This window comes from Roseomonas sp. WA12, assembly GCF_054165765.1.
Genome location: NZ_JBSTUI010000004.1, coordinates 1 through 44,809 on the forward strand (window position 1 = coordinate 1; position 44,809 = coordinate 44,809).

At 67.8% G+C, this 44,809-nt stretch carries 64 protein-coding genes; 37 read left to right on the plus strand and 27 right to left on the minus strand.

All coding sequences use genetic code 11. From position 1 onward, the window contains the following. Together ACVBD7_RS26825 and ACVBD7_RS26830 are read right to left on the minus strand one after the other, a co-directional pair. Positions 1-711, minus strand: a 711-nt coding sequence (locus ACVBD7_RS26825; protein WP_458098559.1) for a hypothetical protein, incomplete at its 3' end; no start/stop codon positions are given. Positions 712-716: 5 nt separating this feature from the next. Continuing rightward, positions 717-1,739, minus strand: coding sequence for a hypothetical protein (locus ACVBD7_RS26830; protein ID WP_458098560.1), 1,023 nt, complete (start codon positions 1,737-1,739; stop codon positions 717-719). Positions 1,740-2,560: 821 nt separating this feature from the next. Here ACVBD7_RS26830 and ACVBD7_RS26835 point away from each other — a divergent pair. The 36 genes from ACVBD7_RS26835 (at position 2,561) to ACVBD7_RS27010 (ending at position 22,019) form a co-directional block, all read left to right on the plus strand. After that, positions 2,561-2,758, plus strand: coding sequence for a hypothetical protein (locus tag ACVBD7_RS26835; RefSeq protein ID WP_458098561.1), 198 nt, complete (start codon positions 2,561-2,563; stop codon positions 2,756-2,758). A 124-nt stretch (positions 2,759-2,882) separates the two neighbouring features. Further along, positions 2,883-3,290, plus strand: a complete 408-nt coding sequence (locus ACVBD7_RS26840; protein WP_458098562.1) for a hypothetical protein — start codon at positions 2,883-2,885, stop codon at positions 3,288-3,290. 161 nt (positions 3,291-3,451) lie between these two features. After that, on the plus strand, positions 3,452-3,730 hold the full coding sequence (locus tag ACVBD7_RS26845; RefSeq protein WP_458098563.1) for a hypothetical protein: 279 nt from the start codon (positions 3,452-3,454) through the stop codon (positions 3,728-3,730). A 3-nt stretch (positions 3,731-3,733) separates the two neighbouring features. Beyond that, the gene (locus ACVBD7_RS26850) at positions 3,734-4,063 is read left to right on the plus strand and encodes a hypothetical protein (protein WP_458098564.1); all 330 of its coding nucleotides are present in this window, start codon (positions 3,734-3,736) and stop codon (positions 4,061-4,063) included. Positions 4,064-4,066: 3 nt separating this feature from the next. After that, entirely contained in the window at positions 4,067-4,315 is a 249-nt protein-coding gene (locus ACVBD7_RS26855; protein ID WP_458098565.1) for a hypothetical protein, read from the plus strand. Positions 4,316-4,407: 92 nt separating this feature from the next. Then, positions 4,408-4,569 (plus strand): hypothetical protein, encoded by a 162-nt coding sequence (locus tag ACVBD7_RS26860; RefSeq protein WP_458098566.1) that lies wholly within the window; start codon positions 4,408-4,410, stop codon positions 4,567-4,569. 3 nt (positions 4,570-4,572) lie between these two features. Next, positions 4,573-4,716 (plus strand): hypothetical protein, encoded by a 144-nt coding sequence (locus ACVBD7_RS26865; protein WP_458098567.1) that lies wholly within the window; start codon positions 4,573-4,575, stop codon positions 4,714-4,716. A gap of 936 nt (positions 4,717-5,652) precedes the next feature. Beyond that, entirely contained in the window at positions 5,653-6,039 is a 387-nt protein-coding gene (locus ACVBD7_RS26870; protein WP_458098568.1) for a helix-turn-helix domain-containing protein, read from the plus strand. Next, the gene (locus ACVBD7_RS26875) at positions 6,039-6,389 is read left to right on the plus strand and encodes a hypothetical protein (RefSeq protein WP_458098569.1); all 351 of its coding nucleotides are present in this window, start codon (positions 6,039-6,041) and stop codon (positions 6,387-6,389) included. Before ACVBD7_RS26870 ends, ACVBD7_RS26875 begins: the two co-directional genes overlap by 1 nt. Next, a complete protein-coding gene (locus ACVBD7_RS26880) occupies positions 6,389-7,483 on the plus strand; it encodes a tyrosine-type recombinase/integrase (RefSeq protein WP_458098570.1) in 1,095 nt (364 codons plus the stop codon). The genes ACVBD7_RS26875 and ACVBD7_RS26880 overlap by 1 nt, the downstream gene beginning before the upstream one ends. A 76-nt stretch (positions 7,484-7,559) precedes the next feature. Beyond that, complete coding sequence (locus ACVBD7_RS26885; protein ID WP_458098571.1) at positions 7,560-8,438, plus strand: hypothetical protein; 879 nt, start codon at positions 7,560-7,562, stop codon at positions 8,436-8,438. Beyond that, the gene (locus ACVBD7_RS26890; RefSeq protein WP_458098572.1) at positions 8,438-8,638 is read left to right on the plus strand and encodes a hypothetical protein; all 201 of its coding nucleotides are present in this window, start codon (positions 8,438-8,440) and stop codon (positions 8,636-8,638) included. The genes ACVBD7_RS26885 and ACVBD7_RS26890 overlap by 1 nt, the downstream gene beginning before the upstream one ends. 112 nt (positions 8,639-8,750) lie before the next feature. Continuing rightward, positions 8,751-9,350 carry a 2OG-Fe(II) oxygenase gene (locus tag ACVBD7_RS26895; protein WP_458098573.1) on the plus strand — a complete coding sequence of 200 codons (600 nt, stop codon included), beginning with the start codon at positions 8,751-8,753 and terminating at the stop codon, positions 9,348-9,350. A 6-nt stretch (positions 9,351-9,356) separates the two neighbouring features. Then, positions 9,357-11,060: a DNA-directed RNA polymerase gene (locus ACVBD7_RS26900; RefSeq protein ID WP_458098574.1), complete on the plus strand. Its 1,704-nt coding sequence runs from the start codon at positions 9,357-9,359 to the stop codon at positions 11,058-11,060. Positions 11,061-11,151: 91 nt separating this feature from the next. Next, positions 11,152-11,493: a hypothetical protein gene (locus tag ACVBD7_RS26905; RefSeq protein ID WP_458098575.1), complete on the plus strand. Its 342-nt coding sequence runs from the start codon at positions 11,152-11,154 to the stop codon at positions 11,491-11,493. 43 nt (positions 11,494-11,536) lie between these two features. Further along, on the plus strand, positions 11,537-12,214 hold the full coding sequence (locus tag ACVBD7_RS26910; RefSeq protein ID WP_458098576.1) for a hypothetical protein: 678 nt from the start codon (positions 11,537-11,539) through the stop codon (positions 12,212-12,214). A 40-nt stretch (positions 12,215-12,254) separates the two neighbouring features. Continuing rightward, complete coding sequence (locus tag ACVBD7_RS26915) at positions 12,255-12,893, plus strand: hypothetical protein (RefSeq protein WP_458098577.1); 639 nt, start codon at positions 12,255-12,257, stop codon at positions 12,891-12,893. Between the two features lie 100 nt (positions 12,894-12,993). Then, on the plus strand, positions 12,994-13,332 hold the full coding sequence (locus ACVBD7_RS26920) for a RusA family crossover junction endodeoxyribonuclease (RefSeq protein ID WP_458098578.1): 339 nt from the start codon (positions 12,994-12,996) through the stop codon (positions 13,330-13,332). Positions 13,333-13,336: 4 nt separating this feature from the next. Beyond that, positions 13,337-13,570: a hypothetical protein gene (locus ACVBD7_RS26925; RefSeq protein ID WP_458098579.1), complete on the plus strand. Its 234-nt coding sequence runs from the start codon at positions 13,337-13,339 to the stop codon at positions 13,568-13,570. Further along, entirely contained in the window at positions 13,570-13,776 is a 207-nt protein-coding gene (locus ACVBD7_RS26930) for a hypothetical protein (RefSeq protein WP_458098580.1), read from the plus strand. Before ACVBD7_RS26925 ends, ACVBD7_RS26930 begins: the two co-directional genes overlap by 1 nt. Beyond that, positions 13,773-13,958 carry a hypothetical protein gene (locus ACVBD7_RS26935; protein ID WP_458098581.1) on the plus strand — a complete coding sequence of 62 codons (186 nt, stop codon included), beginning with the start codon at positions 13,773-13,775 and terminating at the stop codon, positions 13,956-13,958. The genes ACVBD7_RS26930 and ACVBD7_RS26935 overlap by 4 nt, the downstream gene beginning before the upstream one ends. Continuing rightward, the gene (locus tag ACVBD7_RS26940; RefSeq protein ID WP_458098582.1) at positions 13,958-14,641 is read left to right on the plus strand and encodes a toprim domain-containing protein; all 684 of its coding nucleotides are present in this window, start codon (positions 13,958-13,960) and stop codon (positions 14,639-14,641) included. The genes ACVBD7_RS26935 and ACVBD7_RS26940 overlap by 1 nt, the downstream gene beginning before the upstream one ends. Then, positions 14,638-14,787: a hypothetical protein gene (locus ACVBD7_RS26945; RefSeq protein WP_458098583.1), complete on the plus strand. Its 150-nt coding sequence runs from the start codon at positions 14,638-14,640 to the stop codon at positions 14,785-14,787. The genes ACVBD7_RS26940 and ACVBD7_RS26945 overlap by 4 nt, the downstream gene beginning before the upstream one ends. A gap of 31 nt (positions 14,788-14,818) precedes the next feature. Continuing rightward, complete coding sequence (locus tag ACVBD7_RS26950) at positions 14,819-15,802, plus strand: DnaB-like helicase C-terminal domain-containing protein (RefSeq protein ID WP_458098584.1); 984 nt, start codon at positions 14,819-14,821, stop codon at positions 15,800-15,802. A gap of 85 nt (positions 15,803-15,887) precedes the next feature. Then, complete coding sequence (locus tag ACVBD7_RS26955; protein ID WP_458098585.1) at positions 15,888-16,328, plus strand: hypothetical protein; 441 nt, start codon at positions 15,888-15,890, stop codon at positions 16,326-16,328. Further along, positions 16,325-16,786 (plus strand): hypothetical protein, encoded by a 462-nt coding sequence (locus ACVBD7_RS26960; protein ID WP_458098586.1) that lies wholly within the window; start codon positions 16,325-16,327, stop codon positions 16,784-16,786. The genes ACVBD7_RS26955 and ACVBD7_RS26960 overlap by 4 nt, the downstream gene beginning before the upstream one ends. Positions 16,787-16,993: 207 nt before the next feature. Beyond that, entirely contained in the window at positions 16,994-17,293 is a 300-nt protein-coding gene (locus ACVBD7_RS26965) for a hypothetical protein (protein WP_458098587.1), read from the plus strand. Next, entirely contained in the window at positions 17,286-19,211 is a 1,926-nt protein-coding gene (locus tag ACVBD7_RS26970; RefSeq protein ID WP_458098588.1) for a DNA polymerase, read from the plus strand. Before ACVBD7_RS26965 ends, ACVBD7_RS26970 begins: the two co-directional genes overlap by 8 nt. A gap of 43 nt (positions 19,212-19,254) precedes the next feature. Continuing rightward, entirely contained in the window at positions 19,255-19,629 is a 375-nt protein-coding gene (locus ACVBD7_RS26975; RefSeq protein ID WP_458098589.1) for a hypothetical protein, read from the plus strand. Then, the gene (locus ACVBD7_RS26980; protein WP_458098590.1) at positions 19,626-19,796 is read left to right on the plus strand and encodes a hypothetical protein; all 171 of its coding nucleotides are present in this window, start codon (positions 19,626-19,628) and stop codon (positions 19,794-19,796) included. Before ACVBD7_RS26975 ends, ACVBD7_RS26980 begins: the two co-directional genes overlap by 4 nt. Next, positions 19,793-19,984 carry a hypothetical protein gene (locus tag ACVBD7_RS26985; protein ID WP_458098591.1) on the plus strand — a complete coding sequence of 64 codons (192 nt, stop codon included), beginning with the start codon at positions 19,793-19,795 and terminating at the stop codon, positions 19,982-19,984. The genes ACVBD7_RS26980 and ACVBD7_RS26985 overlap by 4 nt, the downstream gene beginning before the upstream one ends. Then, positions 19,981-20,160, plus strand: a complete 180-nt coding sequence (locus tag ACVBD7_RS26990) for a hypothetical protein (protein WP_458098592.1) — start codon at positions 19,981-19,983, stop codon at positions 20,158-20,160. The genes ACVBD7_RS26985 and ACVBD7_RS26990 overlap by 4 nt, the downstream gene beginning before the upstream one ends. After that, positions 20,157-20,942: a hypothetical protein gene (locus tag ACVBD7_RS26995; protein ID WP_458098593.1), complete on the plus strand. Its 786-nt coding sequence runs from the start codon at positions 20,157-20,159 to the stop codon at positions 20,940-20,942. The genes ACVBD7_RS26990 and ACVBD7_RS26995 overlap by 4 nt, the downstream gene beginning before the upstream one ends. Further along, a complete protein-coding gene (locus ACVBD7_RS27000; protein ID WP_458098594.1) occupies positions 20,894-21,364 on the plus strand; it encodes a DUF3310 domain-containing protein in 471 nt (156 codons plus the stop codon). Before ACVBD7_RS26995 ends, ACVBD7_RS27000 begins: the two co-directional genes overlap by 49 nt. Continuing rightward, entirely contained in the window at positions 21,364-21,594 is a 231-nt protein-coding gene (locus ACVBD7_RS27005) for a hypothetical protein (RefSeq protein ID WP_458098595.1), read from the plus strand. Before ACVBD7_RS27000 ends, ACVBD7_RS27005 begins: the two co-directional genes overlap by 1 nt. After that, a complete protein-coding gene (locus tag ACVBD7_RS27010) occupies positions 21,591-22,019 on the plus strand; it encodes a hypothetical protein (protein WP_458098596.1) in 429 nt (142 codons plus the stop codon). The genes ACVBD7_RS27005 and ACVBD7_RS27010 overlap by 4 nt, the downstream gene beginning before the upstream one ends. Before the next feature lie 666 nt (positions 22,020-22,685). Here ACVBD7_RS27010 and ACVBD7_RS27015 read toward each other — a convergent pair. Together ACVBD7_RS27015 and ACVBD7_RS27020 are read right to left on the minus strand one after the other, a co-directional pair. Then, a complete protein-coding gene (locus ACVBD7_RS27015; RefSeq protein WP_458098597.1) occupies positions 22,686-22,988 on the minus strand; it encodes a hypothetical protein in 303 nt (100 codons plus the stop codon). Then, a complete protein-coding gene (locus tag ACVBD7_RS27020) occupies positions 22,985-23,608 on the minus strand; it encodes an AAA family ATPase (protein WP_458098598.1) in 624 nt (207 codons plus the stop codon). Before ACVBD7_RS27020 ends, ACVBD7_RS27015 begins: the two co-directional genes overlap by 4 nt. 95 nt (positions 23,609-23,703) lie before the next feature. On the opposite strand from ACVBD7_RS27020, the gene ACVBD7_RS27025 reads away from it, so the two are divergent. Further along, positions 23,704-23,832, plus strand: coding sequence for a hypothetical protein (locus ACVBD7_RS27025; RefSeq protein ID WP_458098599.1), 129 nt, complete (start codon positions 23,704-23,706; stop codon positions 23,830-23,832). Here the strand turns inward: ACVBD7_RS27025 and ACVBD7_RS27030 are convergent. The 23 genes from ACVBD7_RS27030 to ACVBD7_RS27140 form a co-directional block, all read right to left on the minus strand. Further along, positions 23,829-24,269, minus strand: a complete 441-nt coding sequence (locus ACVBD7_RS27030) for a lysozyme (RefSeq protein WP_458098600.1) — start codon at positions 24,267-24,269, stop codon at positions 23,829-23,831. The two genes, ACVBD7_RS27025 and ACVBD7_RS27030, sit on opposite strands and share 4 nt — an antisense overlap. Continuing rightward, positions 24,269-24,448, minus strand: a complete 180-nt coding sequence (locus ACVBD7_RS27035; RefSeq protein WP_458098601.1) for a hypothetical protein — start codon at positions 24,446-24,448, stop codon at positions 24,269-24,271. The genes ACVBD7_RS27030 and ACVBD7_RS27035 overlap by 1 nt, the downstream gene beginning before the upstream one ends. Next, positions 24,448-24,636: a hypothetical protein gene (locus ACVBD7_RS27040; RefSeq protein WP_458098602.1), complete on the minus strand. Its 189-nt coding sequence runs from the start codon at positions 24,634-24,636 to the stop codon at positions 24,448-24,450. The genes ACVBD7_RS27035 and ACVBD7_RS27040 overlap by 1 nt, the downstream gene beginning before the upstream one ends. Positions 24,637-24,638: 2 nt before the next feature. Next, entirely contained in the window at positions 24,639-25,406 is a 768-nt protein-coding gene (locus tag ACVBD7_RS27045) for a hypothetical protein (protein WP_458098603.1), read from the minus strand. Between the two features lie 14 nt (positions 25,407-25,420). Next, positions 25,421-27,238 (minus strand): hypothetical protein, encoded by a 1,818-nt coding sequence (locus ACVBD7_RS27050; RefSeq protein WP_458098604.1) that lies wholly within the window; start codon positions 27,236-27,238, stop codon positions 25,421-25,423. Between the two features lie 4 nt (positions 27,239-27,242). Further along, positions 27,243-27,839: a phage adaptor protein gene (locus ACVBD7_RS27055; RefSeq protein ID WP_458098605.1), complete on the minus strand. Its 597-nt coding sequence runs from the start codon at positions 27,837-27,839 to the stop codon at positions 27,243-27,245. Further along, on the minus strand, positions 27,839-28,138 hold the full coding sequence (locus tag ACVBD7_RS27060) for a hypothetical protein (protein ID WP_458098606.1): 300 nt from the start codon (positions 28,136-28,138) through the stop codon (positions 27,839-27,841). Before ACVBD7_RS27060 ends, ACVBD7_RS27055 begins: the two co-directional genes overlap by 1 nt. Positions 28,139-28,177: 39 nt before the next feature. Next, entirely contained in the window at positions 28,178-29,143 is a 966-nt protein-coding gene (locus tag ACVBD7_RS27065; protein ID WP_458098607.1) for a hypothetical protein, read from the minus strand. Positions 29,144-29,147: 4 nt separating this feature from the next. Continuing rightward, positions 29,148-29,435: a hypothetical protein gene (locus ACVBD7_RS27070; protein WP_458098608.1), complete on the minus strand. Its 288-nt coding sequence runs from the start codon at positions 29,433-29,435 to the stop codon at positions 29,148-29,150. A gap of 62 nt (positions 29,436-29,497) precedes the next feature. Beyond that, on the minus strand, positions 29,498-30,385 hold the full coding sequence (locus ACVBD7_RS27075) for an SU10 major capsid protein (RefSeq protein ID WP_458098609.1): 888 nt from the start codon (positions 30,383-30,385) through the stop codon (positions 29,498-29,500). A 55-nt stretch (positions 30,386-30,440) separates the two neighbouring features. Beyond that, positions 30,441-31,523 carry a hypothetical protein gene (locus ACVBD7_RS27080; RefSeq protein WP_458098610.1) on the minus strand — a complete coding sequence of 361 codons (1,083 nt, stop codon included), beginning with the start codon at positions 31,521-31,523 and terminating at the stop codon, positions 30,441-30,443. Continuing rightward, positions 31,520-31,780 (minus strand): hypothetical protein, encoded by a 261-nt coding sequence (locus tag ACVBD7_RS27085; protein ID WP_458098611.1) that lies wholly within the window; start codon positions 31,778-31,780, stop codon positions 31,520-31,522. The genes ACVBD7_RS27080 and ACVBD7_RS27085 overlap by 4 nt, the downstream gene beginning before the upstream one ends. A 29-nt stretch (positions 31,781-31,809) precedes the next feature. Further along, positions 31,810-32,151, minus strand: a complete 342-nt coding sequence (locus tag ACVBD7_RS27090) for a RyR domain-containing protein (RefSeq protein ID WP_458098612.1) — start codon at positions 32,149-32,151, stop codon at positions 31,810-31,812. Between the two features lie 173 nt (positions 32,152-32,324). Next, positions 32,325-34,349 carry a portal protein gene (locus ACVBD7_RS27095; RefSeq protein ID WP_458098613.1) on the minus strand — a complete coding sequence of 675 codons (2,025 nt, stop codon included), beginning with the start codon at positions 34,347-34,349 and terminating at the stop codon, positions 32,325-32,327. A gap of 1 nt (position 34,350) precedes the next feature. Continuing rightward, entirely contained in the window at positions 34,351-35,946 is a 1,596-nt protein-coding gene (locus ACVBD7_RS27100) for a hypothetical protein (RefSeq protein ID WP_458098614.1), read from the minus strand. Between the two features lies 1 nt (position 35,947). After that, positions 35,948-36,319, minus strand: a complete 372-nt coding sequence (locus ACVBD7_RS27105; RefSeq protein ID WP_458098615.1) for a hypothetical protein — start codon at positions 36,317-36,319, stop codon at positions 35,948-35,950. A 103-nt stretch (positions 36,320-36,422) separates the two neighbouring features. Beyond that, on the minus strand, positions 36,423-36,704 hold the full coding sequence (locus ACVBD7_RS27110; protein ID WP_458098616.1) for a hypothetical protein: 282 nt from the start codon (positions 36,702-36,704) through the stop codon (positions 36,423-36,425). Positions 36,705-36,737: 33 nt separating this feature from the next. Beyond that, positions 36,738-39,578 carry a hypothetical protein gene (locus ACVBD7_RS27115; protein WP_458098617.1) on the minus strand — a complete coding sequence of 947 codons (2,841 nt, stop codon included), beginning with the start codon at positions 39,576-39,578 and terminating at the stop codon, positions 36,738-36,740. A 15-nt stretch (positions 39,579-39,593) separates the two neighbouring features. Then, the gene (locus tag ACVBD7_RS27120; protein ID WP_458098618.1) at positions 39,594-41,636 is read right to left on the minus strand and encodes a hypothetical protein; all 2,043 of its coding nucleotides are present in this window, start codon (positions 41,634-41,636) and stop codon (positions 39,594-39,596) included. Between the two features lie 18 nt (positions 41,637-41,654). Then, a complete protein-coding gene (locus ACVBD7_RS27125) occupies positions 41,655-43,175 on the minus strand; it encodes a hypothetical protein (RefSeq protein ID WP_458098619.1) in 1,521 nt (506 codons plus the stop codon). After that, entirely contained in the window at positions 43,168-43,473 is a 306-nt protein-coding gene (locus ACVBD7_RS27130) for a hypothetical protein (RefSeq protein ID WP_458098620.1), read from the minus strand. The genes ACVBD7_RS27125 and ACVBD7_RS27130 overlap by 8 nt, the downstream gene beginning before the upstream one ends. Before the next feature lie 146 nt (positions 43,474-43,619). Continuing rightward, positions 43,620-43,883: a hypothetical protein gene (locus ACVBD7_RS27135; protein ID WP_458098621.1), complete on the minus strand. Its 264-nt coding sequence runs from the start codon at positions 43,881-43,883 to the stop codon at positions 43,620-43,622. Then, the coding region (locus tag ACVBD7_RS27140; RefSeq protein WP_458098622.1) for a hypothetical protein at positions 43,883-44,809 on the minus strand (927 nt) is incomplete at its 5' end. The genes ACVBD7_RS27140 and ACVBD7_RS27135, both read right to left, overlap by 1 nt.

Below are 44,809 nucleotides of genomic sequence, written 5' to 3' on the forward strand. Positions count from 1 at the left end.
GTCCCCGGTGTACTCCATGGCCCACACCTGATCGGAGGAGTAGAGGACCATGGCGTTGCGGAGGACGGCGCCGTCGATCCAGCCGCCCTCGATCTGCGCGATCTCAACCTCGTTCGCGATGGTGGACAGGTCAGTCACGTCCCAGGAGCCGGGCGTCTGGTCGGCGAGCGTGACGTCGGACCACTTGACCATCGCCGGATGCACGACAGAGCCCTTCGTGACGTTGATGGCGACGAGGACGTCCTTGTAGGCGCGCAGGGACTTACAGCGGTGCGCAGGATCCCAGGCAGGCAGCTCGACGAAGCGCGTCGCGGCTGGCAGGAAGGCGGCCGGCGTGTGGGTTGGGCGGTTGAGGTACGCGACCCCGCCCAGGAAGCAGCCGGTCCACTGTTCGTCGCTGGCGAGCGGCGCGCGGCCTGTGGGCGTGATGTCCTCGGGCGTCGTCGTGGGGTCGACGTAGCGGGTGATCGACCCGTCCACCGTGCCGAGCATGACATGGTCGTAGCCACTCGCGGGGCGGTAGCCGAAGCAGAACGTGGGGTCAGCCGAGAGGCCCGACTTCATGAGTCGGAAGATCGGCGCGCGAGACGCCTTCCCGTCGGCGAACCACACGTTGGTGCCGTAGGAGAAGGCGTTGCTCGGGAGGTCGTAGGGGTGAGGGTCGAGAAGCACACCCCGCTCCGCGAGGTTGCGGACAGGCAGGGTGGTCATGGGGTTCAGGCCTTCATGCAGAAGATGAGCTTGTAGAAGGGCGGGATGGCGTTCGTGGTGACGGTGTGAGAATGCTCGCCGTTCACCTCGATGCCGTGGCCGTGGGAGCCGTCGGCGTTCATGGAGACCCCGTGGGTGTGGACGCCGTCGGCGTTGATCCCGTGGGCGTGCGCCGCGCCGCTGCCGGCGGCTTCGGTCTGATCCGGTACAGTCGCTGTGCCAGCCCACGCAGCGGTGGGGCCCGAGATGACGCCAGACCCCGTGGGATGGTAAGTACCGTGCGTATGCGGCGGGAGCTGGTCGACTGTGAGGGACGCGCCGTGGGTGGCGCCGCCATGGTTGTGCGAGCCGGCCTCAAGGATGGAGATGCCGTGCGAGTGCGCGCCCGCCGCGACGACGATGTGTCCGTGCCCACCGTTCGACGAGGTCGACGCGGTGTACGACGCAGCGCCTCCCGTTGCGCCAACCTCCGGTGTCAGACCCCCGAGGATGAAGCGGTTGCGGAGATCGGGCGTGCCGTTCGTGCCGTCGCAGAGCAGCCAGCCGAGCGGCGGGGCGCTGAGGTAGAACGGGACGATGGCGCCGTAGGGTACCAACCGGTTGCCGTCCTGCATGATCGCGGGGGAGGACACGGGGCCGCTGAACGCGGTCCAGCCGCTCACCCGGTCGATGGTCATGTGGATGACGGGGAGTGTGCGGTTGGCGAGCGAGGAGAAGATGCGGAAGATGTTGGGCAGACGGTCGATGCTGAAGACCGGGCCGTTCGCCGCTCCCTCGAGATCGATCTGCGCGCCCTCTGTCGCGCTCGCGGGGGCCTCCACAGCGAGGACGCCGGGTACCGCGCCGCGGCCGATCACGCGGTTGATCTGCTCGCTGGACGCGGAGATCACCTCGGTGACGTTCGGGAAGGTGGACTTCAGGGCCTGCTTGATGAGGCGGATGTGCGGCGCGCTGGAGCGCACGGGGTCGGTGTCGAGCGGGTTCGTCGCGTCGAGCTGGTCGATGCGCGCTGCGTTTTCGATGGGCATGGAGGGCGGACCTGGTGGTGGCCCACACGGGCCCTGTTGGAGGGACCCGGCGGGGAACCGGAAGGCGGTAGGGTGTTCTGCGCGATGGGGTGGGGGTCATCCCCGTGGGGGTCGGGAATGATTAACAACAACGACGACATTAACCGGCGTTTTGAAGCGACTTCTGATCGAACCCATGGGGGTCAATGCACACTGTGGCGCACACTGGCGACCGAGCGTCGCGTTCGCCCATCTCAATCAACGCGCTAGGAATCACAGACACAAACCCAACGGATTGCTGACTGTGATTCCTAGAGCATGGACAAGGGGAGAGAGGGGATGGACGTAGAGACGTATAGGCGGGGCGAGGTGGAAGACCTGGTGTAATTCCACGCGTTGCTATGGTGGTATAGCTTCTCGATGTCGTGAAGATAAAAATGGATTCGCAACTGGGCGATCTGGCTTTGGTCGGGGCGACCTCTAAGGGATGCGCTTATTGGCAAATCGTGGCGCATCAATGAGTTAGCCAATCCGGCCCCGAATTATTCAATGCGAATGCGGAAAGTTTAGCGTTTGCGATTGCACCGATCCGCAGACGTGCTAGATAGAGATCACCGAACGGCGCCGACCAGCCGAACGCGGCGGACCAGACCCCGCACAAGTCTCCCCGACACAGAGGGGCGCGCACTGCGATAGGCCTTCCCGGCATCTACCTAGGGAACCACCACTAGCTCTTTCCTCCCGCGACGCCTCTTGAAGCGTGATCGTCTGGTCATGCTTCACGATGCGCCGAGCATCGCCGCCCAGTCGCACGGGCGGACCCTGCCAATGGAGAGAACATCATGATCACGCTCTGCTACCTGCCGATCAACGCGGCCTGGACGTTCATCTTCCACCACGCCGAGAGGGCCGCCCACACTGGTACGCCGATCTCGATGGGGAACTACGGAACCCTGTTCGACAACCGAGACGACGCAGCCCACGCAGCCGAGTTGATGGGGCTGAAGGTTGGACGCGGCGGCGAGACAGTCCCGGCCTGAAACTACACCGATCCGCCGACGTTCTATGCCTCGCGTCCGCCACATGGTCCGCCGTGTGGCGTGGTGAAGCATCGAGCTTCAACGCCCAGTCGCACGGGCGGTCCCTGCCAATGGAGAAGACATCATGACCCGCGACCAGCTCGCCTCCTCGCCCGCCCCGGTTTCCCTTGTGATGATCCCCGTATCTGACGGGCCGAAGCGCGGTGCCTACCGCTGGGCCATCTACTGCACCAGCGCCGAGGGCGGTCCCGCCGTCCTCTGGGGGCCCTACTGCGACCCCGAGATGTCGGACAAGGCGAAGAAGGCCGCCGCTGCCGCCGAGTGGCCCGGAATGGTCTACCAGCCGATGACCAACAACCGCGACTTCCCCGCCTTCCACTTCGCCCTAGAGTTCGGCCCGCAGTCCTGGGGTCGAGACGGCGCCGTGCAGGCGTTCGCAAAGACCCTGGCGCGACACATCGGGCGCTCCCTACAGATCACCGCGCTGACCGGCTGGAACGCCTCCCCCATCACCGCCGATCCCGCGGACTGACTACACCGATCCGCCGACCTAACCCTTCGTAGACCCTCACACCCGCGTGGTCCTTCGGGGCCGCGCGTAGTGAAGGCCTGCATAGCCGCGACGCGGCTCGCGCGAAGCGCCTTCGCCCCCGGATCGCACGGGGAGACCCCGCCACATGGAGACGTACAGACATGAAGCCTCGATACCTCGAGACGGTCGCCGCCGAGCTGCCAAACCTGCTGACCGGCCTTCGCGCCGTGTCCAAGGAAGAGTTCTTCGCCGAGGTGGGTCCGCGGGACATCGTCCTACGGACGCCGCGCTTCCTGGCGCGGCGTGGGCACCTACTGGATCGAGCCGATGTGACCGAGTGGGAGACCCGGCAGAGGATCCGCGTCGGGGTCTCCGTGAGCGGCTGGGCGGGCGCCCCCGCGCGTCCCGTCACGTCCTACTACCTCTCCGGGGAGGCCTGACCCATGGCCCACATCGAAACCGCCCGCGTCAGGGTGGGCAACAACAAGGGCCGCCCTCGCGTGTGGTTGGACGGCGCCCGGTTATTACGGGCCGGGTTCATCGGGGGCACGACGTACTTCTATCGCGCGGAGGCTGGGCGGCTGGTCTGCCAGCTTGAGCGTATGGAAGACCCCACGGGGGCCCGCAAGGTGACCGGCAGGCCAGACGGCAAGCCGATCATGGACCTCACGGGGTCGGACGTCCGCACCCTCCTCGGCGACACAGGCGCGACGCACGTCGACGTCACGTTTGAGCCGGGTCGCATCACCCTCACGCCCAGCAAGGAGGCCTGACCCATGGCCGCAACACCTCCCTGGAAGGTTTTCCGGCGCGGCGAGTACGTCGCGTCCTGCCACTACGCCGAGGACGCCGCTGCGGTCGTCGGGTTGTCTGGCGGAGACGTTCGGTTCGGCGGACACGCCAAGCGGGACATCGTGTTCACAGAGGGTGCCGAGGAAGTGAGCGCGGCGGATAGCTACGACGGCGCCGCTGCGGTCATGCGGGACCGCGTAGAGGCACGCCTTGCCGCCGCGCGGAGGGCCTAGCCCATGATCGCCCTGCTCTACTTCTGGCTCCTCGTCGCGATCCTCGGCGGGTTAGTCTTCGGCGCCGTCGCCGCGCGTGGGGGAGACCACGCGTGAGCCTCACATCCTACCGCGTGCGTCTCTTTGAGACGTACCGCGCGCTGGTCCCCACGCTGGTCGTGGAGTTCCCCGCCAAGTCGCGACGCGCTGCACGACGACACGCACACGCCGCGGCGCTGCTCGCCGGTTGTGCCTTCTGGACCGTGGAGGGCTGACGCATGGACGGCTTCCCGACCATCCCGCCGATCCTTCGCGACCCTCTTCCGCCCGACAGGTGGCGCGAGGTGGACGCCTTCTTATCGGGGGTCTTCTGGACCGCCTTATTGATGGCGGCACTGCTGCTCTTTCTGGTGTTCCCGTAGCCCGACCAGGTCACGACAGATGCTCGATGTGGGGCCCTGTCGTGACCGTTTTGTCGCAGCTCGACGCGAGACATTCTGTCAACCCGCTTACCGCTGGCGGAATGTCTCGCGACGTGCTGGACTCAGCGTCGCTTACACATCACATCGCGTTTCTCCCCTGGCGGGGGAGAGGGGAGACCCGTGCGAACGCACGATGCGCGCCGTCTGCCATGGCGCACCGTGTGGGGTCTCCCCGCCATCCGTCCAGAGAGGCCTACAGAGGCCTGCACGTCCCTCGATGGGGCTACCCTAGCGCGGCTGTTCGCAAAGCCCCTGGCGGCCCCTCCAAGCCCCTCCTAGCACCATGTGGAGACATCGCCATGCCTACACATCCCGATCATCCTCTGGTCGGACGTCGCGTATCGTGGCGTCCTCGCTCTCGGGGGGATCTCCGCGTCCTCGCCGCGTGGGCGGGGAGCTGGGTCGTAAGGCTCGTCGCCTCGTCCCCCTCGCCTGGGGTCGGCACCGCCGCCCTCGTCGCCCCTGAGACAGACGCAACGGCAGCGAAGAGTCTCACGCGCTGGGTCCCTGTCGAGCGGGTCAACCTGTTGTAGTTGCAGGGTTTGCCAATAAGCGCATCCCTAAGGCCAAGAGGCCTATCGTTAAGTCCAGCCGAACGGCCCTAGACGTTCCGCCCAACGATCAGAGGACGAGGGTCGAAGAACCCTCTCCTACACGGGGTCTCCCTCCGAAGGAGAACCACGCGAACAACTTCAAGTAATACAACCGTACTGCCTCACGCATTCGTAGGGAGGAACACAATGAGAACACTGGCGAATCGCGCTCTAAGCGTGTTGCATAACCTAACCTTCCCGTGGTTAGTCTTGGGTCCGCAGACTGGTGTAGGGCGTTTGGCCGGTCTGCAAGTATATCTGAGAAACAACCAGAGGTGCCAAGATGGCAAACCTGTCAAAGCCGATGCTCGGCCGTGGAGTGAATGCTCAAAAGCTCAAGCAGGAGCTGGGCGATTACATCAAGTCTCGACGCACTGCACTTGGATACACCCAGGCGCAGCTCGCGAAGGCTGTGGGAATGGAATACTATACGGCTGTTAGCGCTATCGAATTGGGCAGGAATGTGGTCCCGCCTGAGCGGTACTACGCGTTCTCCAAGGCCCTCGGGATAGACCCTCAGGAGTTCATGAAAGTTGTCTTGCAGAAGACTAACCCCTGGGCTTATGTAATGCTATTCGCGGCGGACCCTAAGTCAGCCTCGGACAGACTGAACGCATTCCTTCCCGAGCGTTTCGCCGCCTCGGGTAAACCCTCTGAACAGGATGGATAATGCTCTCCCCCGCCACGTTAGCCGCGCTGCAGACTGCGGCTGATTCTCTGATCGCCTACATGGCGCCTGTACTGACGGTCGGCCTGAAGCCCGAGTTCGTCATCGAGCGCACCGAAGACGGCCAGCCTTACTGCTGGTTCAGCGACGCCTCCCTCGTCGGAAAACTGGGATTTGTTCTGACCCCGCACAAAGATTCGCCCGAGGGTCCGATCAGCTTCGTCGTCCTGGCGGCTGATGGCTTCACCGTCCTGTTCCGCGGGCAAGATGCCGCCGAGCTGACGGGCAACGCCGTCCTGGGCCCCCTGGTCGCCGCGCTCTTCGTGGCCACCCCTGGCGAGGACCCCGCCTGATGCGCCTGTACTCCCGCGAGGACAGCCCCTTCCTCTACGTCGCGCTCCCCGACGGGCGCCGCGTCTCGACCGGCGAGAGCAACCGCCGGAAAGCCGCCGAGGCCGCCAAGCGGATCCTCGCCGAGCAGCCCGCCCAGGCGCAGCAGGATATGACCCTCGCCGACGCCCTGGACGCCTATGTGGCTCGCACCCGTGCGAATGGCGGGGAGAGCAGCGCCGACGCCTACCGCCGGCTCGCCGACAAGACCCTGGGCCTGATCGGGGAGGGCAGTCGCTTCGCCATCCCCGGCACCACCCGTCTGTCGAAGATCGACGGCCCCCTGATCGAGCGGCTCCGCATCGCGCGGGCCCTCGAGGGCAACAAGGCGGGGACGCTCGGCAACGAGCTGCGCCTCCTCCGCGCCGCCGGCCGGTATGCCGCCGAGATCCTCGGGGCCCGCCCCATGGCTGTCACGAAGTGGGACGTGCCCGCGGACGCCGAGAAGGACCGCTACCTCTCCCGCGAGGAGTACGCGCGACTGCTCGAGGCGCTGGACCCCGACCGTCCCTCTGCCATCGGCCGCGCCGCCAAGGTGGTCGCCCCGAACGCTCGCCTGCGGACGCAGCGCCAGGATGCCCTAGACCTGGTCGTGGTGCTGACCTTCACCGGGGCGCGCTGGCAGGAGGCCGCGTCGCTCACCCGCAGCCGGGTCGAGGCGAAGATCGCCACCCTCTACGCCAAGAAGACCGGCAAGAGCCGCTCGGTTCCCCTGATCGACGAGGTCGTGGAGGTGATCGCCCGGCGCTGCGCGTCGACGAACGGGGAGCTGCTCTTCCCGGGCGCCGCGGGGGACGTTCCGCGGGTCGCCTGCCGCCAGATTGGCCGGGCGATGGACGCCGCGGGGCTGAACGACCCCTCGCTGGTGCTGCAGTACGGCCGCGCCACGATCCACACCCTGCGGCACACCTATGCGTCCTGGCTGCGGCAGGCGGGTCTGGGCCTCGACGAGATCCAGCCGCTCCTGGGCCACGCGTCTATCTCGCAGACGAAGCGGTATGCTCGCGTGCAGGGCTCCGAGGTCATGAAGCGCGCCGCGGCGGCCCTGGCCATCTGATCGTGCCAATAAGCGCATCCCTTAGCCAGGGGTGCCCATCCCGGTCTAACACCGGTCTGCACACATAGGACATCCGATGGAAGACCAGACCAGCATCTTCGACTTCAAGCGTGAGGCTGACTGGGAGCAGCTCGCCGTTCAGCGCGCCGTGCGGCGCTATGAGGCGGCCCTCCTGGCGGCCCAGAAGAACGGCGACCCGGCCTCCATGCCGCCCGGGCGGCGCGTCCTCTATGAGACCGTGCGGCCCGTCGCGGCGCGGATCGAGGAGATGCGCTCGCAGGAGTACCCGACCCGGCCGCCGGATTGGCTCAACGTGTTTCAGTCCTTCGGGGCTGACGTCTTGGCCGTTGTGGCCGTCTGCACCGCCCTCCGCGCCGGGATTCTGACGGCGAGTGTCGTCGGCACGACTTGTACCGTGTTCAACAAGCGGGTCGGCGTCGTCCTGCGGGATCAGGCGGACCACGACCGGTTTGTCGCCGAGCAGGAGGCCGCCCAGCGCAAGGCCGTCGCGCCGCTCCGCAAGGCCGCCAAGGTGGCCGCCGCCCAGCAGGACGCCGAGTTAGTCCGCGAGCTGTCCAAGGTGCTGTCCGAGACGCACGCTGACCAGCTCCTGAAAGATTGGCGTCGCCGACACCCCGAGGCCAACCGCCGGGCCTGGGGTCGGTTCGCGGCGCGCATCACGGGCGCCAGGTCTACCAAGTGGTCCGAGGATCTCGTCAGCTCCATCGGCGGGGCCCTCGGCGACGCCCTGGTGACCGGCGCCCCGGAGTGGTTCGGCAAGGATCAGGTCGGCGACGGCCTCCCGACACACCGCCCGATGTGCATCACGCTGACCCCCAAGGCCGTCGAGGCGATGGCCGACGCGTCCGCCCGCGCAGAGATCGCCCGCCCGATGCTGCGCCCCATGATCATCCCCCCGCTGCCCTGGCAGTACCGCGAGAAGGAAGCCGCCTGATGCAGGCCCTCACCACGCCCCTCGAGATCAAAGAGAACGACATCGTGGCCGGAACGGGTCCGCGGCGCGAAGTCATCTTCGACCTGACCGGCTACAAGGGCCCGGTCGAGATCCTCGCCGCCCTCCGCAGGGCCTACAACCTCGGCCGCCGCGACCAGCGGGAAGAGACCGGGGCGATCCTGCGGGGGATCATGGCATGACCCGCGAGGACATTGAGGAGATCCGCGAGCGCATCCAGCGCCTCGAGGAGGAGCTGGGCGAGGCTCGGATCGAGCTGCGTGAAGCGCTGGCCGCCCTGAAGGACGAAGAGGAATGACCCCGCCCTATATTATCGTGCCTGGGGTCTTCTCCCCGGCGCTTTGCCACAAGCTCATCGACCTCCACGGCACGACCAACCGCGAGAGCGGCTTCATGTGGCCGCAGGAGGACGGCAAGTACGCCGAGCGGATCGAGCCCAGTCTGAAGAGCCGCACGGACCACTATGTGACGGACCCGGTGACGACCTACGACCTCGTCAATGCCCTCACGAACCGCCTGATCCGACCGAATCTACCCCGCGAGTTCTGGCACATCGAGCGCCACCTCGTCGCCCGCTATGACGCGCCCGGCGGCCGGTTCGCCCCGCACACGGACAACCTGTTCCCCGGCACCCGGCATCGCCAGTGGGCGGTCTCCGTGGCGCTGAACCACGACTTCGATGGGGGCTTCCTCTGCCTCCACGACGGGCCCGGCCGGGGTATCGGCCCGCGCGCCGAGGCGGGTGACGCCGTGGTCTTCCCCTGCTCGCGGGAACACTCGGTCGCCCCCGTCACCCGCGGCTCCCGCTACGCCTACCTGACCTTCCTCTTCGACGACGCACACGAAGCCATCCGGCAGCGCGAGCTGGCCGAGCTGGCGATCCCAGGAGCCTGAACGATCATGGACGCACTCGAGGGCGGTTACTTCACCCACCGGCTCCCCGCGGTCCTCTCGACCGGACACCGCCACACCAGCGGTCTCCCCGAGCGGCCTATCTCCCAGCTCGACCTCGACGTGTCGAACACGCTGGGGGCGACCCCCTGGTCCCTGAACCGGGGCCTGCTGTGGACCGCGCGTACCCTGTTCGCCGCCCCCGAGGCGTGCGCCCTGATCCCTGGAGATTCCTTTCTGACCGTCCCCGAGAAGCTGGGCGACGACGTGTGGACCGGCATGGATGACGCCGCTCGCAAGAAGCACAAGGCGCAGCTCGGCAAGATCCACGGCGAGAACGCCTCGCGTCACGGCAAGCGGCAGGCCTTCCTCGACGCCCTGATGACGTGCGACGACATGGAGGAGCATCCGCGCTTCTTCTTCCCCTGGGTGATGGACTTCCGGGGTCGCCGCTACCCGGCCGCCTGCGGGGGTCTGAGCCCCCAGGGCAACGACCTGTCGAAGAACCTGATCCACTTCGCCGATGGCAAGCCGCTGGGCCCCACAGGCCTCTACTGGCTCTGCGTGCGGGCGGCCTCCTCGTTCGGGCACGACAAGCTCCCCCTGGACGCCCGCGTGGCCTGGGCCATGGACAACGTCGAGCTGTTCGAACGCATCGCCCGGAACCCGCTCGACTGGCGCCTCTGGTCCTACTGCCAGGAGACCGGCGAGGAGATCGGCGAGCCCTGGGCCTTCCTGGCGACTGCCATCGAGCTGGCCCAGGCGTTCCAGACGTCGCAGACCTACCGCGACGAATACCTCTCGCATCTCCCCATCCCGTTAGACGGGACGTGCAACGGTCTGCAGCACCTGTCCGCCATGGGGCTCGACCCCAAGGGCGCCCTCGAGACCAACCTCACGTCCTCCCCCGAGCGCCGGGACATCTATGTCGCCGTGGCGGACCACGCCCGCCGGCTGGTCGAGTTGGCCGCCGCCAAGGGAGTCCCCGAGGCGCTGGTCTGGATGGGTCACGTCAACCGCGGCGCTGTGAAGCGTGGCGTCCTGGCGACCCCCTACGGCGTCAGCGACGAGGGGATCCGCCGGCAGCTCCTGCAGGACGGCAAGGTCCCGCACTCAGACCTGGTCAGCCCGAAGGACGCCGCCGGCTTCTTCCGAGACTGCATGGTGGACGCCCTCTCTGGCACAGTCACGGCGGCCAAGGAGATCATGGCGTGGCTCCAGACGTGCGCCTTCAAGATGGGCGAGGCGGGCGTACCCTTCGATTGGACGACCCCCACGGGCTCCACGATCCGGCAGGCCTACCACGTCACGGCGAGCCGTCAGGTCCGCACCCTGGTGGGCGCGCTGCGGCTGGTCGAGGAGGTTCCGGGGTCGCCCCTGGACGCCAAGAAGCAGGCCCTGGGGGCGGCGCCCAACGTCGTCCACTCGTTCGACGCCTCGCACCTCGCGTCGACCGTCAGTGCGTGCGCCCGCCACTACGGCATGAAGGACTTCGCCATGATCCATGACAGCTACGGCACGCACGCCGCGGACACGACTACCATGTCGGCCGTCCTCCGCAGCACCTTCGTCAAGATGTACAGCGTGAACCAGCTCGAGCGGCTGGCCGAAGGGTTCGCCCTGGCCGCCCCGCATGTGGACCTCCCGCCCCCGCCGGCTCGCGGCTCGTTCGACATCACGGAGGTCACCAAGGCTCCCTTCTTCTTCTCCTGACTACACCGATCCGCACACCTAACACTGCCGACGTGCCAATAAGCGCATCCCTTAGGCGAGGGTGCCCATGCCCCCTCAAAGGAACCTCCTGATGAACCTCTCCGACCTCCCTGCCAGCGCCGTGTCCGCCCTCCGGGTCGAGACGGTCTCCACCATGCTCTCCCTGGCCCGCACCCTGGACGCGCGCTCTGCCAGCAAGGCCGGGCAGATCCTCGCGGCGGCGGCCCTCTTCGTCCGCGCCCTGGACGCCGCCGGGCTGAACCTCGCGGACGCCCCCGAGCGCCTCGCGATCTGCCTCTCCACCCTGGCGCAGGACGAGTTCGCCCTGACCGGCATCGAGATGGCCACGGCGCGCTCCATGGCGGTGGACGACACGGTCCTCCCCGAGCAGGCGGCCGATGCCCTGGCGATGGCCGAGGCCGGCGTCGCCTGACGTCTCCACGACCCCACAACCAGACATCCTTACGGAGAGCCACATGGCCAAGTTCAAGAACGGCGACGTGTGCCGCGTGACGAAGATCGGTAACGACTACATGGGCCAGCGGAGGCTAGTCGTCGGCGACATCGTGACGGTCCTCGAGGACGACAGCTCCTGTCCGTGGGTCCAGCGCCGCGGGCACTCCGACACCAAGCACGAGATCGCCTGCGGCGAGGGGTGCCTCGAGCTGGCCGTGGAGCCGGCGACCCTCGTCCCGATGACCACCGAAGAGGGCAGGCTCCTCCAGCCCGGCCCCGAGGTATTCGTTCTGGTTCGTGACGGTGTCCATCCGCGCGATGCGGGCGAGCGGAACTACGAGGACCGCTACGAAGACAACGCGGAGTTCGTGCTGTCCTCGCAGGACGGCTCTACCTGCCCGTACTTCGAACAGGTCTTTCCGCAGGGGTCCAGCCGCGGCACGCAGTGCATCTACTGGACGAACCTCGCCCGGAAGATCGAGACCCCCGCCCAGGACCCGCGCGCGGCGAAGCTGGTCGAGGTCATCAAGACCCGCCTGACGTCCATCGCCGGCTATGACGCCCGTCACACGGACACCTACGCCCAGAACAGCCGCACCGTGTTGCAGGCGATGCTCTACGACGCAGGCTACCACGTCGAGACCGTCCAGGCCGTCCCAGCCGTGGCCGCCATCCCGGCGTCCGTGACGATCTCCTGATCGTCTCCACAACTCCACATCCCCACGCAAGGACAACCACATGGCGAAGACCCCGCTGATCATCCTGACGACCATCGCCGCGCCCATGCTCTTCAGCTTCCTGAAGGCGCCCGACACGAAGGCTCCCGAGGGCGCGAGCTTCAAGCCCGACGGCAAGTACAAGGCCACGGTCGCCCTGGATGACGTGCCCGAGGATCACCGCGCCGCGATCCTGAAGCTCGCCAAGGAGACCTTCGGCGAGAACTACCCCGGCGACGAAGACGTGAAGATGCCGTGGAACGACGGCGACGACCGCAACGACGAGGAGCTGCACGGCAAGACCCTGCTGATCGCCAAGTCGAAGTTCCAGCCGAAGTTCGCCGATGCGCGCGGCAAGCCGCTCCCCAAGGGCGTGTTCCCGCGGGCCGGCGACAAGGTGCGCCTGAAGTACAGCCTGTTCCCCTACGAGAAGACGGAGAATGTCCGCGAGGGCAAGAAGACCGTCGTCGTGAAGGTGTTCGGCGTGTCCGCCCGCCTGCTGGGCGTTCAGGTCGTCGAGCGCGGCCAGGGCGGCGATGCCGGCGGCGGCTTCGATGCGGTCGAGGGCGGCTGGAGCGCCGAGGGCGAGGAAGGCTTCCACGACGAGACCCCCGCGTCCTCCAACGGCGGCAGCGCGCCGAGCGGCGATGCGGACTTCTGAGGGTCTCCTAGACCGGGCTGGTCAGGCGCTTCGGCGTCTGGCCCTCGCCTCGGCGCTTCACCTGTTCGTCGCCTGCACGCCCTGCCCTCCGCAACGGAAGGTGGGGCGCAACGGCAGGATCTACTGGGGTGAGACCTACGCGGCTGTTGCTGGCGTGCTGCAGCGCGAGTTCGCCCTGGCCCTTCCCGACGTCGATCCGCACACGCGCGGGGTCGTCGTGGGCCTGGAGAGCATCTTCCCGAAACCCAAGAAGACCATCCTGTTCCGCCCCAAGGGCGACACCGACAACCTCGCCAAGAGCCCGCTCGACGCCATCACGAAGACGCAGCGGCTCTGGGAGGACGACGACCAGGTCGAGCGCCTGTTCACCGCCAAGCGATGGGCCGAACCCGGCGAGATCGAAGGCGTCCACCTCATCATCAACACTCTGGAGGACTGACCCCATGGCCCCACTGAAGACGCTGAACGCCCTCATCGAGCTGCTCGCGGCGGTGGGGCCCAGCGAAGCCCGCCTGCTCGGCATCGAAGACCTCGAGCCGGGTCTGGCCGCCGCCTACGACCAGCTCACCGGAATCTGGCAGGGCCTGACCGGCGCGGTCCACCCGGCGACCCTGGAGACCGACGTGGTCGACCAGCTCTCGCTGGCCTTCCCGATCACCCCCTGGAGCCACTACTGATGGATGACCTCGAGAAGCGCGTACAGGCGGCCGTCGACGCCGCCGGGTTCACCGACGCGCAGCGGTGTGTGGTCGCCGCCTGCGCCCTTCTGGGCGGCATGAAGGCCCTCGCCGGGATGCGCGAGGACATCCTCGCCGACCTCGATGCGTACAACCGCGAGTTTACGCAGCTCGCCGAAGAGACCCTCACGGAGGCCGGCGCATGAACGTGACCCGCAAGGCAAACGCGACCTTCTCCAAGGTCGAGGTGATAGCCGCCCTGAAGGCCTACTACCCGAACAACATGGTCATCCAGGGTCTGCCCGACGCGACCGACGCGGCGAGCAACAAGCTGGTCACCATGGAGGGCGGCCCCGCGGCGGTCATTCTGGAGTGGGTGACCCGCTGATGGACCGCGAGGAGAGCAGCAGCACGGCCATCGAGAAGGGGCCCTGCGACTGCGGCTCCTCCGACGGCCGAGCGGTCTACGACGACGGGCACGCCTACTGCTTCGTCTGCGAGACCTTCACCCCCGGCGATGGAGACGTCTCCACAACCCCTCGAGGAGGCAAGCGCATGGACTACGACTTCCTCGAGGGCGAGGTGACGGCCCTCCGCAAGCGCGGGATCTCCGCGGAGACTTGCAAGAAGTTCGGCTACCTCGTCGGCCAGAAGGGCAACGGCGAGATGGTGCAGATCGCGCCCTATCACGACCTCTCCACGGGCGAGCTGTGCGCGCAGAAGCTCCGCGGGGCCGACAAGTCGAGCATGCCGATCATCGGCGACATCGACCGTGCCGGCCTCTTCGGGCAGCAACTGTGGCGCGGCGGTGGGAAGCGGCTGGTCATCACCGAGGGCGAGCTGGACTGCCTGTCCGTCGCCCAGGCCTTCAACCTGTCCTGGCCCGTGGTCTCCGTGAAGCGGGGCGCCAAGGGGGCCGTGAAGGACGTGAAGCAGAGCCTCGAGTTCGTCGAGGGCTACGAAAACGTCTGCCTCTGGTTCGACGCAGATGAGCATGGCCGCAAGGCGCGCGAGGAAGTCGCTCTCCTCATCACCCCCGGCAAAGTCCGCATCGTGGAGACCCCAGCATGAAGAACCGCCAGACCCTCCGCATGGACGTCGACAAGGCTTACGACGAGGCCTGTCTCCGCGGCAGCGCCGAGGCATGGCGCGACTTCTTCGTGGTGCAGCGCGCCTACTTCCAGGCGTGTGGCTACCAGACCCGCGAGCCTGTGTGACGTCTATACAACCCCACATGGAGAAGTCCGCATGAACAAGGACGCATCGGACCTTCTCCAGGCGGGGAGGGTCAAGGATATTTGCATCGCCGTCTATGAGGCCCGTGCGTGGCGCCCTGGTGGGGTGGTCGCAGGGACCGACCTCTGGGACGCCATGATGAACGCGGCCGAGCCGGGCCGCCCCTACCCCTACTCGTTCCTCAACTCGACCACGGACGGCCTCGGCGGGATCTACCCCGGCCAGCTCGTCATGTGGGTCTCGGGGTCGGGCATGGGGAAGTCCACCCTGGTGCGCGAGGTCGCCTACGCAGACCTGGTGCAGGGCATCCCCGTGGCGGACCTCCGTCTCGAGGAGAACGTCGGGCAGACCGGCCTGGGCTACGTCGGGATCCACCTGTCGCGCCGGCTGATGCTGGGCGGGTTCGACAAGGGCGACCCCACGATCCGAGCGGCCTTCGATGAGACGGTCGGCTCGGGGCGCTTCTGGACCTACGACCACTTCGGCTCGATGGAGGACGGCGAGCTGCTGTCCAAGATGCGCTTCATGATCAAGGCGTGCGGGGCTCGCACGGTCGTGCTGGACCACATCTCCATCGTGGTCAGCGGCATGGACGCCGAGGGCGACGAGAGGCGGACGATTGATCGTCTGATGACCCTCCTGCGCAGCCTCGTCGAGGAGACGGGCGTCACCCTCCACGCCATCTGCCACCTGAAGCGGGTCGGCGGGGGCGGAAAGAGCCACGAGGAAGGAGGCCGGATCGCGCTGGCCGATCTCCGCGGGTCTCAGTCTATTGCACAGCTTTCCGACGTGGTTCTCGCCCTCGAGCGGGACCAACAGTCGGAGGACCCAGAGACCAAGGACAAGGCCGCGGTGCGGAGCCTCAAGTGCCGCAAAACCGGCGTCACGGGGATCCTCGGCTACGTCAGGTTCGACACAGAAACTGGCCGCATGGAGGAGACCTCCGCGCCGGAAAAGAAGGACAACAAAAATGGAGGAGACGACCTCCCATTCTGACGAGGCGCGCGTATGTCGGAAGTGCGACAAGGTCCTACCTCTAGCCGCCTTCGGACTGCGGAAGGGTCGGGGAGGCCGCACCCATATGTCGTGGGCCTGCAAGTCCTGCTGCACAGCCAGGTCGGAAGCCTGGAGGCGAGATAACATCGACAAAGCGCGTGGCCAAGCCCGCCTTCGGGCCACGAAGTGGTATCATCGCAATGTTCCGTCCGCGCTTCTCGCGGCGGCGAAGTACCGCGCAAAGAAGAAGGGGCTTCCTTTCGAGATCACGGCAGCAGACATCGTTATCCCGGAGACATGCCCAGCGTTGGGCTTCCCGATGGCTGCGGGCGGCGAGAAGTTCAACAGCCCGTCCGTCGACCGGATTGACCCCGCGCTGGGCTACGTCCCCGGCAATATTGTGGTGGTATCCTTCCTCGCGAACTCCATCAAGTTCACCGCCGATCCCGAGCAGATCATCAAGGTCGGAGAGTTCTACCGCGATCTCGTTCAACACCGATCCGCACACGAAAGAGAGACAGCATGAACCGCGCACCGCGGCCGACGGACCCGCGCGAGCGGTCTCGTGTGGCCTACTCCGTGTCCCGCCTCGCCGATCCACGCCACTCCTGGGCCATCCGCGCCGCGGCCTCGCTGCGCTACCGGGCCCGCCGCAAGGGCCTCCCGGCGACCATCGACGCGGCCTTCCTCGAGCGCAACCTCCCCGTGGTCTGCCCTGTGCTGGGGATCCCCCTGCAGATCCACGCGGGGGTCGGTCAGGGGTGCCGTCCCGACAGCCCGACGGTGGACCGCATCGACAACCGCCGGGGATACACCCCCGACAACGTGGTGGTCGTGAGCGCGCGGGCGAACTGCATCAAGGGGAACCGCACGCGCGAGGAGATCCTCGCCAGGGCGCGCACCGAGGCGCTGTTCCCGCAAGACGCAGACCTGGTGGCTCTGTTCTACGCGCGGCTTCTACACCGGTCTGCCGACCATATTTGAAGGACATCCCATGATCGACGCCCTTGCGGTGACGACGCTCGCGCTCGCGCTGCTCATCGAGGCCCTCAAGTTGGGGGTCTTCGCGTTCTTCGCCCTGCTCGTCGGGGCGGTGCTGGGGCGGCCGGGCTGATGGCGGACCCGGCCTACCACCGAGCCCGCCGCGCCCGCTTGCGCGTCCAATCCCCGCGTCTTCTGTGGGCATCTGAGGTGCTGCAAGCCTCCCGCGCGCGGGCTCGTCGGTTAGGCCTCGAGCATACGCTCGACCGGGATGCCATCCTCGCCCTTGCTCCCGAGGTCTGTCCGGTCCTCGGGGTCGCCCTCCGCTACGGGGACAGCACACGCGCCGACAAGAAGCACGCCGCTTCGCTCGACCGCCGAGACAACACCCGCGGCTACACGGCCGACAACGTCTCCGTGATCTCCGTTCGTGCCAACGAGATGAAGCGCGACACCTCCCTCGAGGAGATGCGCCGCCTCGTCCAATACATGGAGCAGGCGCATGGATGACATCCTCATCGCCGACGTCGAAACCGATAACCTTCTGAAGGAGATGACCAAGTTCTGGTGCGTCCAGCTCGGCAACGCGGACACCGACGAGGTTACGCTGTACGGCGACCTCCCGCATTGTGACCGCCCCCTCGCGGAAGGCATCGAACGCTTACGCCGCGCCAAGAAGACCGTATTCCATAACGGGTTCGGCTTCGACTTCTGGGCGGTAAACCACTTCTTCCCCGGCACCCTCCAATTCGACCAGGTGGTCGACACCCTCGTTCTGGCGCGGATGACGAACATCGCCGAGCGGAACCACTCCCTCGACATGTGGGGTCGGCGCCTCGGTGTCCTCAAAGGCTCCTTCAAGGGTCCCTATGATGTGTGGACCCAGGAGTTCGCCGACTACTCCCGGCAGGACGTCGTGGTCGGCCGCGCGCTCTACCACAAGGTGAAGCACGGCCTCGAGTGGGGCCGCATGACGGCGCCCGGCGAGGTCTACGCCTCGGAGGCCCGCAGCGCGTACTGCATCGCCCTACAGGAGCAGACCGGCGTGGCCTTCGACGTGAAGGCGGCCGAGCTGCTGCACGCGGAGTTCATGCAGGAGAAGGCCGACATCGAGGCCAAGCTCTTCGCGATGTTCCCCGCGTTCTCCCGCGAGGAAGTCTTCATCCCGAAGGTGAACAACAAGACCCGCGGCTATGTGAAGGGCGAGCCGTTCATCAAGAAGTGGGAGGACCCCTTCAACCCGCGCAGCCGGCAGATGATCGCCGAGGCTCTACAGCGGGACGGGTGGGTGCCCCAGAGCTTCACGAAGACCGGCCAGCCCGAGGTGAACGAGGAGACCATCCTCGGCGCCAACCACCCCGGCGCCCGACCCCTGGTCCGCTACCTGAAGCTCACCAAGGCCATCGGCGCGATCCTCGGGGAGAAGAAGGGCAAGGGCTACCTCCAGCTCGTCAAGCCCGACGGGCGGATCTACGGCCGGGTGAACACCCTCGGGTGCGTGACCTGGCGCATGTCGCACTCCAACCCCAACACCGCGAATATCGACAAGGACCCCCGGATCCGCGGGCTCTTCGTCGCTCGGGAGGGCATGGTCCTCGCGGGCTGCGACGGCGCGGAGATTCAGGCGCGCTGGCTGGCGCACTACCTCGCCCGGTATGACGACGGGCTCTACGCCAGGAAGCTCCTCGCGGGCGACAAGAAGCTCGGGACCGACGGCCACTCCCTCAACCGGGACAGCCTGAAGCCTTGGGGTCTGGCCGACCGCGACGGCGCGAAGACCGCCCTGTACGCGCGTATCTTCGGGTGCCGCGAGCCGCGCATGTTCGATACGATCAACGGCAACCGCCGTGACGCCGACCTCCAGGCCATCCCGGCCGAACTGGTCTTCGCCGAGCGGGACCAGTGGAAGCCGTTCATCGCGGAGGCCGTGCCGGCGATCCTGCCGATCCTTCGCCGCATGTACGGGGAGGGCAAGCGGAAGGTCGACCTCATCCGGCTCATCGGCGGGGGTGCCATCCGCAGCCTCGGCAAGTCGATGCCCGGCCTGGACGAGCTGCTGAAGGACGTGCAGGCGCAGGGGAAGGCCAAGGGGCACCTCCTGGGGTGCGACAAGGCGCCCATCCCCTGCAACGCCCTCCACAGCGCCCTGGTGAGCCTCCTGCAATACGGCGAGCAGCGCGCGATGAAGCTCGCCCAGGGGATCATCCAGTTTGAGATCGCCCCGGAGCGCGGCTGGCAGTACGGCACCGACTACGCCTTCGTGACCAATGTCCACGACGAGGTGCAGTCCGAGGTGCGCCCCGACCTCGCCCAGGAATACGGCGAGTTCTTCAACCGGGCCATTGCCCTGGCCGGCGTGCGTTTGGAGACCCGCTGCCCGTTGGCCGGCGAGTTCAAGATCGGTCGCAACTGGTACGAGACCCATTAGACGTCTCCACGTCTCTACAACCCCACATCTCATGGAGGGCCGCATGGCCGACAAGTTCAAGCTGGGCGACCGCGTGCGGCTGCTCGAGGTGTACAGCGGCGTGATCGCGGGTGCCCATGGCGTCGTCGTGCGGCTCGACGGCGACGCGCAGCCGGCGATCCAGTTCGACGGGGTCGGCTATGAGCTGCACCCCGGCGACGACATCACGGAACTGGCCGCGCCTCGGGTGGCCGTCGGCGACTGCGACCACCCGGCCCTCGCGTACCTCAAGAAGCGGATCGCGGAGATCCGCAACCGCGCCCCGCTCGGGGCCTACCAATGCGACCAGCTCGAGATCCTGCGCGACGTCCTCCGCGAGGGCTTCCGCATGCGAGACGAGCCGACGGTCGGCATCACCTTCAAGGAGATCGAGGCGTGATCCAGCGCATCCTCATGATGTTCTCCGCGCACCGCGTCGCCCTGGCGGTGATCGAGGAGCAGGACCGGCTGATCCGGCACTACCAGCGGGGCGACGTGACCCCCTGGATCCTCGCGCGGTCGGAGGAGCGCATCTCGGACCTTCTGGACGAGGTGAACGGCTGGTGAAGACCTTCGACATCGGCCTGATGCGGGTCGTCACCGTCACCCAGCACGCCGTCGTGAAGGTCCAGGCGAAGGACGCCGACGAGGCTGGCGATCTCGCCATGGAGTCCGACCCGGAGTGGAAGACCATCAAGGTCCACGGCGGGTCGGGCTACGAGATCGAGAACTGCGAGGAGGTACCGAGCGAATGATCCCGACCCCCGACGGCATCTACATCTCCTACCCCGAGGGCGACTACCGCCGTTCCGAGGGCCTACAGTGGGTCCGCAAGATGGAGCGGGCAGAGGACGGCTGGATACTCCACGGCGACGTGGGCCCCGCCGGCTTCTTGTCCAACCGGGCGATCCGGTACTGGCGGCAGGCGTGAAGCTCACCGCCCTCATCGACGGCGACATCATCGCCTACACCGCGGCGGCTCAGTGTGAAGCACCAGGTCTTGATTGGGGGACGGGCGAGGACAGCGAGCCCTCCTTCGAAGAGGACGACGTCCGCCGCTCCGTCTCCGAGCTGATCGACGCCTGGACCGACAAGCCGAGTTGCACCGACCGCGTGGTCTTCCTCACAGGCTCCCTGAACTTCAGGAAGCTGGTCGACCCCACATACAAGGCCAACCGCAAGGACGCCCGTCGGCCCCTGGCCCTCTCGTTCGCCCGCCGCGTGATGCTCGAGGAGCATGGCGCCAAGCTGGTCGACGGGCTCGAGGCGGACGACCTCCTGGGCCTCTCCCTCACCGGCTCCCGCCGCGACGACGGGGTCTGCGTGTCCCTCGACAAGGATCTCCGCACGATTGCCGGCCGTCACTTCAACCCGCGGAAGAGCGAGTTCGTGGAGGAGGTCACCGAGGACGAGGGGAACCACTTCTGGATGACCCAATGCCTCACCGGGGACGCCGTCGACGGGTTCGGCGGGTGCCCTGGGATTGGCCCTGCGAAGGCCGAGAAGGCCCTCCAAGGCGTGAAGGGCCTCCCTGCCCTGTGGGAGGCCGTGAAGTCCGTCTACGCGTCCCGCAAGCAGTCCCTCACCCTGGCCCTGACCACGGCCCGCCTCGCGCGGATCCTGCGGAAGGGCGACTACAACCCTCAGACCAAGGAGGTGTCCCTGTGGCATCCGAGCGCACCGACGTCTCTACGTCTCCCCGTCCCTTCGTAGAGGGCGACACCGTGCGAGCGATCCGCACGGACTTCCCGCTCAACTTCCCGGTCGGGACGATTGGGACGGTTCGTACCGTCCGCGGCTCGGGTTGCGGGGTGACGAAGCCCGGCGACGACGAGGAGTGGAACTTCTGGAACGGCGAGCTGGAGCTGGTCGAGCCGGCCCTCACGCTGCCTCCCGAGCCCCACAACCTGCCGATCACGCAGCACGACCCCATCTCCTCCCCGACCCACTACGCGCGTTGGGCCCTGCAGCCCATTGAGTTCATCCGCCGGAACAACCTGCCGTTCCTCGTCGGGAACGTGATCAAGTACGTCCTGCGGTATGACGCGAAGAACGGCGTGGAGGATCTGCGGAAGGCGAAGCAGTACCTCGAGTGGCTGATCGAGGACGTCGCCGCCAAGGAGGCCGCGAAGTGATGCACATCGACATCCGCCGAGGCCGTGGAGACTGCGACGACTGCGGTGGTTACGCCTGGGCGAACATGCGTGTTCTCGCAGAGGGTGGCCAAGTCGTTTTCTCTGGGGGCTGGAACGACCACCTCGGAGGCAACATGCCAGACCCCGAGCATGACCTCGGAGGCTTCCTGTCGAAGTTGCTGGCGGGCTTGGGCCTAGACGTCTCGGTCACAGAGGAGGTCGAAGAGTGAAGATCCGCATCGGACCCTTCGACTACGCCGTGTCCCCCGCCGACGTCGTGGCAGCGCGCGAGAACGATTACGACGGCCAGATCCACCGGGGACGCCTGACCATCGTGGTCGACCCCACGATTGCCCCACAGCGGCAGGCGGAAGTCCTGCTGCATGAGGTGCTGCATGGCGTGTGGTTCTCCCAGGGGATCCCCGGCTCGGACGAGGAAGAGGAGCGGGCGGTCAACGGGCTCGGCCTGGGCCTCCTGCAGGTACTGCGGGACAACCCGGCCCTCCTGGGCGCCCTCCAGGCCGGTCTGGCTGGGGCGTCGATCTTCGCGCCGCCCACGCCGCTGCGTACCTCGCAGCCGAAGCCGCCAGCCCCGCCGCGCGGTCGAGACACGCCGGCAGGGTCGCCAACTGGACGGCGACCGACCGTCCACTAGCCTTTTTCTCTACTGGGAGGGGTTCTGCGGCGAAGTCTGAACGGGGCGGTAGGCGCTCCGCGAGCTGGTAGAGGTGCGTCCAGCGGAGGAACCTCCCGAGACCCCTCGCCAGCCGCCGCTGGAAGGCCAGGAAGCCCGCCGCCTTGAGCCGACGTAGGCAGGTGCCCACCAACCCCTGGGCCACCCTGGCGGCCTTGGCGAGGGCCCTGTAGCCGGGGTCGGTGCGGCCCGTCTGGGCGTTGTGGAAGTCGAGTGCCAGGGCGGCATAGACCCGTGCGTCGGCCGCCGTCAGGGCGAGCCTGCGGGTGCCTGGGCGCTTGGCACAGTGGATTGCGCGGTAGGCGACCTCCTGGGAGAGGGCGACCCGCTTCTCGAGCGATAAGCCTTTCATCGTGTCCTCTGAGGGGACCCGACGGCGTTCACGGAGACCTGACCACAGGACGCACGAGACCTGGCGCAAGAGGGCTTGCGTTTCGAAGTCACCAGGGCCAATCTGGGGGTCGGCAGTATCCACCCAGTATCAGCGTTTGCGATCAGGCCCTTCCGGTTCCCGCCGGGAGGGTCGTTTCGTTTAGGGGTTAGCCGTAGGCACGGACTCCTTCGCCAAGTTCCCAAGATGATCCACTAAGAGGCTATCCCGCAAGGGATGGCCTCTTTTTATGACCTTCAGCGCCTCCGCTTCCGGCGCCGGGCCGGGGAGAGATCCTCGAGGTCAACCGCGGCGACATCGACCCCCGCGTCCCTGATGGCCTCCATGACGATCTGCTTCATGGTCTTCCCGCGGCCCTTGGCGAAGGCCTCGAGCGCCTCCACAGTGCCGACCCGCAGCCGCATGTTGAAGCCGATCATGGCCTCGGCGTCGGGGGCGGGGAGGGTGGCCGGCGGGGCCTCGGGCATAGCCGCGCGGGCCGCTGCCAGGGCCTCCACGGCGTTCGGCCGGCGGGTCGACTTCATCGGGGTCTTGCTCATGGGATCCACTTCAGCTCGCGCAGCTCGTCGATCAGCAGGCGGACCTCGCGGCGGGCCTCGCCGCTGGCCGGGAGGACGCCCGTGTGGCTCATCCTGGCGTAGTCCGCCCGGTGGCCCCAGCGGGTCTTCAGGACGGGGTGATCGGCCGCGATCTCCGAGGCGGCGAAGCGCGACACGGCGGTCTCTCGGACCCCGTTGAGGAGGACCGCAGAGGGGATGTCCCGGCGGATGTTCTTCGCCAGGGCCTGGACGGCCTTCGCGGTCGCGCGGGCCTCGTAGAGATCCGGCTCGCTGTCCCGACAGGGGATCAGCACGGCGTCGGCCGAGACGATGGCCACGGAGCTGGCCTGATTGGCGAAGCCTGGGGTGTCGACGAGGACCAGGGGGTGTTGGTCGTATAGGTGGGGCAGCAGCTCGGCCAGGGCGCCCTCCTGGGGCTCTGCGAGGCACTCGATGGGAGACCCCTCGTACAGCTCGGAGACCCACCTCGAGAGCGCCCTGGTGGGGTCCGCGTCGACGACCACGAAGGGCTTCCCCTCGGCGGCCAAGGCGGCGGCCAAACAGCGCGCCACGGTGGTCTTCCCCGCGCCTCCCTTGGACCCGGCGATGGTCAGGATCACGTCTATACGTCTCCTCGGATTGACGCGGGGACGTTGCCACGGGTCATAAAAAGAGGCCATCCCCGAAGGGACAGCCTCATGGTAAACAGATCGGTATGGACATCACGCCGACCCCGACGACCAGCAAGAGGAAGAAGGTCTTCTGGTTCCTCGTCATCTGCCTTGCCGGCTGGGCGCTCGGGCAGTTGGCCTCGGGGTTCGCGGCGCGGGTGATGGTGCCTTAGGGCGTCAGGTACAGCTCGGCCTCGGCGCAGCGACGGCGCAACAGGCCCGCCATCTCCCGACCCCCGGCCTTGCACCACATCAGGAACGCCCTGGCGGCGCCCAGGCGGTCACCCGCGATGTGGAGCTTGGCGGCGGTCGAAGTCTTCACGCCGATCCCGCAGTTGTACGCGAGGTCGAGGAAGGCGGCGAGTTGGTTGTCGGTCGCCTTGCCGAGGGCCCTCTGGAGGGTCGGGAGGTCTCGGTTCAGGCGCTTGGCCAGGAGGGCCTGGGCCTGCGGCTCGGTCACGACGTCACCCTCGCGGACGGGACGACCGTCGATCTCCGTGGTGCCATAGCCCACGGTCCAGACCCGCCCGTCGGCGTCCCAGTAGGCACGCGAGCGGAAGCCCTCATAGCGCGCCGCGAGGACCGCCGCGATGTCAGCGGGGCCCGGCATCAGCGACCGACCGCGACCCGCACGGCCGAGAAGAGGTTCTTGACGCGGGCCACGACGTCATCGTCGGACTTCGTCGGGGTGATCGCCACGATGGCCAGGGCGGCCTGGATCACCAGGTCCGCCGCCACGAAGTAAGGCGCCGCCTCCGGGGAGGACAGCAGGGCGAAGAGGGAGAGCATCAGTTAGGTATCCCAGGGATGAACTTCATGAGGACAGACCCGACCGCGCCGGCCGCCATGCCCGCCCCGATGAGCCACGCCTTGGCGCCCTCGAGTGTGCGTAGTCGGCCTTCGTGGTCGAGGAGCTGAGAGAGGATCTGGTCGACCTTCGTCTCGATGCGGACGAGCCGCTCGACGGCGTCGGTCACGATCACACCACGATGGCCGGGCTGACGATCTGCGCCTGCGCCGCAAGGAACGCCCGGAGGACGGTATGTTCGGCGGGAGGGACGTCGCGCGCCCAAGCCGCGAATCGGAGGTGTCGCGACACGCCCGCGTAAGAGGCGTTTTCCGGGAGCGATCCCAAGGCGAGATTGGCGCTGCGGACGTTTCTCGCGCTCGTGTACCCCTCCGCACGCACTTCGCCGGTCGTGAGGTCGTGAACGGTCATACCCGAGCCCTCCACAAACCGGATCAGCCGGAGACGCCAGCCCTGCACGTTCGGCGAGATGACCACGCTCGGACGGCTGGTGCCGCCGAACCCGGCATAGCCCGCGAGTAGTCCAGCAGGGTCGGCCTGCGCCCCGGTGCCCGTCTGCGGGCGCAGGGTCAAACTATCGCCCGACGCTCCCGACCCGGGGTAGTTGCTGACGAGCGCGATCTGACCGCCCGCCCCCGACCCGACGGGGCTTTCCGCCTTGCAGATGAGAGCGACCGTGTAGGTGGCGCGTGCGCCAAAGCCGAGGGTCAGGTAGTTCGTACCGCCCGTCAACACGACGCCGTTCGCCTCGAAGGTCGGCGTACCAACCTGCGCCAAAGGGGCCATCGGGTTGGCGAGGTTGCGCCGCGCGATCTCGAGGCTGCCCGCCAGTTCGTGATAAGCGATGAGGCCGACGCTGAGTTCGCCAGGAAGGCGGATGCCGGTCGCCACGGCGGGATTTACGACGCCCGGACTACGCAGGCTGGGGATGAGAGACACGGGTGGTTCCTTGGTTACGCCGCCCAGGCGACATAGGCAGCGACCGCTTCGGCGAGCTGCTCACGCGCCGGGCTGATCGGGTGGGTGAAGTCGGCGATGGGGCCGGTCGAGACCCCCGTCGCCGGGTTCGTCACAGGGGCGTCCAAAGCCCAACCTGCGTCTGGGGTCTGGTGCGCCCAGGCCGAGATGACAGAGACCAGCGGGTCGTTGATGCTGCGGACGGCCTCAATGAGGGCGCGCAGACCTGGGGCCTTGCGGTTCGTCCATCGAGCATCGCCGGCAGAGCAGGACGCCTGACCCGAGGCGAACAGGCCGATCCGCATAGTAGGCGAGACGCGGCGTGCCTGCGCGAGGACAATCCGAACGGCGTCGCCCACGGTGGGGCCGACCACATCATCCGCCTGTTCAATCGCGTCGTTCTCCAGAAGTCCTACGAGGAGGATGTCGGGAATGGCAAAGCCGAAGCGGGTCAGGTAGAAGGAGAGATCAAAGACGTAGCCGTTGCGAATGACGTCCGCTGTGTCGCCGCCAGTGGCGACCCGCAGGAAGGGGTTGTAGGCAAGCTGCGCCGACTTCGCCAAGGCGAGGTACGTCGCCTCCTGTCCAACCGGGAGAGGCTGCGCCTCGCCGTCGAGGATCGAGTAGACCAGATCCGCGTAGGCTCGACCCTCGCGAGATTCGCCGAGTTCGCCCGTCGTTCCCGTGCTGGTCGTCGTGGCCGAGGAGCGTACCGTCCCCACAAAGCTGGGCGAGATGCCAAGCCCGTTCAGGCGCGTCTTCATGAGCGTCAGGAGCCCGCGGTTTGCGATGCTGTCCCCAATGGTCAGAACGCGCGGGGTCTGCCCTGCAGGGGTTGCGACACGAACATTCAGGGGGACGGCGATCCGGTCGTTGCTGGAGACATCGGCGCGGGTGATCGTCAGGGCGCCCGACCCACCACAACGGGCGGGGTCAATCTCGATGCACTCCCGCCCGCCGACGCCGTAGCCTCCCGACGAGAAGGTGACGCGCGCGAAGTCATCGTCGGCGCGGTTGGCGAAAAGCATCCGCGGAAAGAGCGGCAGGCGGGCGCCCGGAAGGAGGTGGAGGTGACCCCCGTAGACGGGCGAGAGGTCTCCCGGTTGTCTCGAACCGGGAGTAGCCGAGCCTGTCCCGAGCGAGGGAAAGCCAAGAACCTGTAGAACGCCATTGGTCGGGTCGATTCCGATGGCCGTAGAGTAAAGCTCGCCGGCCAACTCGAGGACCGCGCCTGGAACGTCGCTATATCCAAGCTCCACGCCGTTCTTGAAGCCGACACGCCGTCCACTGGTTAGCAGCCCGGCGTCGAACTCCGCGTACACGGAGGGGTCGCTGTTCGCGTAGATGCGGCCCTTCTCCCCCACCAGGTGCAGAGACATTCCGGCCACGTCGAGGCGAAGGCCACCGTCTCGGATGCCGCCGATCACAGCGTCGATCCCAGACCCCGCCAGCTTCCCGATAAACTCGAGGACAAGATCGTCTAGGGCCGGCGCCATCTTCGCGGGGACAGCGGCGACGATCTGCTCGGCAGACGCGACGCGGGACTCAAAACTCGTCGCGCTGGCCGCCGCCGAGATCAGAGGCGCAGCGGCTGCGTTGACTTGTCCCAACGCGATTACGGCGGCGTCCGCGCTCGCTACGGTGGCTACCTTGGCCTGCTCGACGCTCTGTCGGTCTTGCGCAACCGATGTCGCGCTGGCTGCGACCTCGGCCGCGTCGAAGTTGGCCTTCTCGATGATCGCCTCGAGTTCTAGACCCTCGGACGGCGTGGGACCAATCTCGCGGTAGAACGAGGTGTTAGTCGAAAGCGGCATAGCGTCAGGCTCCGGGGTATGCCGCCTGGACGGACATGGGCCCGCCACTGAACTCGTCGGCGTTGGCCTGCTCCTGTACGGAGCCCAGGAGGGAGGTGAAGCGGGCCTCCCACTCGACGCGCTTGTCGTGTTCGAAGTGGTCGCCCGCGTAGGAGAGTGCGCCGTAGACCAATAGGTCGGGGGCGGCTTGGGTCAGCTCGTTCGCGTCGGCCTCGCCGGTCAACGCGGAGAACTCCCCGTAGTAGAGGATCTCGACGCGGCTCCCCTGAGGGACCGGCGGGTGGAAGTAGAGGACGTTCCCGAAGCGCGCGTAGGCGGGCGGGGCGTAGGCGCGGCGACGGAGCCCGCGGTAGGACGTGTGGTCGAGCGCAACGTCGTCCTGCATCACCTCGATCATCTGGAGGAAGTCGGCGGGGAGGTTGACGGACTCTACGGACTGCGTGGTCGCGTCGGTGAACTGGACGCGCTCCATGAGAGGGGCGCGGAGGTCGCGCTGGATGCGGATCACCGCGAGGGACAGGAAGCGGTCCTCGTCGTCGGGCGTGCAGTCGTCGCGGTTGAGCAGCGCACGGACCATCGCCCGGACTTCGGCGAGCGTCATCAGACCCTCCCGTTCGTGGCTAGGAAGGCCGTCAGGTTCTCGGCGCGTAGCCGGGCGACAATCGCGGAGGCCTCCTCGCGCCAGATGTCGAAGCCTTGGGCGGCCCACGCGTCGACGAGGGCCTCGGGGATGCTCGCGACGCGCATGGCGTCGGGTAGGCGGAAGTGGTGGTTGGAGAAAACCTGTCGGTCGTCAGCCAGGTCCGCGAGGAACTGGTCGGAGATCTCCTGGGTCCGATGCACGGCGATACCGCGGGCATGCGTGACGAGATCCGCCTCGGACTCGAGGAAGAGGGGCATGAAGTCTCTCTGGAGGAGGGGAGGGAGACCCCCTTCGCGCTATGCGGTGAGGGCCTGGAGTTGTGCGTCGGGAAGACGGGACGGGTGGAAGTCGAGCGGGCCGATCTCGCCGAACGCGGCCTCGGTCAAAGCCGTGCCGTGATTGTGTCCCAGCAACAGGCGCGTGAACGGTGGCAGTCCGCCCGCGAGCGCCTGCACTGCCCCGCCGTTCATGCAGTAGGAGAACTCGCCGGTCGTCCGGTCCCACGCCAGGGCCGCCTTGAAGGGCGTGCCGGGAACCAACGTACCCGCCGATGCGCCGACCGTAGCGGCTCCACCCAGCACTTTCGCTGCGGTGACCGCTGTCGTGTTGGCCGCAGCTCGGAGCGTGATCCTGTTGTTTCCGGTCGTGTCGTCGAGGACGAACAGACCCTGCGAGATGTTCCCGGAGATCGGCAGCATGAACGTGCCCACCAGCGTACCGCGCTGCTGCTGCCCGGCGTCGAGCGTTCGCATCGCAATGTCTACCGCTCGGATGACCGCCGCGTCTGTCGTCGGGATGTAGGACGAGGCGAAGCTGCCCGCCTCGAGCTGGGCGTTTCGCACGTCGCCAGTGACGGTGAAGGATCGACCGCCGGCCGCAGGGGTGACTGTCATCGACACCCGGTCGTTCGCGCCCGTGCCAACCAGCGTGCCTGTCGCGCTGGACAAGCTGACGGAGCCGGTGCCTTCGAAGGAGATGGTGTAGGGCGTACCCGACACCGCAATGGCCTGGGTCACGGGAGCTGCCGAGCCCAACACAAGGTTGGTGCGCTGCGCCTCGATCAGCAGGCGTCGAGACGGGCCGCTGTATCGCGGCGTATCCGCGGCGTAGGCGGTCCAGGCGGTGCCGGCGGCGTTGCGTGCGGACCCTGGGCTGGCCCGCTGGAAGGTCATGCCGGCGACGAGTGCGCCAGGAGAGACAAGGCGAAGGCTCAGGGCACGCGCCGCCGCGTGGGTCATGAGGCTACCGGGGCGGATCAGCATGGTCTTACCGCGTGCAGAAGGCGACGCTGACCGAGACGTCCGAGGCCCCGGCGCGGATCGCGGAGAGCTTCTCGCCGCCCGTGCAGAGGAAGTACTCGACGACGCCCTGCGGGACATAGGCGGTGGTCGCGCTCGCGGCGTTGGTCGCGCCGACATGGACGCGCACGGGGCCGTCGATGGGCACCACACGGACCACATGGGCGCCGGTCGGGGCGGGGTCGGTCTGCGTGGCCACGGAGCCCGCGGTCATGTTGTAGGAGGCCGAGGGCATCGGCCGGAAGGCGGGGATCATGGCGTGTCCTCGGGTCTGGGTAGAGGAGGGGGCCCAGCCGTTAGGCCAGACCCCCAGGTCGATCAGGTGATGTCGAGGCCGCTGATCAGGCCGGTCGCATCGACGTGGTCGTGCTTCAGGCTGAACTCGCCGACGATCATCATGCGGATGCTGTCGCCGGTCTTCGCCAGGGTCTCGCGGAACCAGTCGCGCAGCACCAGCTTCTCCCAGTGATCCGGGTCGACCAGCAGCGCGTCGGACTTGCGGATCTGACGGTTCAGCGACACGCGCACGGTGCCGAACGGCGTCACCAGCACGTCGACCGCGTTGGTGATCGTCTTGCTGGCACCGACGTCACGCGTGCGGCCGGCGGCCGAGGCGAACGCGGCGATACGCGGCGCGTCGGTCGGCTTGACCATCAGCACGCTGGGCTCGGAGCCGAGGTTGTAGAGCTTCTGCATCCCCGTCATGAACAGGGCCTCGGTCAGCACAGCGCCGGCCGCAGCCGTGGTGGCCGCCGCGGAGATCTGCGCCTGTACGCCGGCCATCTTGCGGGCCACGGAGCTGGAGCCGGCGACCTTGGTCTGGCCGGTGCCCACGAAGGCGTTCTCGAGGTCGCGCTTGATCTCCTGGCTCTTCTTCCGCATCGCGCGGGCGGACTCCTTCGCGGAGCCGTACACGTCCACGGCGTCCATCGAGCCCGTGATCTCCACGGTCTTGCTCAGGATCTGCGTGGTGTTGTCGCGCATGGTGGTCGGGGAGTGCGTGTCGTTCGCCGCCGTGAAGCCTTCGACCTTGGCGTTGTCAGCGACGTCCGCCAGGGCGTCCTCCTGCCACTGGTGCAGGCGCGACTTGATCTTCGAAGAGCCGATCATGCTCTGGAAGGGCGTCTTGGTCGGGGTGAGGGTCGTGATGATGTCCGAGACGGACTCCTTGGCACCAACGACGTCGTAGGAGCTGAAACCGGGCATGGTATATCCTGTTGGGTAGGGATGTGGGGGTAGTGGGGACGTGTAGACGCGCCGCTTAGTCGCGCGGGCGCATCCGAGACAGGAAGGCGGCCTCGGCGTCGGCCGCGGAGCCGGTGCGGCGCAGGCGAGACATGGCGCCGTCGAAGCGACCGTCAGACCCGCGGTCGGCGGACTTGCTGCCAGACCCCGAGCGCATGGGGCGGCGAGGCTGCTCGGCGACCTTCTTGACCTGGGTCTTCGCGACCTCCTTGCCCTTCTGGTAGAGCTGGGCCATGCGGAGGAGCTTCATGACCGCCGGGTCGACGATCTGGCGGGCGGACTGCAGGCCCTGCGCCTCGGCGAAGGTGACAATCTCGCCGTACACCGTGTCGTCCCAGGCGACCCCGAACTCCTTCGGGAAGTCGGCCGTGAGGGTGGCCTTGGCCTGGGCGACCGTCGCGGTGTCCAGCTCCACACGGGTCTGGTGGGCGGCCTGCCCGACCTTCTCGATCTCCGTGCGGTAGAACTCGACGTCGGCGCGGGCCGCCTGGGCGTCCTGCATGAGCTGCTCGAGCGTCGCGTCGTCGACCCGCTTCGACATGACGAGGAAGTTCATGTCCTTGTACGGGGCGAAGCGCTCCTCGGCCTTCTCCAGGGCCTTCGTCAGGACCGTCTGGGCGGCCTCGGCGCGGGCGAGCGCCTGCGTGCGAGCCTCGGAGACCTCCTGCGACTTCTGCGTCAGCGCGGCTTCCTGGCCGAACAGGCGCTTCAGGTCGCTGACCTTCACCTTATGGGCGGTCTCGCCGACCTTCACCTCGACCTCGGCGTCGTCCTCGGCGGTCTTCGCCTGGGCGGGCTTCCTGGCGGGCTCTTTCGGCTCGTCCTCAGAGGGCTCGTCCTCGACCTCGGCGTCATCCTCGGCGTCGTCGCTGTCCTCGTCGTCGCCCGCGGCTTCCTCGCCGATCAGGTTCTTCAGGAACGCGTCGTCGCCGCCAGCTTCGTCCAGCTCGACATCAGACCCCGCGTCGTCGTCATAGCCGTCGTCGGAGCCCCCGCCCTGGCCCTCATCGGCCGGTGCGAAGACCACGCCGTAGCGCGCCATGTCGGACATCAGGGCAGCAGCCAGCGGCACGCCCGTGGGGGTGGTGCGGATGGTCATAGGTCAAGATCCTCTTCGTCGCTCTCACGAGCAGCAAGGCGCTGCTCAATCTCGGCCGCGGCGAGCGCCCGCGCGGTGAGGGTCTCGGCAAGCTCGCGCGACGCGCAGAGCATCCGGTGGTGGTGTTCCCGGTTCTCCACCCCGCTGGGCCCCTCAGGGGCAGCGAGCATGGCCTGGATGTGGTACGCCTCGAGCGACTGCATGGCGGTCGTGTAGGCTTCGGTCCCGATCAACTCGCGCGCTGCGCGGCCGACCATGAGGGCCTCTTGTACGTCTTCGGGAAGCATCAGGCGAGGACGCGAACGATGGCCTGGAAGAGGTAGTCCTTGGTCCGCTGCTCGGCGGGGAGCTGGTCGTAGGGCACGAAGCACGGATGCTCCTTGGCCTCCGGGTCCTTCACCGGGCCGTACTTCCACCCGTCCGCGACCTTCTCGCGGAGCCAGCTCTCATGGCTGTCGGAAGGCTTCGCGTCGGGGTTCGCAAGGGTGAACTCGACCCCCACGACCGCGCTGCGGCGCTGCCACTCGGGGGCATCCTCCCAGGCGAGCTGGGAGTGGTCGCCAAGCGACGCGCAGTAGGCGCGGTTCACCTCATGACAGGCGCGCGCGATCATCGTGATGTCAGGCAAGGGTCGTCCTTTCGGGATGGACCGTGGGAAGGGGTGCCGGGCTATTTGTGCGGGTCGCGCCGCCCGGCGGGCGCATCGTATGGGCCGTCCGCGCGGCGTACCTGACGGACGGCCCCAATGCCGATCCTCGGCGCCGCTGCAGACGGCGTGGGTCCAAGGAGAGCGGCGAACGCTTAGGTCGGGGAGGCGATGCCCTGGAGGTTGCCCGCGGCGTTCGCTTCCTGCGCCAGGGCCAGCTCGGCCTGGGCGGTCTCACGCTGCTGCTGGAGCTTCAGCTTCTCCAGCTCGAGCTTCGCCATGTCGGCCTGATGCTTCAACTGGATGCCGAGCATCTCGCGCTCATGCTCGAGCTGCATCCGCTGGGCCTCCAGCTTGACCTTCTCCATGCCCACCTGTGCCTGCGAGTTGGCCGAAGCCGTCTGCGCCTGCATGTTCTCAAGCTCGGCCTGGATCTTCGGATCAGGCTGTGGGGGCTCGACGGTGGAGGGGTCGGCGACCACGCTATTCACGTCCTTGATCCCCATGGCCTTCAGCACCTGGGAGATGACGTGGTAGCGGCGGTTGGCGTCGTAGACCGGAGCGAACCGCGGGTCCTGCGCTAGGTAGGTGTCGACGGAGAGCCACTTCTGGACAATCTTGTCCTGCTCGCCGTAGCCAACGCTCACCTCGGCGACTACGTCCTTGCGGTCGGGCCACGCCGTGGGGTCTACAGCCTGCCACGCGCCGGCCACCTCGATGATGCGCTCGGCCTGTTCGTTCTCGACGATCAGGCGGTACACCTCGAGGAAGAGGGGCTTGAGGAACTTCTCCGCGAAGTTTCGGGCGACCACCTTCTGGCGGATCATGGAGCGGCCGATCAGCCCGTCGACCATGTCGGCCGAGTTCTGCTTCGACACCGCGTCCTTGGACAGACCCTGCGACAGGCGACTGACGCCCGTGGTCTCCTCCTTCTTGGCATCGAGCAGCTCGATGGTGTTGAAGATGAAGGGGTTCAGGCCGGTCTGCTGGATGGGGACCAGGGCGTTCGGATTCGTGAGGTTGACCACGCCGCCGAGCCGGTTCTCTACCAGCTCCTTGGGGTTTATCAGCCCGCCTTTCACGACGCCGATGCGTGGATTGTTCGTGATGAGCGCGTGGTTGATGATCGAGCGGGTGAGCAGCGTGCGGGCGTTCTGGGTCGGGATGACCTTCGACGCGAAGTTGCTGCCCCAGAAGGAGTGCTGGCGGGGCAGGGGCGTGAAGATCACGAACGGGACGCGCTTGACCTGGCTCTTCAGGAGGACCCTGTGGCCCGCGACGAGGAGGCGCCACAGCTTCACGCGACCGTCGAGGTCGAGCTTGGCGTAGGCCTCGATGACGTCGATCTGGCGAGCGTTGTCGTCGTTCTCGCGGGCGCCCCAATCGCCAAGCCCGTCGTCGGTCTCTGAGAAGCGGTCCACCTTGTCGCCGTCGTTGTCCTGCCACTGGCGGGTGTCGTCGTGAAGCTCCTTCAGGATCTTCTCGGAGACGCCCATGGCCTTGAGCTGGTCGGCGGTCTGCAGGGTGCGCTGCATGACGAGGTCGGCGTCCTCGAGGGACTTCGCGCGACGCGTGATGCCAAACTCCTCGGGCGGCACGACCTCGATGCGAACCTGCGAGGTATCGCGTCGGCGGACCAGTGTAGCCGAGCGGACTACCTGGGTCTCGCTGTCGAGGTCGAGATCCGTCAGTTGCGCGTCGGGGTCGGAGGCGAGCATCGCTTCGAAGTCCGCGTAGGGGACCTCCTCGACAGTCTCGTCCTCCTCCGTCTCGCTCTCGTCCCACCAGACCTTGGCGACCCCGATCCGGTTCATCAGGCCGTCGCGGATGACGGTCTGCATGACATCGAAGCCGCTGTTCTGGCGGAAGATCGCGTAGGGGATGTAGTCGTTGGCCTGCCGGGCATGCTCGGCGTCCTCGGGCCCCTGGGGCGCGAAGTTGATCGGCGAGCTGTTCCCCGAGAAGGTCTCGAGGAGCTGGGCGGCCATGGACTCCACGCTGTCGTAGACGTCCATGCTGATGTACTTGCTGTCGCCGCCGTGCATCGGCTTCGGCTCGAGGCCGTCGTAGTATCGCTGGACCCTCTGGCGTTCATCGCCCAGCTTGCTGTCCGAGAGACCTGACGTCTGCTTGGCCAGCCCTTCGATATGCGCCGCCAAGCGGGCGTCAGTCATCGCCATGTCAGATCATCTCCATGTATAGATCGTCGTTGCTGATAGGGGTCCAGCGGCCTTCGTGGATGTGGTTCGCGATGGCCAGGGCCATGACGCGGTCGTCGTGGCACCCCTGCTCGGCCTCGATCTTGCCCTCCTCGGTAACGACGTAGCTCCGCATCTCTGTGAGCGTGCCGCGGTCGTTCAGGGTGATGTCCCGCTGGCGCATCGAGGCGCGCAGCTCGTCGATGATCATCGGCTTGGACTTCACGTTCGTGTCCCAACCGAGCTTCACCGTTTCGTGGTCGGTGGTCTTGTCCTTGGTGACAGTCGTGTAGAGGTTCGGATAGTGGCGGTCGCGGAGCTTGAGGTTCGGGACCAGCCCGTGGTTGTTCACCTCGCAGCCGATCTTGGCGTCGTTGTACCAGCGGCCCAAGGCGTAGAGGACGTCGCCGAACTTGTCGGGGTGGATGTGGCCGTGCCAGATCGCGACCTGGTTCTTCCGGCTGTCCAGCACCTGGGCCACGCTGTAGTCGCGCCCCCGGATGCCCATGGCGACGTCGGCGCCGATGGTGTAGCCCTCGACGATGTCGGGCTCCGCGAAGACCAGCATCTCGCCGCGCTTGTCGTCTTCGAACGTCGCGCCGTCGAGCCCGAGGGCCATGCGGCGGGGCTCGGGGCGGATCTCGCGAAGCAACTCGGCGAGCTGGTCCTGATCGAAGACGGGGCGACCCGTGGTCAGGAACGCCTCCTCGGCCCACGACGGGTATTCCTGCCGGAACATCTCGAGGCCGTTCTTGCCGATCTCGATGCGGCGAAACATCAACTGCTCGTCGTCGAGGTCGAAGTCGAACAGCTCCTTGACCTTGGCGACCAGCTCCTCCTCAGAGGGGGTCCGCACGAAGCCGGCTGCGGCGGGCTCGCGGTACTCGTCCTGCCAGAACCACGGAATGAAGATCGGCACGAAGCCGTTGGTCCCCGCGCAGGCGCCGTTCCACATCTCGGCGAAGATGCCGGTCACGCCATTGGCCGTGGACTCGATGTAGACCTCGGTGCCCTTCTTGTTCGGCACGGCCTTCATCAGCCCGTTGAAGTTCTGGGCGGCGGACCCCGCGGGCCAGAAGGCGACCTCGGAGAGGTGGACGAGCTGGAGGGTCTCGGCGCGCCCGATGCCGTCACCGCCGGCCGTGGCAACCGCGTAGGAGGACTCCAGCTTGTCGAACACCAGCTCGGTGCGTGAGGAGTACGCCTTGGACGGCTGCATGAGCTTGGGGAGGCTGTTGTAGTAGCGCCGCGTCATGTCGAAGAGGGCGGTCGTGGAGGGCGCCTTGTGGGCGACCTGAAAGGCCTTCAGACCCTTGCCCATGGTCGTGCGGTAGATCAGTCGGCCGCTGATGAGGGTCGAGAGGCCCTGCTGCCGGCCCTTCAGGACGATGGCCCTGATGCGGCCGGTCTCACGGAGCTGCTGCTCGATCTTCTCGTGGAAGAAGCGCTGCGCCTTGTTGAAGACGAGCGGGCAGATGGACCCATCCTTGGGTCGGATCTTGAGGCAGTGTTCGGCATAGAACGAAAAGTCCGTCGCAAGACGGAGCTTGATGACCTCCGTCGCGGACGGCTTCGTCATGTCACATCTTCCCCGCGATGCTCGCCAGGAAGTCTTCTGCCGTTTCTACCGTCACCGCGCTCTTGGCTGTGGGTTTGGTCTTCAGGAACTCGAGGAGGATCTTCGTCGCGGAGAGCTTCTCGCGCGTGCCCTCAGTCTCGGCACGGATCACGCTCACGGCGTACTCGAGGGCTTCGTCGGCGCGCGGGTCTTCCGTCGGCACCATGTCGTTGGTCTTCATGTAGGCTACGATGTCCTTGGCTTCTTCTGCTGCGTGGGCACGGATCGCTGCCACCTCGGCCTTGCGACCCGCCCACCCATCAGGCACGCCACGACGCGTCGCCTTCCCCTCGGCGTTGAGGCGCGTCATGCGTTCGCTCGCGGCGGCGCGCATGGCCTCGTAGGCCTCCGGGGTCTTGGGGTAGCCGGCGATGGTGCGGGCCTTCTCAGGGCACCACACCTTCGGCGCGTTCTTGTCGTAGGCCCGTCGGCGAGACTTAGCCCTGGCGCCCTGGCTTACGGGCGGACTTGGGGGCGGGCCGGGGCGGCGGCGCGGGGGCTGGCTCGGGCTCGGCAACGGGGGCCTCCTCGGGGACGAGTGCGAACGTCCCGCGGAGCAGGGCCGCGATCTCTTTGAATGCGGGTGGGTTGATCCGTCCGTCGAACTCGTCGGCCGCCGCGTCGAAGGCGGCGGTGCATTGTACGTCGGACAGGTGTGGATTCTCTCGCAGGGCCGCGTGCAGCCGCAGGAGATCGGTCAGGTCTTGGATGGAGCGCATGGGTGGTCGGAGAGGCCCCGTAGGGCCTCTCCATCAGTCCTTCTTGCGGTAGCGCGTCAGGAGCGGCTCGAGAGCGGCCTTGCGGCGTGCCTTCGTGACGGGATCCGGCGACGCTTCGGTGAGCGCCTTCGCGCGGAAGACCCGGACAGCGCCGGGTAGATCGGTCTCGGTCGCAGTGCCGAACACGCCGGCCATCTCATGCAGTTCCCAGTCGCCCGCCTGCTCGGCGGTACGCGTGGCGCGCTCTACGGCAGCTTGATAGCTGTCAGCCGCAGAGCGGTACTGATGGACGTTCCGCACAGGGCGATCACCGCCGTTTGGTCCGTCGGCCTCGCCCTCGAGATGCGCGAAGGGGTTACGCTGGTCGACCCCGCGGGAGGCGAGGACTTCCTGTGTGATCGCCTTCTGCAGCTCGCCGATGTGTCGGCGGCCGGGGAGGGTCGCTGCGACGTCCTCGTCGATCCGCCCCTCGTCGACCATGCGCTGCACCGCGGCATCCACCTCGTCGGCGCTGACGCCTCGCTGATAGGTGTCCGCGATGTGCTTCATGATGCCGTACTGCCAGCCCGCCGGGGTGCCGCCCGTGGCCGGCTGTCGGAAGGGCAACTCGTCCTGCTGGGGAGGGGCTTCGGGGGTCGCGGCGACCGGCTGTTTGACCGACCGACGACGAACCGTTCGCACGGCCTTCGCGATTGCCCCTGCGACGCCGTCCTGGGCGGCCTGTGAGGCGGTCGAGGCCTTCGGGGGTGCTGGGGTAGCAGATACGCCCTGGGCGGCCTCTAGGCGTCTCTGCCGGGCCAGGAGGGCCTGCCACTCGCCGACCTGACTACGGGTGACCGCGTCGAGGTTCGGGTCGGCCTCCGGTTCGGGAGACCCCTGGCGCGCCATAGCAGCGAGCTGGGCTTCCTTCTCGGCCTCGAGCTGGGCCTGGGCGGCCTCGTACTCGTCGGGGGCGTTGCGCTGGGCGTAGGCCGCCTCGATCTGCTGCTGGCGGGCCTTCTCGTCGGCCTTGGCGGCGTCCTCGAGGGCCTTCTCGTCCTTCACAGCGGCACGGGCGGCTTCAGCGGCGGCCTTGCGGTCCTCCGCGGCGCGGGCGCGCTCGGCCTGACGGGCGGCGGCATCCTGGGACTTCTTCGCGGCCTTCTCGTCTTCGAAGGCGAGCCGCTCGGTCAGCTTCTGACGGTCCTCCTCGGTCAGGAGCCCGATCTGGTCGGGGTTGACCTCGAGACCGGCCTGGAGACGCTTCCAGACGGACTTCGCGACCTCGCGGGAGACGTCCACAGGGTCCGTGGAGACCCCCATGGAGGCGCGCACGCGGAGGGTGGGGTCGTCCAGCAGCGATCGGACCTGGCTGACGGTGTCGCGCGTCGAGCCGGCCTCGACCCCCGCGGCTGCGAGGATCTTCTGGGCCTTCTGGCGGGCCAGCAGGACGGCAGGCGCGCGTGAGCCGAGCGCGGTGTCGATCCCGCGTCCCACAGAAGCGCCGATGCGGGCCCCGAGGGGGTTGCCGCCGAGCGCCAGGGCGAGACCGCCGACGGCAGCGCCAGGACCAGCCGTACCAGCGGCCAGGGCGACGGAGCCAGCGCGACCCACGAAGTCGCCGATCTTCTCGGCGGGCCCGGTGAGGTTCTTGGCGCGCCCGGCCTGGGAGAGCGTGTTGACGTCCACGAAGAGGTCGCGGAGGCCCTGCGCGTAGCCGGGCGGGGCGTTCAGCGTGTCGAGGAGCGCGAGACCTTCGGCTTCGGCGGCGGGATTATCCGAGATGGTGCCGTCGAGGAGGGTCTTGTTGTGGCGGCGGGCGGATTCGAACACCTCGCGGACGCGGGTCCGCTGGTCGTCGTCGATCCAGCCGGCGCGGTAGCCGTCGCGGAGGAGGGTCTCGACGTTCGCCGTGAGGGCCCCGTGGACGGTGTTCAGGATCTGCTCGGGGCGCGTGTCGGTCGTGATGACCTTCTGTTCGCGTGCCTCCTCGGTGATCTGGTTGAGGCGCTCTACGGAGGCGGCCTGCCGCACGTCCATGTCGCCCATGGCGGCCTCGGCGCCGCGTCGGGCAATCGCCTGGGCACCACCCTGTACAGCGGCGCGCGTGCCGGTCGTCGCACCGCGGGCACCAGCCCCGATGACGCCCTCGCCCAGCATCTGGGCAGGGTCGACGGAGAGGCCGCGCTCGGTGAAGGCCGTCTCGCCAGCCTGCTGGACGCCGCTCTGCAGCATCTCCGTGGCACCCTCGCGGGCGATGTGGCGTCCGGTGGAGGAGACTGCGGTGCCGGCGCCTCGGGCACCCACGGCGTCCAGGGCGGCGGTCGCAGCGGTCGTGCCGGCAGCACCCGCCAGGTCTCCGCCAGAGATCTCGCGGCGGTTGTTGTTGCGGGCGCGGTTCTCGGCGGTGTCGCCGAAGTTACGACCCGCGGAGTAGAGTCCAGCGCCCAGAAGACCGCCGACCGCGGTGCCTACGAACGGCACGACGGAACCGGCAGCAGCGCCGGCAGCACCCGCGGCGAGCGTGCCCGCCATGTCAGGGACCGCGCCGGCAATGGCGGCGGGGAGGTTGCTGGCGGCTCGGCCGAAGTCCCAGTTGCGGACCCCTTCGATGACCTCGCCGGCCGCAGAGCGGGTGCTGGGGTTCTCTTCGGGGCGAACCGTGAGATCGCCGGTCGCGATACGCGCGGTGTTGGAGAACCCGGAGACGGTGTCGCGGGCGCCCTGGACGAGGCTGTCAGCGATGCCGGCTACGGGTTTCTCGGGGGTCTGCTTGGAGGCCCAGGCGGTCTTGATCTCGTCGACCGTGCGCGCCTGATCCTCAGGAGAGAGGTTGGCGAACGACGCGTCGACCGATACCGGATTGGGGATGCCCTCAATGGACAGGCTCGGCACGTCGTTCTCCGATGGTTACGGGTTGAAGGTGAACCCCACGCCCGTCGAGGAGCGGGTCTGGTACTGGCCGGGGGCGGTGCGCTGGACGGACGGCGTGTTGGATCCGGCGGTCACACCGCGCTCGGCGGCGTACTGCTCGATCCGCTCGTTCCGCCAATCGGCGTAGGACCCCGCGGTACGCACGGCCCGCTGGCCGGCAGCGCCGAGGGAGCGCCAATCGTCGCGCAGCCGAAGCTGGCGCTGGGCGGACTTCTCCTCGAGGTCGAGCAGCACATCGAGCGCCTGCGGGGTGTTGGCCATCCCGGCAATCGCGCGGGCGGCCTGCTCGCGTTCGAAGTTCGACACGGCGCCCTGGCCTGCGAGAGACGCGCGGACCTTGCCCTGCGAGAGGGCCTCGATGGCCTGACGACCCAGGGACAGGCCGGTCGGCGTGACGCCGTCCACCTCGACCCCGAAGTTGTCCACCATGAACCGCTTCACGCGCTGCTGGACCGCCGGGCCGGTGAACCGTTCGGCGCCGGCCGTGGCGCGGATCCGCCCGATCTCGTCGAGCGTGTTCTGCGCACTTTCCCAGGCTCCGCTGTCCGTAGTGAACCGCTCGGCCGCATCCTGACCACGCTGGGCACCTTCGCCGCGGGCGGCAGAGGCCCCGGAGATACCCGCAGCGAACTGGTCGTCGCGGACCATCCCGCGGAGGGTCTCCACGTCAGTGACCGGCTTCCCGGCCTGATCGACATACGCCACGTCGCCGTTCCGCATCTGCTGGGCGCGGATCGGGGTGCCGTCGGCGGCGCGGTAGCCGATGGAGGACTGCACGCCGCGGGGGTCGTTCTCGCGGGCGACTTGAGCGCGTCGCAGCGCCAGGGCCTCGTCGGCGCGGAGGTCGTCGCGCTCGGCGCGGCGTTCCTGGCTCGCAAGACCCCGCTCGGAGAGGGCGAGACGCGCGCGGGCGTCATCGCGGCCCAACTGGGCGTTCTCGGCCGACAGGGAAAGCTGGGCGCGAGCCAGAGCGCGTCGCTCGGCCTCGGAGGCAACGATGCGGCGCTCCTGGCGGGCGTCCTTGACGGACGAGGCGACCCCCTTGAGGCCCAGAGAGAGGCCCTCGGAAAGCGTTCTTCCGCCGAACAGGCCGCTCGCGAGGCTGAACCAGCCGTCCGAGGAGATGCCCAGCATACCGCGCTCGGCGGGCTCCTGCGGGGTCTCGGGCGGAAGCTGGAAGGAGCTGCGAGAGGCGGCCGGGATGGTCGGAGAGGCGGCGTCAGGGATCGGCGTGGCGTCGTCGCCGCGGGCGGGCGGCGCGGAGGCAGACGTCGAGTTCGACGCGAGGCGGACCCCCGAGGCGCTCGAGAGGCCCCGCCCGTTCTCATGTTCGGCCATACCCTCTGCGAGCCGGCGGCGGACATCGGGGTTGGTCATGTCGATGGGCGCGTTCGGGTCGACGCCCAGCTTACGAGCCACGTTCATCGCGTAGGAGGACACGTTGTTGCCGTCAGACGCGGGCGCCCAGCGGCCGATGATGCCAGCCACGGTGTTGAGGCCGTGCTTCGTCGAATAGGTCTGCAGCAGCCGGTCGGCCGCCGCGAGGCCCTGCTCCTGGGTTTCGAAGCGGGCAAACCGCCCGTCAGACCCCGCGAAGCCGGGAAGGCCTGCCGTGAGGTCGCCAGCCTCGATGTTCAGCGGGTTGTTGTTCCGCAGGCCGCGGGGAAGGCGAGAAGGGTCCCCAGAGGGCGACGGCGCGGTGTTCGGGGCGCTCATCGCCGGGGCCGGGGAGGGGGCACTTGGTGCCGGTACGGAGGGGTTCGCGCGGATCTCGTCGAGCCGACCCCTGACGAGAGGCGACAGGTCGGGCTCGGCGGGCGGCGGGAGCGGAAGCTGCTCTGGCAGGCCGGGAGCTGGCGCGGAGAGTGCGCCGGTCGGGGGCGAGGAGGCCGCCAGGACACCCATCGGGGAGCCCTGGTAGGGGACCTCCGCGTCGAGGTCGGGGCGGCGCACACCATTGGCGAACCGCCGCCGGTTCCGCTCCGACCATGAGGAGAAGTCGAGGAAGGAACCGGACATGCGGGTCTCCTGCTGGGGTTAGCCGACGTATCGGTTGTAAAGCTGGCCGGTGCCGCCGAAGCCGCCGCCGACAGAGGGGTTCTGGGCGAGGTTCACGCTGGAGAGCTGGCCGACGCTCATAGCGCCCGCACCGCCGACGCTGTTCGGACCCATGGAGCCGACAGCCATGGGGGCAATGCCGCCTCCCGTACCTGCGCCGCCCATGCCGCCGAGCGCGCCCATGCCACCCATTGCGCCCATACCCGCCGCAGCGCCGCCGAGGGCGCCCTGGAGCATTGACGTGCCGGGGCCCTTGGGCGCGGTCTGGGTGCCATTCGTCTCGGTGCCGAGCGGGTTCCCGACGATGCCCCAGTAGTTGCCGAGGAGGCCCTGGCGCTCGTTGTATTCGCGCATGTGGCGCTCGTACTGCGCGTCGAGGATCCGCTGACCCTCGAGCTGCTGCGCGGTGCCGGCGGCGCCGATGCGCTCCGCGTTGGAGTCCTGAAGCTGACCCGCAGACTGCGCGGCGTCGAACCCGCTGCGGCCCAACTGGCCGAGCTGGCCGGCGGCCTGGAGCTGCGTGTTGGCGGTCAGCTCGCGGTTCTGCATGTCGAGCGAGCCGAGGTTCTTCGCGGCGTCGGTGCGGGACGAGGTGTCGAACTGGCGGGCATTCTCGCCGGTCGCCAGGAGGCCCTGCGAGATCGTGCCGGCCTGGGCGTTCGCGCCGAGGGCGAGGTCGTTCTGCTGGCCCTGCGCCGAGAGCGCGGTCTGGAGACCCGTGTTGTAGGCGTTGGTGCGGATAGACGTGGAGATGTCCGCGGCGCGGTCCTCGGCGCCACGTCGGGCGACAGCCTCTGCGGCACCAGCTCGAGCGGAGTTCACGTTGCCGCCGGCCATGGCGCGGGCGTTGAGGCCGGGGAGGGTCTCCTCGCCGAGCGTGCGGGCGACGTCGCGGGTCGCGGCGTCCACCTGGGCGTCGACGTTCTGGTCGTTCACATAGCCCATGGCGGCCGAGCGGAGGGCGGCGTTGGGATCCCCAGAGGCACGCTGGGCGAGGCCCTGGGCGGTCCCGAGGGCACCCGTGGCACCGCCGAGACCCGTCATGCCGGCCTGCCCCATGGCGGCCGTCTGGCCGTTCGCAGCGCCCGTCAGGACGCCCTGCGCGGTGCCGTTGAGCGAGCCGCCGCCGTTCTGCGCCAGGGAGCCGGCCGTCGAGAGCGCCTGCCCGTTCGCGCCGAGCATCTGGCTGGCGGCCATACCGGCCTGCGTGGCGAGGGAACCGCCAGAACCCCGAGCGTAATCGACCCCGGAGTTCAGGGCCTCGCGCTGGAGTTCGGTCTGCCCAGCGGTGCGCTGGCCCTCGTAGATGCCCTGCTTGAGCTGCTTCTCGTAGATGTTCTGCGCGTCCGCCATGCCCTGCTGCAGGAAGGGCTGCTGGTTGCGCCACGGCTCGGTGGTGCTGGACGAGGTGGTGGTCTGGGCCTTGGGCTTGTTGGCGGTGGAGGCGGCGGCGCCGGCAATCGCGGTGCCTGCCACCACGGCAGCGGTGACGTCACACATGCGGTGCGGTCCTGTGGAAGAAGTGGAAGGGAAGGCCCTGCGGCCCGTGCGGGGTGGCGGGCTCGAGGGTGAAGCCGGCCCAGCGGAGCCATCGGACATGCACGCCGTTGCGCGCGTCGACGAAGTTCACGAAGCGGGACCAGCGGTGATCGGCGGCGGTGACGATGCGATGCGTATTGCGCGCGAGCCACTTGCCGTGGGTCGTGGAGGCGTCCTCGGAGGCCAACATCCAGCAGCACGCGGTGTCGGTGTGCGGTGTCGGGGCGAAGCCGAAAAGCGCGATGGGGCGCCCACCCACGGTGATGCCGTGAAGCTGGGCGGATAGACCGCAGGACCGGAGGAGAGCCGGGAGAGGCTCCCTTCCGTGCGCGGCCAGTTCTGCGACGTCCGCGGCCCGAAGGCGCGGCGCCAAGTCAAACGCCATGGCCGTACAGCCAGGGACGATCAGAGGGGTTTCCATATGTTGGCGGGTCCGTCGAAGTAGACCCACACGTCCGCGTCGCCGCCTACCGGACGCCACGGGGCGCGCGCGAGGCGGATCATGCCGTCTCGACGCGTCGTGGGCTCGATGATTGCGGGTTGCGGGACCTGTTCGGAGACCTCGCGGAAGGCCACCTCGATACGGCGCAGCTCCTCCATCACGAAGGGCATGTCGCCGCCGGCCAGCGTAGGCCGAGAACCGCGGAGATAGGCGCCTGGGCGGGCCATCAGCGCCTCCCCGCCGTCACGATGTCGATGTCGAATCCGCTGAAGTCGAAGTCCGCCGGTTCGTCCGCGAACACGCGCATGGCGAGGTAGCGACCACCCACGCGAACGTCGACCTTGTACTGCGTCAGCGTATCGTAGGCGCGCTTCGGTCCCCAGTTGACGGGACCGGACGGGGTCATAGCGCCGCCGATCTGGATCTGCATGGCGACACGCCGCGGGGTGGAGAGCTGCGGGTATATCCGGCGGACGACCTTGTAGGTGGTCAGGTCGGAGCCCTCGGCGTCGAGGTCGATCCCGACGCGCTCGAGGAGTGCCGGCGCGTTGCTCTTCACGTCATACGCGAAGGAGAGCGAGCCGCGGTCCATGCGGTCGTATGCGAGCAGTCGAGGCGAGTTGAGATTCGACCCCGGAAGTGCGGAGGCGCAGAACATCACGGCCTCCTCGCGGCCATCCTCGAGGTCCGAGAAGCTGCCGCCGAGATCCGCGAAGGAGACGAGGGAGCCGGGCGCGTCGTAGGTCAGCGCGCGGTCGGCGTTGGCGGTCGTACCCGCGGCGAGGTTCGGCAGATCGACGAGGGACCAGGTGTTGTTCTTGTAGTTGTAGACCGCGGCCCGGTTGCAGCGCGTGGGGTTCTTGAAGAAGGCGCCGGGGTCGGTCGAGGGGAACGCGAAGATCACCCGGTTGTACTTCGGCATGTGCATCACGAAGCATCGCTCGGCGCTGCGGCGGACGAGGTAGCGGTAGACCCAGCTACGCACCCGCTCGTCGGCGAGGCTCTCCATGCTGGTCCCGTCGTGGACGTAGAGGTCGTTCTCACCGAAGACGAAGTGCTTCCCCTCGACCTCCACGGCGCAGTTCCGCGCGATCATCCCGCCGCCCATGAACAGGGAGCGGAACGTGAAGAGGTTCTGGCCGGCGTCGGAGTT

What these genes read in the sequence shown, in the direction of transcription:
- ACVBD7_RS26830 (WP_458098560.1), bottom strand. Translation starts at nt 1,739, where the DNA reads ATGCCCATCGAAAACGCAGCGCGCATCGACCAGCTCGACGCGACGAAC.
- ACVBD7_RS26835 (WP_458098561.1), top strand. Translation starts at nt 2,561, where the DNA reads ATGATCACGCTCTGCTACCTGCCGATCAACGCGGCCTGGACGTTCATC.
- ACVBD7_RS26840 (WP_458098562.1), top strand. Translation starts at nt 2,883, where the DNA reads ATGACCCGCGACCAGCTCGCCTCCTCGCCCGCCCCGGTTTCCCTTGTG.
- ACVBD7_RS26845 (WP_458098563.1), top strand. Translation starts at nt 3,452, where the DNA reads ATGAAGCCTCGATACCTCGAGACGGTCGCCGCCGAGCTGCCAAACCTG.
- ACVBD7_RS26850 (WP_458098564.1), top strand. Translation starts at nt 3,734, where the DNA reads ATGGCCCACATCGAAACCGCCCGCGTCAGGGTGGGCAACAACAAGGGC.
- ACVBD7_RS26855 (WP_458098565.1), top strand. Translation starts at nt 4,067, where the DNA reads ATGGCCGCAACACCTCCCTGGAAGGTTTTCCGGCGCGGCGAGTACGTC.
- ACVBD7_RS26865 (WP_458098567.1), top strand. Translation starts at nt 4,573, where the DNA reads ATGGACGGCTTCCCGACCATCCCGCCGATCCTTCGCGACCCTCTTCCG.
- ACVBD7_RS26870 (WP_458098568.1), top strand. Translation starts at nt 5,653, where the DNA reads ATGGCAAACCTGTCAAAGCCGATGCTCGGCCGTGGAGTGAATGCTCAA.
- ACVBD7_RS26875 (WP_458098569.1), top strand. Translation starts at nt 6,039, where the DNA reads ATGCTCTCCCCCGCCACGTTAGCCGCGCTGCAGACTGCGGCTGATTCT.
- ACVBD7_RS26880 (WP_458098570.1), top strand. Translation starts at nt 6,389, where the DNA reads ATGCGCCTGTACTCCCGCGAGGACAGCCCCTTCCTCTACGTCGCGCTC.
- ACVBD7_RS26885 (WP_458098571.1), top strand. Translation starts at nt 7,560, where the DNA reads ATGGAAGACCAGACCAGCATCTTCGACTTCAAGCGTGAGGCTGACTGG.
- ACVBD7_RS26890 (WP_458098572.1), top strand. Translation starts at nt 8,438, where the DNA reads ATGCAGGCCCTCACCACGCCCCTCGAGATCAAAGAGAACGACATCGTG.
- ACVBD7_RS26895 (WP_458098573.1), top strand. Translation starts at nt 8,751, where the DNA reads ATGACCCCGCCCTATATTATCGTGCCTGGGGTCTTCTCCCCGGCGCTT.
- ACVBD7_RS26900 (WP_458098574.1), top strand. Translation starts at nt 9,357, where the DNA reads ATGGACGCACTCGAGGGCGGTTACTTCACCCACCGGCTCCCCGCGGTC.
- ACVBD7_RS26905 (WP_458098575.1), top strand. Translation starts at nt 11,152, where the DNA reads ATGAACCTCTCCGACCTCCCTGCCAGCGCCGTGTCCGCCCTCCGGGTC.
- ACVBD7_RS26910 (WP_458098576.1), top strand. Translation starts at nt 11,537, where the DNA reads ATGGCCAAGTTCAAGAACGGCGACGTGTGCCGCGTGACGAAGATCGGT.
- ACVBD7_RS26915 (WP_458098577.1), top strand. Translation starts at nt 12,255, where the DNA reads ATGGCGAAGACCCCGCTGATCATCCTGACGACCATCGCCGCGCCCATG.
- ACVBD7_RS26925 (WP_458098579.1), top strand. Translation starts at nt 13,337, where the DNA reads ATGGCCCCACTGAAGACGCTGAACGCCCTCATCGAGCTGCTCGCGGCG.
- ACVBD7_RS26930 (WP_458098580.1), top strand. Translation starts at nt 13,570, where the DNA reads ATGGATGACCTCGAGAAGCGCGTACAGGCGGCCGTCGACGCCGCCGGG.
- ACVBD7_RS26935 (WP_458098581.1), top strand. Translation starts at nt 13,773, where the DNA reads ATGAACGTGACCCGCAAGGCAAACGCGACCTTCTCCAAGGTCGAGGTG.
- ACVBD7_RS26940 (WP_458098582.1), top strand. Translation starts at nt 13,958, where the DNA reads ATGGACCGCGAGGAGAGCAGCAGCACGGCCATCGAGAAGGGGCCCTGC.
- ACVBD7_RS26945 (WP_458098583.1), top strand. Translation starts at nt 14,638, where the DNA reads ATGAAGAACCGCCAGACCCTCCGCATGGACGTCGACAAGGCTTACGAC.
- ACVBD7_RS26950 (WP_458098584.1), top strand. Translation starts at nt 14,819, where the DNA reads ATGAACAAGGACGCATCGGACCTTCTCCAGGCGGGGAGGGTCAAGGAT.
- ACVBD7_RS26955 (WP_458098585.1), top strand. Translation starts at nt 15,888, where the DNA reads ATGTCGTGGGCCTGCAAGTCCTGCTGCACAGCCAGGTCGGAAGCCTGG.
- ACVBD7_RS26960 (WP_458098586.1), top strand. Translation starts at nt 16,325, where the DNA reads ATGAACCGCGCACCGCGGCCGACGGACCCGCGCGAGCGGTCTCGTGTG.
- ACVBD7_RS26970 (WP_458098588.1), top strand. Translation starts at nt 17,286, where the DNA reads ATGGATGACATCCTCATCGCCGACGTCGAAACCGATAACCTTCTGAAG.
- ACVBD7_RS26975 (WP_458098589.1), top strand. Translation starts at nt 19,255, where the DNA reads ATGGCCGACAAGTTCAAGCTGGGCGACCGCGTGCGGCTGCTCGAGGTG.
- ACVBD7_RS26990 (WP_458098592.1), top strand. Translation starts at nt 19,981, where the DNA reads ATGATCCCGACCCCCGACGGCATCTACATCTCCTACCCCGAGGGCGAC.
- ACVBD7_RS27005 (WP_458098595.1), top strand. Translation starts at nt 21,364, where the DNA reads ATGCACATCGACATCCGCCGAGGCCGTGGAGACTGCGACGACTGCGGT.
- ACVBD7_RS27015 (WP_458098597.1), bottom strand. Translation starts at nt 22,988, where the DNA reads ATGAGCAAGACCCCGATGAAGTCGACCCGCCGGCCGAACGCCGTGGAG.
- ACVBD7_RS27025 (WP_458098599.1), top strand. Translation starts at nt 23,704, where the DNA reads ATGGACATCACGCCGACCCCGACGACCAGCAAGAGGAAGAAGGTCTTC.
- ACVBD7_RS27030 (WP_458098600.1), bottom strand. Translation starts at nt 24,269, where the DNA reads ATGCCGGGCCCCGCTGACATCGCGGCGGTCCTCGCGGCGCGCTATGAG.
- ACVBD7_RS27035 (WP_458098601.1), bottom strand. Translation starts at nt 24,448, where the DNA reads ATGCTCTCCCTCTTCGCCCTGCTGTCCTCCCCGGAGGCGGCGCCTTAC.
- ACVBD7_RS27050 (WP_458098604.1), bottom strand. Translation starts at nt 27,238, where the DNA reads ATGCCGCTTTCGACTAACACCTCGTTCTACCGCGAGATTGGTCCCACG.
- ACVBD7_RS27055 (WP_458098605.1), bottom strand. Translation starts at nt 27,839, where the DNA reads ATGACGCTCGCCGAAGTCCGGGCGATGGTCCGTGCGCTGCTCAACCGC.
- ACVBD7_RS27060 (WP_458098606.1), bottom strand. Translation starts at nt 28,138, where the DNA reads ATGCCCCTCTTCCTCGAGTCCGAGGCGGATCTCGTCACGCATGCCCGC.
- ACVBD7_RS27065 (WP_458098607.1), bottom strand. Translation starts at nt 29,143, where the DNA reads ATGCTGATCCGCCCCGGTAGCCTCATGACCCACGCGGCGGCGCGTGCC.
- ACVBD7_RS27070 (WP_458098608.1), bottom strand. Translation starts at nt 29,435, where the DNA reads ATGATCCCCGCCTTCCGGCCGATGCCCTCGGCCTCCTACAACATGACC.
- ACVBD7_RS27075 (WP_458098609.1), bottom strand. Translation starts at nt 30,385, where the DNA reads ATGCCCGGTTTCAGCTCCTACGACGTCGTTGGTGCCAAGGAGTCCGTC.
- ACVBD7_RS27080 (WP_458098610.1), bottom strand. Translation starts at nt 31,523, where the DNA reads ATGACCATCCGCACCACCCCCACGGGCGTGCCGCTGGCTGCTGCCCTG.
- ACVBD7_RS27085 (WP_458098611.1), bottom strand. Translation starts at nt 31,780, where the DNA reads ATGGTCGGCCGCGCAGCGCGCGAGTTGATCGGGACCGAAGCCTACACG.
- ACVBD7_RS27095 (WP_458098613.1), bottom strand. Translation starts at nt 34,349, where the DNA reads ATGGCGATGACTGACGCCCGCTTGGCGGCGCATATCGAAGGGCTGGCC.
- ACVBD7_RS27100 (WP_458098614.1), bottom strand. Translation starts at nt 35,946, where the DNA reads ATGACGAAGCCGTCCGCGACGGAGGTCATCAAGCTCCGTCTTGCGACG.
- ACVBD7_RS27105 (WP_458098615.1), bottom strand. Translation starts at nt 36,319, where the DNA reads ATGCGCGCCGCCGCGAGCGAACGCATGACGCGCCTCAACGCCGAGGGG.
- ACVBD7_RS27110 (WP_458098616.1), bottom strand. Translation starts at nt 36,704, where the DNA reads ATGCGCTCCATCCAAGACCTGACCGATCTCCTGCGGCTGCACGCGGCC.
- ACVBD7_RS27120 (WP_458098618.1), bottom strand. Translation starts at nt 41,636, where the DNA reads ATGTCCGGTTCCTTCCTCGACTTCTCCTCATGGTCGGAGCGGAACCGG.
- ACVBD7_RS27125 (WP_458098619.1), bottom strand. Translation starts at nt 43,175, where the DNA reads ATGTGTGACGTCACCGCTGCCGTGGTGGCAGGCACCGCGATTGCCGGC.
- ACVBD7_RS27135 (WP_458098621.1), bottom strand. Translation starts at nt 43,883, where the DNA reads ATGGCCCGCCCAGGCGCCTATCTCCGCGGTTCTCGGCCTACGCTGGCC.